At 66.5% G+C, this 56,528-nt stretch carries 51 protein-coding genes and 1 tRNA gene (1 of these 52 only partly in view); 24 read left to right on the forward strand and 28 right to left on the reverse strand.

Going from position 1 to position 56,528, the window contains the following annotated elements; translation table 11 throughout:
• From creC to ACF8ML_RS02900, 3 genes are all read left to right on the forward strand, one after another.
• Positions 1–458, forward strand: partial view of a two-component system sensor histidine kinase CreC gene (creC, locus tag ACF8ML_RS02890; RefSeq protein ID WP_279494389.1) — the 3' portion only. 1,003 nt of this gene lie to the left of the window's left edge; only the last 458 of its 1,461 coding nucleotides appear in the window; its start codon lies beyond the left edge, outside the window; the stop codon is at positions 456–458.
• 124 nt (positions 459–582) lie between these two features.
• Positions 583–2,016, forward strand: a complete 1,434-nt coding sequence (gene creD, locus ACF8ML_RS02895; RefSeq protein ID WP_016445706.1) for a cell envelope integrity protein CreD — start codon at positions 583–585, stop codon at positions 2,014–2,016.
• Positions 2,013–2,273 carry a hypothetical protein gene (locus tag ACF8ML_RS02900; RefSeq protein WP_392406241.1) on the forward strand — a complete coding sequence of 87 codons (261 nt, stop codon included), beginning with the start codon at positions 2,013–2,015 and terminating at the stop codon, positions 2,271–2,273. Before creD ends, ACF8ML_RS02900 begins: the two co-directional genes overlap by 4 nt.
• Before the next feature lie 22 nt (positions 2,274–2,295).
• On the opposite strand, the gene mutY is transcribed toward ACF8ML_RS02900, so the two are convergent.
• From mutY to mutM, 3 genes are all read right to left on the reverse strand, one after another.
• On the reverse strand, positions 2,296–3,366 hold the full coding sequence (gene mutY, locus ACF8ML_RS02905) for an A/G-specific adenine glycosylase (RefSeq protein ID WP_392406243.1): 1,071 nt from the start codon (positions 3,364–3,366) through the stop codon (positions 2,296–2,298).
• Between the two features lie 4 nt (positions 3,367–3,370).
• Positions 3,371–5,368 (reverse strand): dynamin family protein, encoded by a 1,998-nt coding sequence (locus tag ACF8ML_RS02910; RefSeq protein WP_017405122.1) that lies wholly within the window; start codon positions 5,366–5,368, stop codon positions 3,371–3,373.
• Positions 5,369–5,706: 338 nt separating this feature from the next.
• Complete coding sequence (gene mutM, locus ACF8ML_RS02915) at positions 5,707–6,534, reverse strand: bifunctional DNA-formamidopyrimidine glycosylase/DNA-(apurinic or apyrimidinic site) lyase (RefSeq protein WP_016445702.1); 828 nt, start codon at positions 6,532–6,534, stop codon at positions 5,707–5,709.
• A gap of 62 nt (positions 6,535–6,596) precedes the next feature.
• On the opposite strand from mutM, the gene ACF8ML_RS02920 reads away from it, so the two are divergent.
• The 7 genes from ACF8ML_RS02920 (at position 6,597) to pth (ending at position 12,535) form a co-directional block, all read left to right on the forward strand.
• Positions 6,597–8,384, forward strand: a complete 1,788-nt coding sequence (locus ACF8ML_RS02920; RefSeq protein ID WP_026062311.1) for a tetratricopeptide repeat protein — start codon at positions 6,597–6,599, stop codon at positions 8,382–8,384.
• A 44-nt stretch (positions 8,385–8,428) separates the two neighbouring features.
• Positions 8,429–8,941 carry an outer membrane lipoprotein LolB gene (locus tag ACF8ML_RS02925; protein WP_046240494.1) on the forward strand — a complete coding sequence of 171 codons (513 nt, stop codon included), beginning with the start codon at positions 8,429–8,431 and terminating at the stop codon, positions 8,939–8,941.
• A gap of 70 nt (positions 8,942–9,011) precedes the next feature.
• Positions 9,012–9,875 carry a 4-(cytidine 5'-diphospho)-2-C-methyl-D-erythritol kinase gene (gene ispE, locus ACF8ML_RS02930; protein WP_017405119.1) on the forward strand — a complete coding sequence of 288 codons (864 nt, stop codon included), beginning with the start codon at positions 9,012–9,014 and terminating at the stop codon, positions 9,873–9,875.
• 29 nt (positions 9,876–9,904) lie between these two features.
• Positions 9,905–9,981, forward strand: a tRNA-Gln gene (locus ACF8ML_RS02935).
• Positions 9,982–10,025: 44 nt separating this feature from the next.
• Positions 10,026–10,985, forward strand: coding sequence for a ribose-phosphate pyrophosphokinase (locus tag ACF8ML_RS02940; RefSeq protein WP_026063011.1), 960 nt, complete (start codon positions 10,026–10,028; stop codon positions 10,983–10,985).
• A gap of 172 nt (positions 10,986–11,157) precedes the next feature.
• Positions 11,158–11,787 (forward strand): 50S ribosomal protein L25/general stress protein Ctc, encoded by a 630-nt coding sequence (locus tag ACF8ML_RS02945; protein WP_016445697.1) that lies wholly within the window; start codon positions 11,158–11,160, stop codon positions 11,785–11,787.
• 124 nt (positions 11,788–11,911) lie between these two features.
• Entirely contained in the window at positions 11,912–12,535 is a 624-nt protein-coding gene (pth, locus tag ACF8ML_RS02950) for an aminoacyl-tRNA hydrolase (RefSeq protein WP_016445696.1), read from the forward strand.
• Positions 12,536–12,539: 4 nt separating this feature from the next.
• Here the strand turns inward: pth and ACF8ML_RS02955 are convergent, their stop codons facing one another.
• Positions 12,540–12,803, reverse strand: a complete 264-nt coding sequence (locus tag ACF8ML_RS02955) for a YfhL family 4Fe-4S dicluster ferredoxin (RefSeq protein WP_016445695.1) — start codon at positions 12,801–12,803, stop codon at positions 12,540–12,542.
• A gap of 290 nt (positions 12,804–13,093) precedes the next feature.
• On the opposite strand from ACF8ML_RS02955, the gene ACF8ML_RS02960 reads away from it, so the two are divergent.
• The 6 genes from ACF8ML_RS02960 to ACF8ML_RS02985 all read left to right on the forward strand — a co-directional run bounded on the left by ACF8ML_RS02960 (position 13,094) and on the right by ACF8ML_RS02985 (position 20,061).
• Positions 13,094–14,056: an ABC transporter permease gene (locus ACF8ML_RS02960; RefSeq protein ID WP_016445694.1), complete on the forward strand. Its 963-nt coding sequence runs from the start codon at positions 13,094–13,096 to the stop codon at positions 14,054–14,056.
• Positions 14,053–14,970: an ABC transporter permease gene (locus tag ACF8ML_RS02965; RefSeq protein WP_016445693.1), complete on the forward strand. Its 918-nt coding sequence runs from the start codon at positions 14,053–14,055 to the stop codon at positions 14,968–14,970. Before ACF8ML_RS02960 ends, ACF8ML_RS02965 begins: the two co-directional genes overlap by 4 nt.
• Positions 14,971–14,984: 14 nt before the next feature.
• Complete coding sequence (locus tag ACF8ML_RS02970; protein WP_047326556.1) at positions 14,985–16,040, forward strand: ABC transporter ATP-binding protein; 1,056 nt, start codon at positions 14,985–14,987, stop codon at positions 16,038–16,040.
• A complete protein-coding gene (locus tag ACF8ML_RS02975; RefSeq protein WP_034364074.1) occupies positions 16,037–16,879 on the forward strand; it encodes an ATP-binding cassette domain-containing protein in 843 nt (280 codons plus the stop codon). Before ACF8ML_RS02970 ends, ACF8ML_RS02975 begins: the two co-directional genes overlap by 4 nt.
• Before the next feature lie 136 nt (positions 16,880–17,015).
• Positions 17,016–18,509 (forward strand): ABC transporter substrate-binding protein, encoded by a 1,494-nt coding sequence (locus ACF8ML_RS02980; protein WP_016451042.1) that lies wholly within the window; start codon positions 17,016–17,018, stop codon positions 18,507–18,509.
• Between the two features lie 100 nt (positions 18,510–18,609).
• Positions 18,610–20,061: an amidase gene (locus ACF8ML_RS02985; RefSeq protein ID WP_047326555.1), complete on the forward strand. Its 1,452-nt coding sequence runs from the start codon at positions 18,610–18,612 to the stop codon at positions 20,059–20,061.
• On the opposite strand, the gene ACF8ML_RS02990 is transcribed toward ACF8ML_RS02985, so the two are convergent.
• The 21 genes from ACF8ML_RS02990 to ACF8ML_RS03090 all read right to left on the reverse strand — a co-directional run bounded on the left by ACF8ML_RS02990 (position 20,048) and on the right by ACF8ML_RS03090 (position 43,708).
• Positions 20,048–21,061, reverse strand: a complete 1,014-nt coding sequence (locus ACF8ML_RS02990; RefSeq protein WP_016445688.1) for a tripartite tricarboxylate transporter substrate binding protein — start codon at positions 21,059–21,061, stop codon at positions 20,048–20,050. The genes ACF8ML_RS02985 and ACF8ML_RS02990 overlap by 14 nt on opposite strands.
• A 142-nt stretch (positions 21,062–21,203) precedes the next feature.
• Positions 21,204–22,229, reverse strand: coding sequence for an AraC family transcriptional regulator (locus ACF8ML_RS02995; RefSeq protein ID WP_392406248.1), 1,026 nt, complete (start codon positions 22,227–22,229; stop codon positions 21,204–21,206).
• Positions 22,230–22,326: 97 nt separating this feature from the next.
• The gene (locus ACF8ML_RS03000) at positions 22,327–22,971 is read right to left on the reverse strand and encodes a LysE family translocator (RefSeq protein ID WP_016445686.1); all 645 of its coding nucleotides are present in this window, start codon (positions 22,969–22,971) and stop codon (positions 22,327–22,329) included.
• A gap of 42 nt (positions 22,972–23,013) precedes the next feature.
• A complete protein-coding gene (locus tag ACF8ML_RS03005; RefSeq protein ID WP_392406622.1) occupies positions 23,014–23,868 on the reverse strand; it encodes a DUF429 domain-containing protein in 855 nt (284 codons plus the stop codon).
• Positions 23,869–23,882: 14 nt separating this feature from the next.
• Positions 23,883–24,764, reverse strand: a complete 882-nt coding sequence (locus ACF8ML_RS03010) for an EamA family transporter (protein WP_392406251.1) — start codon at positions 24,762–24,764, stop codon at positions 23,883–23,885.
• A 105-nt stretch (positions 24,765–24,869) separates the two neighbouring features.
• Positions 24,870–25,592: a GTP cyclohydrolase I gene (gene folE, locus ACF8ML_RS03015; protein WP_016445683.1), complete on the reverse strand. Its 723-nt coding sequence runs from the start codon at positions 25,590–25,592 to the stop codon at positions 24,870–24,872.
• 129 nt (positions 25,593–25,721) lie between these two features.
• Complete coding sequence (locus tag ACF8ML_RS03020) at positions 25,722–26,492, reverse strand: endonuclease/exonuclease/phosphatase family protein (protein ID WP_016445682.1); 771 nt, start codon at positions 26,490–26,492, stop codon at positions 25,722–25,724.
• Between the two features lie 27 nt (positions 26,493–26,519).
• Positions 26,520–26,996: a dihydroneopterin triphosphate diphosphatase gene (gene nudB, locus ACF8ML_RS03025; protein ID WP_017406295.1), complete on the reverse strand. Its 477-nt coding sequence runs from the start codon at positions 26,994–26,996 to the stop codon at positions 26,520–26,522.
• A gap of 8 nt (positions 26,997–27,004) precedes the next feature.
• Positions 27,005–27,826 carry a CsgG/HfaB family protein gene (locus ACF8ML_RS03030; protein WP_212644859.1) on the reverse strand — a complete coding sequence of 274 codons (822 nt, stop codon included), beginning with the start codon at positions 27,824–27,826 and terminating at the stop codon, positions 27,005–27,007.
• Positions 27,827–27,904: 78 nt separating this feature from the next.
• The gene (gene aspS, locus ACF8ML_RS03035; RefSeq protein WP_016445679.1) at positions 27,905–29,707 is read right to left on the reverse strand and encodes an aspartate--tRNA ligase; all 1,803 of its coding nucleotides are present in this window, start codon (positions 29,705–29,707) and stop codon (positions 27,905–27,907) included.
• A 41-nt stretch (positions 29,708–29,748) separates the two neighbouring features.
• Positions 29,749–30,372 (reverse strand): DUF502 domain-containing protein, encoded by a 624-nt coding sequence (locus ACF8ML_RS03040; RefSeq protein ID WP_016445678.1) that lies wholly within the window; start codon positions 30,370–30,372, stop codon positions 29,749–29,751.
• A gap of 16 nt (positions 30,373–30,388) precedes the next feature.
• Entirely contained in the window at positions 30,389–30,706 is a 318-nt protein-coding gene (locus tag ACF8ML_RS03045) for an FmdB family zinc ribbon protein (protein ID WP_016445677.1), read from the reverse strand.
• A gap of 219 nt (positions 30,707–30,925) precedes the next feature.
• Entirely contained in the window at positions 30,926–32,944 is a 2,019-nt protein-coding gene (locus tag ACF8ML_RS03050) for a hypothetical protein (RefSeq protein WP_392406254.1), read from the reverse strand.
• A 176-nt stretch (positions 32,945–33,120) separates the two neighbouring features.
• Complete coding sequence (locus ACF8ML_RS03055) at positions 33,121–34,569, reverse strand: sodium:solute symporter family protein (RefSeq protein WP_338499847.1); 1,449 nt, start codon at positions 34,567–34,569, stop codon at positions 33,121–33,123.
• Positions 34,570–34,627: 58 nt separating this feature from the next.
• Complete coding sequence (gene ubiB / locus ACF8ML_RS03060; RefSeq protein WP_016445674.1) at positions 34,628–36,193, reverse strand: ubiquinone biosynthesis regulatory protein kinase UbiB; 1,566 nt, start codon at positions 36,191–36,193, stop codon at positions 34,628–34,630.
• A complete protein-coding gene (locus ACF8ML_RS03065) occupies positions 36,190–36,828 on the reverse strand; it encodes an SCP2 domain-containing protein (protein ID WP_026062830.1) in 639 nt (212 codons plus the stop codon). Before ACF8ML_RS03065 ends, ubiB begins: the two co-directional genes overlap by 4 nt.
• A 30-nt stretch (positions 36,829–36,858) precedes the next feature.
• On the reverse strand, positions 36,859–37,881 hold the full coding sequence (locus tag ACF8ML_RS03070; RefSeq protein WP_016445672.1) for a Tim44 domain-containing protein: 1,023 nt from the start codon (positions 37,879–37,881) through the stop codon (positions 36,859–36,861).
• Positions 37,882–37,934: 53 nt separating this feature from the next.
• Positions 37,935–38,666 carry a bifunctional demethylmenaquinone methyltransferase/2-methoxy-6-polyprenyl-1,4-benzoquinol methylase UbiE gene (ubiE, locus tag ACF8ML_RS03075; protein ID WP_012207259.1) on the reverse strand — a complete coding sequence of 244 codons (732 nt, stop codon included), beginning with the start codon at positions 38,664–38,666 and terminating at the stop codon, positions 37,935–37,937.
• A 239-nt stretch (positions 38,667–38,905) separates the two neighbouring features.
• Positions 38,906–39,328 carry a gamma-butyrobetaine hydroxylase-like domain-containing protein gene (locus ACF8ML_RS03080; RefSeq protein WP_016445670.1) on the reverse strand — a complete coding sequence of 141 codons (423 nt, stop codon included), beginning with the start codon at positions 39,326–39,328 and terminating at the stop codon, positions 38,906–38,908.
• Between the two features lie 10 nt (positions 39,329–39,338).
• Entirely contained in the window at positions 39,339–39,794 is a 456-nt protein-coding gene (locus tag ACF8ML_RS03085) for an HIT family protein (protein ID WP_047326551.1), read from the reverse strand.
• Positions 39,794–43,708: a DUF3683 domain-containing protein gene (locus ACF8ML_RS03090; RefSeq protein WP_392406255.1), complete on the reverse strand. Its 3,915-nt coding sequence runs from the start codon at positions 43,706–43,708 to the stop codon at positions 39,794–39,796. Before ACF8ML_RS03090 ends, ACF8ML_RS03085 begins: the two co-directional genes overlap by 1 nt.
• A gap of 421 nt (positions 43,709–44,129) precedes the next feature.
• Between ACF8ML_RS03090 and ugpB the strand changes: the two genes are divergently transcribed.
• The 6 genes from ugpB (at position 44,130) to ACF8ML_RS03120 (ending at position 51,810) form a co-directional block, all read left to right on the forward strand.
• The gene (gene ugpB, locus ACF8ML_RS03095; protein ID WP_012207263.1) at positions 44,130–45,434 is read left to right on the forward strand and encodes a sn-glycerol-3-phosphate ABC transporter substrate-binding protein UgpB; all 1,305 of its coding nucleotides are present in this window, start codon (positions 44,130–44,132) and stop codon (positions 45,432–45,434) included.
• Between the two features lie 123 nt (positions 45,435–45,557).
• Complete coding sequence (gene ugpA / locus ACF8ML_RS03100) at positions 45,558–46,439, forward strand: sn-glycerol-3-phosphate ABC transporter permease UgpA (RefSeq protein WP_016445667.1); 882 nt, start codon at positions 45,558–45,560, stop codon at positions 46,437–46,439.
• Between the two features lie 2 nt (positions 46,440–46,441).
• Positions 46,442–47,290 (forward strand): sn-glycerol-3-phosphate ABC transporter permease UgpE, encoded by an 849-nt coding sequence (gene ugpE, locus ACF8ML_RS03105; protein ID WP_016445666.1) that lies wholly within the window; start codon positions 46,442–46,444, stop codon positions 47,288–47,290.
• A gap of 86 nt (positions 47,291–47,376) precedes the next feature.
• Complete coding sequence (ugpC, locus tag ACF8ML_RS03110; RefSeq protein WP_016445665.1) at positions 47,377–48,387, forward strand: sn-glycerol-3-phosphate ABC transporter ATP-binding protein UgpC; 1,011 nt, start codon at positions 47,377–47,379, stop codon at positions 48,385–48,387.
• 90 nt (positions 48,388–48,477) lie between these two features.
• Positions 48,478–49,242, forward strand: coding sequence for a glycerophosphodiester phosphodiesterase (gene ugpQ, locus ACF8ML_RS03115; RefSeq protein ID WP_047326549.1), 765 nt, complete (start codon positions 48,478–48,480; stop codon positions 49,240–49,242).
• A 150-nt stretch (positions 49,243–49,392) separates the two neighbouring features.
• Positions 49,393–51,810 (forward strand): DUF3772 domain-containing protein, encoded by a 2,418-nt coding sequence (locus ACF8ML_RS03120; RefSeq protein ID WP_047326752.1) that lies wholly within the window; start codon positions 49,393–49,395, stop codon positions 51,808–51,810.
• Here the strand turns inward: ACF8ML_RS03120 and ACF8ML_RS03125 are convergent.
• Together ACF8ML_RS03125 and ACF8ML_RS03130 are read right to left on the reverse strand one after the other, a co-directional pair.
• Positions 51,807–52,712 (reverse strand): N-formylglutamate amidohydrolase, encoded by a 906-nt coding sequence (locus tag ACF8ML_RS03125; protein WP_047326548.1) that lies wholly within the window; start codon positions 52,710–52,712, stop codon positions 51,807–51,809. The two genes, ACF8ML_RS03120 and ACF8ML_RS03125, sit on opposite strands and share 4 nt — an antisense overlap.
• Positions 52,712–53,704, reverse strand: a complete 993-nt coding sequence (locus ACF8ML_RS03130; protein ID WP_016445661.1) for a tripartite tricarboxylate transporter substrate binding protein BugE — start codon at positions 53,702–53,704, stop codon at positions 52,712–52,714. The genes ACF8ML_RS03125 and ACF8ML_RS03130 overlap by 1 nt, the downstream gene beginning before the upstream one ends.
• Positions 53,705–53,844: 140 nt before the next feature.
• Between ACF8ML_RS03130 and ACF8ML_RS03135 the strand changes: the two genes are divergently transcribed.
• A complete protein-coding gene (locus ACF8ML_RS03135; protein ID WP_016445660.1) occupies positions 53,845–54,768 on the forward strand; it encodes a LysR substrate-binding domain-containing protein in 924 nt (307 codons plus the stop codon).
• 55 nt (positions 54,769–54,823) lie between these two features.
• Here the strand turns inward: ACF8ML_RS03135 and ACF8ML_RS03140 are convergent, their stop codons facing one another.
• The gene (locus ACF8ML_RS03140) at positions 54,824–55,099 is read right to left on the reverse strand and encodes a hypothetical protein (RefSeq protein WP_016445659.1); all 276 of its coding nucleotides are present in this window, start codon (positions 55,097–55,099) and stop codon (positions 54,824–54,826) included.
• Between the two features lie 72 nt (positions 55,100–55,171).
• Between ACF8ML_RS03140 and hemA the strand changes: the two genes are divergently transcribed.
• A complete protein-coding gene (hemA, locus tag ACF8ML_RS03145; RefSeq protein ID WP_017405531.1) occupies positions 55,172–56,497 on the forward strand; it encodes a glutamyl-tRNA reductase in 1,326 nt (441 codons plus the stop codon).
• Positions 56,498–56,528: the final 31 nt, after the last annotated feature.

Here is a 56,528-nt window from a genome sequence, read left to right on the forward strand (position 1 = left end):
GCCGCGCCCTGCACGCGCACACGGCCTGCAGCCTGCAGGCCTGTGCCGAACAGGCCATGGCGCAAGTGCACAGCGCAGCGCACCAGCGCCGCATCCGGCTAGTGCTGCACGGCCAGGACAGCAGCGGCCCCTGGGAGCAGGACCTGGTGGTGCTGGCCCTCAGCAACCTGCTGAGCAACGCCATCGACTTCGCCCCCGAAGGCAGCAGCATCCACGTGGACCTGGAGCCCGGCCGCGTCAGCGTGCGCGACCACGGCCCCGGTGTGCCCGAGGCGCTACTCGGCCGGCTGGGCGAACGCTTTTTCACCACCCCCCGCCCCAACGGGGAGCGCAGCGGCACGGGACTGGGCCTGTCCATCGTGCTGCGCATCATGCTGCTGCACGGCGGCAGCATGCAGGCCACCAACGCCCAGCCCGGGCTGCGTGTCACGCTGAACTGGCCACTGCGGGCACCCTGACCGCCAGGGCCTGCTCACTCGGATTTGGAGGCGCGAATCCGACTTCACCTTCACTTCACAGACTTCATTCCGGCCACACAGCCCCCGCCCAGACTGCGTCCACGATCAACGAACGGGATGTGGAATGAAGAACCGACTTCTTGCCAAAGGCGTGGCCCTGCTGGTCATGCTGGGCCTTTTGATGCTGGGCCTGGGCCTGGTACATGACGTGGTGCGCGACCGCATACGCAACCGCGACAACGCCGTGCAGGGCGTGGTCGCCAGCCTGGCCGGACGCCAGACGCTGATGGGACCGGTGTTGGTGCAAAACTGCACCGAGACTACCGGCATAGAAAAGGGCAGCAAGACGGAATGGACCACGCGCCAGTTCCAGCGCATGCTGCTGCCCGACCAACTGCGCCATGAGGCAACGGCACGCATGGAAGAGCGCTCGCGCGGCCTGCACCAGGTCAGCACCTACGCCATGCAGGACAGCATCAGCGCCAGCTTCACCCATGCCGCGCAGTACCTGGAAAAGCCGTCCATCGAAGCGACAGCCAACCAGGCCGTGCGCTGCGGCGCACTGCGCGTGGCGCTGTCGCTGACCGATCCGCGCGGTATACGCTCGGCCACCATCGAGGCCGGCGGCAAGAGCCTGGACGTGGGACCCGGTACCTCGCTGGAACGCTACTCGCAAGGCCTGCAGGCGGAGCTGGCGCCTGCCCTGCTCAAGAAGGACGAACCCCTTGAGCTGAAGATTGCCCTGGAACTGGTGGGCACCGAAAAGCTGGCCTTCGTGCCGCTGGGCAGCCACAGCCAGGTCCAGCTGTCGGCCGATTGGCCCCACCCCTCGTTCGGCGGCAGCTTCCTGCCCAACCGGCGTGAAGTCAGCGACAAGGGATTCAACGCCAGCTGGAATCTCTCGGCACTGGCCTCTTCGGCGCGCCAGGCCTTCACCGACCAGCAGCCGCTGTGCCAGCCAGGCCGCCGCGACATGGAGGAATACGCCGCCACGGCGCACGCGCCCAGCAGCGGCCCCTGCCTGGAGTCGCTGGACACCGACTTCGTGGACCCCATCAACGCCTACTCGCTGAGCGACCGGGCCACCAAGTACGGCCTGCTCTTCGTGGTGCTGACCTTTGTGGCCGTCGGCCTGTTCGAGGTGCTCAAGCAATTGCGCGTGCACCCCATCCAGTACCTGCTGGTGGGATCGGCGCTGTGCAGCTTCTTCCTGCTGCTGATCAGCCTGTCGGAGCACATGGGATTTGCCAGCGCATACGGCATTGCTGCCTCGGCCTGCGTGCTGCTGCTGGCCTACTACGCCAGCCACATCCTGGGCAGCCTGCAGCGCGGCCTGCCGTTTGCTGCGGGAATCGCCTCGCTCTACGGCCTGCTGTATGTGCTGCTGCAGCTGGAGCAAAGCGCGCTCATCGTGGGCTCCATCGCGCTGTTCGCCGTGCTGGCCCTGATCATGGTCTGCACACGGCATGTGGACTGGTATGCCTTTGGCCGGCAGGATGGCGACCGCGGCGATGCAGACGCAGGCACCCGCCCAACCGTGGGAGCGCTGCAGCCATGAACGTCCTCACCGACACCCTTGGCACGGCCGATGTGCCCGGCGTGCGCAGCCCGCTCGATCAGGCGCTGGAACGCCAGCGCTGCGAGCAGGCCTGGCACCAGGCGGTGCAAAGGGGCGACCGCCAGGCCCTGTTCAGCCTGCGTCTGCACATTGCCGAGGCCGCCGCACGCGCACGGCGCAAGCCGGGCGCACGTGAACAATGGCTGGCGTGGATGCTGCTGCGCTGCGCCCTGCTCCTGCCGCGCCGCACGTTCTAGGAAGACGCGGCGGCCTTGGGCTTCAGCCCGCAAACTGCGCATCCAGCAGCTTGCGCACCGGGGCCGGCAGGCCCATGTCGGCCCAGGCCCTGGCATCGGCCCAGCAGCCCTGGCCGTCTGCCATGGCAGCATCCGGGCCGCTGCCATGGACAGGCACGCGCACCGGATGCAGATGCAAATCACGGTGGGTGAGCACATGCAGGAAAGCCGGCAGCTCGGTCCAGTCGGCGGATCGTGCGGCGGGCCAGTGCCGTGCGGCGGCCTGCTCCAGCGCCTCGCGTTCATTGAACACGGGAGGCGCATAAAGGCCCGCCCAGATGCCCTGCTGCGGGCGGCGCTCCAGCCAGACGCGGCCTTGCCCGTCCACGGCGATCAGCAGCCACCAGGCCTCGGAACTGCGCTTGAGCTTGCGCGTGCGCACGGGGTAGTTTTCGGGATTGCCGAAGCGGGCCGCCCGGCACTGCGGCTGCAGCGGACAGACCAGGCAGCTGGGCTTGCGCGGCGTGCAGATGGTGGCACCCAGGTCCATCAGGCCCTGGGTATAGCGGGGCATGGCCTGCTGCAGGTCCTCGGTGGGGCACAGCTGCTGGGCCAGGTCCCACAGTTCGCGCTCGTTCCTGGCCAGGGCCAGATCGGCATCGAAGGCCAGCACGCGCGTGAGCACGCGCCGCACATTGGCATCGAGGATGGGCACGCGCTCGGAAAAGCAAAAGGACGCGATGGCGCCGGCCGTGGACCGGCCTATGCCGGGCAGCGTGGCCAGATCCTCGGCCCTGCATGGAAAGGCACCACCCCACTCCTGGACCACGGCCTGGGCGCAGCGGTGCAGGTTGCGCGCACGGCTGTAGTAGCCCAGGCCGCTCCACAGCGCCAGCACGGCATCCTGCGGCGCGGCCGCGAGGCTGGCGACATCGGGAAAGGCATCAAGGAAGCGCTGGTAGTAGCCCAGCACGGTGCTCACCTGGGTCTGCTGCAGCATGATTTCAGAGAGCCAGACGCGGTAGGGATCGCGCGTCTGCTGCCAGGGCAGGTGATTGCGTCCATGCGACGCCTGCCACTGCACGACGGGCGTGGCAATCGAGGGAAAGGTCAAGATATCAAGCAGTCAGTGAAGTTTCCTGTGCAGCCTTTGCCAGGCCGGGGAAGGCGGGCGTGGGCGACAGGGGTTGCAGCAGTTCCATGGTGGCCTGTCCCAGCTGCAGCTGCAAGGCCGTGAGCTGTTCGTCGGCGGCCTCGATTTCGGCAATGCGCTCGACCAGGCCCGAAGCCGCATTCTGGATGCGGTCCACCGCTTCGATGCGGCGGGCAAAGCTGCGCTTGCGCTCTTTCAATTGGGCATCCAGCTGGGCCGTGGCGGACTTGCTCCACATGTCCACGTCGTTGGCCGCAGACTCGAAGACCGTGCGCAGACGCATGGCAAGGGCCTTGATCAGCCGCTGGGCAAACGCGGGATTGCTGCGCCTGAGCGCGTGGCCCAGGCCCAGGTACTGGGTGTAGCTGGCCTCGATGCGCTGCAGGTCGCCACCGAACTCGGTCAGCTCCAGCTGCGCAGGAGCCTGCAGCGAGAAGCCGAACTCGGCATTGAGTTCCTTGAAGGTCGCGCCCAGCATGGACTGGATCTCGCCGGCCTGCGCCTGGGCCCGCGTCGCCACGGTGCGCAGGCGTTCGAAGGTTTCCGCGTAGACCTTGCGCGCGCCCAGCTTCAGGCCGCGCTGCTCCAGCGCCTCCTTGAGATCGACCAGTTCCTGCTTGAGCGCGCTGGAACCGAGCTGGCGGAAGATGTCGCGCAGCATGCGCATGTGCACCAGGCGCACGGCCTGGATCCTGGCGGCGCTGGCATCGAAATCGCGCTGCTCGCTCTCGATGCGGTTGCGCATGGAGGCAATCACGCTGGCGTTCTTGCCGCGCAGGCTGCGCAGCTCGGCCATCTGGTCGTCCAGGTCGCGGCGGCGGATATTGAGCACGCGCTCCACCTCGACCTGCAACTGCTGCACATTGGCCCTGACAGCCGTCTGCAGCACCTTCTGGCGCTGGCCCATGATGCCCTCGGCCAGCATGTTCTCGAACATGGGCAGCCCGCTGGCCTGCAGCAGCGCCTCGTTGCCGGAGACCTTGGCCACCAGGCCCTTTTGTGCCGACACGGGCAACACCCGCTCCACAGGCAGGCCCAGCATCTGGGCCGATTCCTGGCGCTGGCGCTGCAGCTGGGCCTGCACCTGCGTCGCGGAGCTGAGGCTATCCCACAGCGTATCTATCTTGTTGAGCACCACCAGACGCGAATCGGCCAGTGCCTGCTGGCCCGACGCCGCATCGGGCGGCAGCACATGGTCGCGCCAGATGGCCAGGTCGGACTTGGTCACGCCGGTATCGGCCGCCAGCACGAAGACCACGGCATGGGCCTGGGGGATGAGGTTGACGGTCAGCTCGGGCTCGGCACCCACGGCATTCAGGCCGGGCGTATCCAGAATGACCAGCCCCTGCTTGAGCAGGGGATGGGGCATGTTGATCAGCGCGTGGCGCCACATGGGCACCTCCACCAGGCCCTGCTCATCCACGAAGGGATTGCCGCCCTGGTCATCGTCATGCCAGAAGCCCCAGGTTCGCGCCAGATCCACCGACACCTTGCGCACCTCGGCCACCTTGGCCAGCGTGTCGGCAATCTGCTGGGCATTGTTCACATCCAGCGGCAGCTGCAGCCAGGCCTCGGGCCGGGCGCGCCACTGGCCCAGGCTTTCCAGCGATTCGCGCGTATCGATGGGCAGCAGGCGCAGGCTGGGCTGCAGTTCGGCTTCCCAGCCCAGCTCGGCCGGGCACATGGTGGTGCGACCTGCGCTGGCCGGCATGAGGCGGCGGCCGTAGTGGGCGAAGAAGACTGCGTTGATCAGCTCGGACTTGCCGCGGGAGAACTCGGCCACGAAGGCCACCATGACCTTGTCGCCACGCACCTGGGCTTCCAGCCGCTGCAGCCGCTCCTGCACAGCGACATCCAGCAGCTCCTGGGACTGCAACCATTCGCGCAGCGCATGCAATTGCTGCGCAAAGCCACGGCGCCATGCGCCGTGCTGGTCGAATTGCTCGTTGAATGATGGTCCCACGTGTTTCCCCCGCCATTGCATCGCCAATGCCTGCCGATGCTTAGTGATCGCCTCGACATTGCGCCGCAAGCGTGATGCCTTTTCTCATCAAAATATAGCACCGTCGCCCCGTTTTGCCCGCAGCTGCGCCCCAAGGCCGGCCCCTGGAACGGGGGGATTCAGGGCAAAACATCGTTTATTTACAAATGAAACAATATTTCACCATCAATCCAGCGCGGCTGAGGGGTAATTTTTCAGAAATGTGAGCCTCCCGCACAGACCCGATATGAATCTCGCGCAGATTGGCCTCCACAAGCGTTACGAGACGTTGAGAATTCGCTCCTCTTTTTGAGGCCATCTCACGCTTTCTGACACCGCGCGCAAAAGTAGGTGCTGCGCTGGCCCTGGCGCAGCAGCTGTATGGGCGAGCCGCAATGCGTGCAGGGCTGGCCCTCGCGGCCATACACCTTGGCCTGCAGCTGGAAGTGGCCTGCCATGCCGTCGGGCGCCGAGAAATCACGCAGCGTCGTTCCCCCTTGCTCCACCGCCAGTTCCAGCACGCGGCGAATCTCCTCGAACAGCCGGCGCACCTTGCGCGGCCCCACCTCGCAGGCCGGCTGCGTGGGCGCAATGCGTGCCATGAACAGCACTTCGGACGCATAGATATTGCCCACGCCCACCACCACGCTGCCGCTCAACAGCAATTGCTTGATGGGCGTACGGCTGGCCTTCAGACCGGCCTTGAAGGTCTCGAACAGGAAGCTGTCATCCAGCGGCTCCATTCCCAGATGGTCCAGCAGCCTGCGCGCCCAGGGATCGTTCTCGGCCGGCACATACATCACCGCACCGAACCGGCGCGGATCGTGCAGGCGCAGCTGGCCCTTGCTGGTGTGCAGATCGAAATGGTCATGTGCGCCCGCCGGACCCAGCGGCAACTCGTGCGGCGCCACGAAACGCAGGCTGCCCGACATGCCCAGATGCAGCATGAGCAGGCCTTCGCTCAGTTGCATCAGCAGGTACTTGCCGCGCCGGCGCACGCTGTGCACCTCGCGCCCGGTCAGAAGCTCGGGGGCAATGCCCAGAGGCCAGCGCAATGGCTTGCCCAGCGCCACGGATTCAATGCGCGCTCCGGCGATCTGCGAGGCGAACGCACGCCGCGTGACTTCTACTTCTGGCAATTCGGGCATGCGATCCGGGTTGTACTGAGGTTGTGCGAAATGCGGGCCGAGGCTTCGATTATTATGATTCGATGGATCATCGCCTTCGCCTTCAGGGACTCGCCGTGGCAGCAGCCCTGGCCATGGGTTCCGCCACTGCCTGGGCACTGCCTGGCAAGACCGCAGCCACCATCGAGACGGAATCCCCGGAACCTCCATCGTCCGCCGCCGCGTCTGCCGAAGAGGAGCGCGCAGCGCTCAACGCCGAACTGTTCTACGAGATCCTGGTCGGCGAAATCGCTGCCAGCGAAGGCGCGCTGGGCGATGCCCAGGCCATGATGATGGAGGCTGCGCGCACCAGCGGCAGCGAGCAGCTGTACCGCCGTGGCACGGAACTGGCGCTGCAGTCGCGCTCCGGTGAGCGCGCACTGGCCAATGCCCGCGCCTGGCTGGACGCCTTTCCCCAGTCACGCGATGCCAACCGCTTCGTGCTCCAGATCCTGGTGGCGCTGAACCGCATCGCCGATACCGGCAGCTATCTCAAGCGCGAGATCGAGGCCACGCCCGCTCCGTCCAAGCCTGCCACCTATCTGGGCATCACCCAGCTCTACAACAACGCCAGCGACAAGGCCCTTGCTGCCGATGTGGTCGAGCAGGCTATGGCCGGCGAAACCGACAATCCGGCCAGCGGCCCGCTGGCCTGGGCCACCATCGGCCACATGCGCCTGGGCGCCGGGCAAAAGGCCGCAGCCATGCAGGCCGTGCAAAAGGCCCAGGCGCTGACGCCCGACACAGGCCCCGTGGCCCTGCTGTCCATGGAGCTGCTGGAAGCCGGCATGCCGGAGGCGGAACCCATCGTCAAGCGCTACCTGGCCAAGAACCCGTCAGCCCAGATGCGCATGGCCTATGCCCGCGTGCTGCTGGGTCAGCAGCGCCTGGACGAGGCCCGGCAGCAACTGGTCTCCATCACCATGGATTCGCCCGACTACGCCGAAGCCTGGGCCACGCTGGCCGCCCTGCAGCTGCAAACGAACGATGTGGGTGCGGCTCAGGCATCCACCGAGCGCTTCGGCAAGCTCGTGCCGCAGATTCCTGCCGGCGTGGCGCGCAGCGCTGGCCAGTCCCAGTACTACCTGCTGCAATCACAGATCGCTGAAAAGCAAGGCAGGTTCGACGAGGCCGATGCCCTGCTGCGCCGCATCGACGATGCCCCCAACCTGCTGAGCGTGCAGGCGCGCCGAGCGAGCCTGCTTGCACGCCAGGGCAAGCTCAAGGAAGCGCGCGCCCTGATCGAAGCCGTGCCTGCCAGCGGCCCCAGTCAGCAACGGCTCAAGCGTCTGGCCGAAGTGCAGCTGTTGCGCGACGCCAATCAGAATGCCCAGGCCTATGCGCTGCAGGCCGAGCTGCAAAAACAGGACCCCGAAGACGCCGAACTGGCCTACGACACGGCCCTGCTCGCGGAGCGCATCGGCAAGCATGACGAAATGGAGCGGCTGCTGCGCGGCATCATCGCGCGTCGGCCCGACTTCCAGCATGCCTACAACGCGCTGGGCTACTCCTTCGCCGAGCGCGGCATCCATCTGGACGAAGCAGAAAAGCTCGTGGGCAAGGCGCTGGAGATGTCGCCAGGCGACCCCTTCATCACCGACAGCCTGGCCTGGGTGAAATTCCGCCAAGGCAACCTGGACGAAGCGCTCAAGCTGCTTGAAAGCGCCTACGCCTCCCGCCCCGACGTGGAGATCGCGGCGCACCTGGGCGAGGTGCTCTGGGTCAAGGGCGATCGCGAACGCGCGCAGAAGATCTGGCGCCAGGGCCTGGCCTCCAGCCCCGACAACACCACGCTGCGCGACACCCTGCGCCGCCTGGGCGTCTCGCTTTGAGCCGCCGCGCCGTGCCCCACCCCGTGCCCCATCGTTTGCGCCCCATGCTCATCCGCCGGCAGCTGTGCGCCACGGCTGCTGCCACGGCGCTGCTGACTCTGGCCGGCTGCGCCCTGCCACCCCGCCAGCTCCAGGCCGATGCAGCAGCACCGGCCGCCGCCGGGCACTGGTCGGGCCGACTGGCGCTGCAGGTGGAAGATGCGCAGAACCAATCCTTCAGCGCAGGCTTCGAGCTGCTGGGCACCCCCCAGCGCGGCGAGTTGCTGCTGTTCACCCCCCTGGGATCGACGCTGGCGCGCCTGCTCTGGGCGCCAGGACAGGCCAGCCTGCAGCAAGGCGAGGACCGCAAGACCTCGGACTCGCTGCCCACGCTGGTGCAAGAGCTGACGGGCAGCGACCTGCCCATCGCTGCCCTGTTCGACTGGCTGCGGGGCCGGGCCACCGCAGCCGCAGGCTGGCAGGTCGATCTCTCCCGCATGGAGCAGGGCCGGCTGTCCGCCCGGCGCCATGACCCGCAGCCGCCGGCAGCGCTGCGCATCGTGCTCGACACACCCTGATTTGCGCCGGGCGCGCCCTCTGCCCCCATCCCGCCGCACCCGCCTCCATCCCTCTCATCCTCTCCAGCCCATGCGCTCGCTCCACGACGTGCCGGCTCCGGCCAAGCTCAACCTGTTCCTCCATATCACCGGCCGCCGAGACGATGGCTACCACCTGCTGCAATCGGTCTTCATGCTGCTGGACTGGCACGACACGCTGCACTTCGACAAGCGCGGCGACGGCAACGTCAGCCGCGAGGACCTCTCGGGCATGGCCCTTCCTGCCGACGACCTCATCATGCGGGCCGCACGCGCGCTGCAACAGGCCACCGGCTGCAGCCAGGGCGTGCACATAGGCGTGGAAAAGCGCCTGCCGGCACAGGCCGGGATGGGCGGAGGATCGTCGGATGCGGCATCCACCCTCATGGCGCTGAACCGCCTGTGGCAACTGAACCTGACCCGGCGCGAACTGCAGCGCATTGGACTGGGCCTGGGCGCAGATGTGCCCTTCTTTCTGTGCGGCAGCTCCGCCTGGGTGGAGGGCATAGGCGAGCACATCACGCCGCTGGAGCACAGCCATGCCCTGCCGCCCCAGCGGTTCGTGGTGGTCAAGCCCGAGGCGGGACTGGAAACCCTGTCCATCTTCCGCGCCCCCGACCTCAAGCGCGATCATGCCCATGCTACAATCGCTGACTTTGCTGCAGATCACTATGGCTTTGGCCAGAACGACTTGCAGCCCGTCGCCGAAAGGCTGCAGCCTGAAGTGAAAAAAGCCATTGATTGGCTCAAGTCCTTCAAACTGCGTGCTAGAATGACGGGCTCGGGAAGTGCAGTATTTGCACCACTGACGCAAACAATCGACTTCGAGAATGCCCCAGGCATCTGGAATGTCAGAGTTTGCAGGAATCTGCAGGCCCATCCCCTCAAGGATTGGCTCAAAGATGAGAGTTTATAGGCTGTCTGCCTGCGGCAGAGGGCCTGTGTAGGGGAGTCGCCAAGTTGGTAAAGGCACCGGATTTTGATTCCGGCATGCGAGGGTTCGAGTCCTTCCTCCCCTGCCAAACGTCTTTCGCGTCAAGGCAAACCCATCGTACTGGGGCGCTCAATGCATTCACATCATCCTGACATCATGGTCTTCACCGGCAATGCCAATCCTGGCATGGCCGCTGAAATCGTTCAGCACCTCGGCACCACGCTGGGTGCAGCCGACGTGGGTCGCTTCTCCGATGGAGAAGTCGCCGTCGAGATCAAGCAGAACGTGCGTACGCGCGACGTCTTCGTCGTGCAATCGACCTGCGCACCGACCAACGACAACCTGATGGAACTGCTGGTCATGGTGGACGCCCTCAAGCGTGCATCGGCCGAGCGCATCTGCGCGGTGATTCCCTACTTCGGCTACGCCCGCCAGGACCGCCGCCCGCGCTCCACCCGCGTGCCGATCACGGCCAAGGTCGTGGCCAACATGCTGCAGGCCGTGGGTGTCGAGCGCGTGCTGACCATGGACTTGCACGCAGACCAGATCCAGGGTTTCTTCGACATCCCCGTGGACAACATCTATGCCACGCCGGTGCTGCTGGGCGATCTGCGCCAGAAGAACTACGAAGACCTGATCGTTGTCTCGCCCGACGTGGGTGGCGTGGTCCGTGCCCGTGCGCTGGCCAAGCAGCTGGGCTGCGACCTGGCCATCATCGACAAGCGCCGCCCCAAGGCCAACGTCTCCGAAGTCATGCACGTGATCGGCGACATCGACGGCCGCAACTGCGTGATCATGGATGACATGATCGACACCGCCGGCACCCTGGTGAAGGCAGCCGAAGTGCTCAAGCAGCGTGGTGCCAAGAGCGTCTACGCCTATTGCACGCACCCGATCTTCTCGGGTCCGGCCATCGAGCGCATCGGCAACGGCAGTGCACTGGACGAGGTCGTGGTGACCAACACCATTCCTCTGAGCGCCGAAGCCCAGGCTTGCGGCAAGATCCGCCAACTGTCCGTGGCCCCCCTGATTGCCCAGACAATCCAGCGGATTTCCACCGGCGATTCGGTGCTGAGCCTGTTCTCCGAATAAAATATCGGCCCCTGTGGTCTGAACCAGCAAACCTCCTTCGGGAGGTTTGCGCGTTCCGGGATGGTTTCAGGACCATCCCGGGACACCGCAAGAGCAGCCTGTTCCGCACGGGGCAGGCGTTCTTTTATCAACGGATGAGGCTGGTCGCGGTCCATCCATCTAGGAGTTAGTTATGCAATTCGTCGCTTTTGAGCGCGCCAAGCAAGGTACGGGTGCGAGCCGCCGTCTGCGCAATTCGGGCAAGGCCCCTGGCATCGTCTACGGCGGTGCTGCCGAAGCCCAACTGATCGAGATCGATCACAACGCCCTGTGGCACGCCCTGAAGAAGGAAGTGTTCCATTCCAGCGTTCTGGACATGGAAGTCAACGGCCAGACCTCCAAGGTCGTGCTGCGCGACGTGCAATTCCACCCCTACAAGCAGCTGATCCTGCACGTGGACTTCCAGCGCGTTGACGACAAGACCAAGGTTCACCTGAAGGTGCCGCTGCACTTCGAGGGCATGGAACAGTCCCAGGCCGTCAAGGTCGAGAACTGCACCATCACTCCCCTGATCCATGAACTGGACGTGGTGTGCATGCCCGCTCAACTGCCCGAGTTCATCAAGGTGGACCTGAGCGGCCTGACCTCCAAGTCGACCCTGGGCCTGCAGAACGTCAAGCTGCCCAACGGCGTGAAGGCTGTGGTGCGCGGCTCCAACAAGAACCCGGCCCTGATCTCCATCAAGCTGCCCGAAGTGGCTCCTGATGCATCCGCAGCTCCCGCAGCGGCCCCGGCCGCTCCGGCAAAGAAGGGCAAGAAGTAATTCTTGGCTTTCCCTTGCGGCGGCTGCGGCTGCCGCAACCTGCAAAAGGCCCACCTCGCGTGGGCCTTTTGCATGGTGAACACCATCGCCTGCCTGCTGAGGCCGCCATGGAGATAATCGCCCGATGATCAAATTGTTTGTCGGCCTGGGCAATCCCGGGCCGGAGTATGAGGACACCCGCCACAACGCGGGTTTTTGGTGGATAGATGCGCTGGCGCGCGAACTCAAGGTCCACCTGGTGCCCGAGCGCAGCTACTTCGGCCTCATGGCCCGCGCCAGCGTGCGTGGCGAGAGTGTCTGGCTGCTCGAGCCGCAGACCTTCATGAACCTGTCCGGCAAATCGGTGGGCGCGCTGGCGCGCTTTTTCAAGATCCAGCCCGAGGAGGTCCTCGTGGTCCATGACGAACTGGACTTCGCCCCAGGCCAGGTCAAGCTCAAGCGCGGCGGCAGCCACGGCGGCCACAACGGCCTGCGCGATATCCATGCCCAGCTGGGCTCGGCCGACTACTGGCGGCTGCGCATCGGCATAGGCCACCCGGGGCACAAGGCCGAAGTCGCCAACTGGGTGCTCAAGAAGCCCGCGCCCGACCAGCGCCAGCTGATCGAGGACAGCATTGCCCATTCGCTCAAGGCCTGGCCCGAGCTGCAGGCGGGCGACATGGACAAGGCGACCTTGCTGATCCACACCACCAAGCCTCCACGCCCCAAGCCCGTGCGCCCGGCCACAGCCGAGAGCGACAAGGGCTGAGCGATCAGGAAGCGGCGGGAGCCTGGGATTGCAGACGCAGGTATTTCTGCATCAGCGTCTCGCGGTCTTCCACGTGGGCGGGATTCACGGGAATGCAGGCCACGGGGCAGATCTGCACGCACTGGGGTTCATCGAAATGCCCCACGCATTCCGTGCACTTGCTGTGCTCGATCTCGTAGTACTCCTCGCCCATGGAGATTGCATCGTTGGGGCACTCGGGTTCGCAGACATCGCAGTTGATGCATTCGTCGGTGATCATCAAAGCCATGGCAGGTCCCTCGCAAGCGCACGCCACGCTCCGGGCCGGGCAGGCCCTTGCACCCCGAACGGGCCTTGCAGCAAGGTGGCATCAGTCATTGCGCCATTATCCTGCCCCCTTCATACGCATGAAGGCTGCACGGGCAAGCATACGCGCCGGATCGGCACGGAGCGATGCACCTTCAAAGGCCGCTATGCTGCGCGCATGGGCCGTGCGCATTACCATTCGGGCCCGCCAAGAACCACCCACACACATTCCGCCGACGTGACAGCCCAACACCGTGCCAAGGCCGACTGCCCATGAGCGTCTTCCTGCTCAAGCGCCTGCTGATGCTGGCAGCCACGCTGCTGGGCGCCTCGGCCGTGGTGTTCGGCGTGCTGGAAGTGCTGCCCGGCAATGCGGCCCAGACGCTGATGGGGCCCGATGCCGCCCCCGAGGCCGTGCAGGCGCTGGCCGAGCAGCTGGGACTGGACCAGCCAGCCTGGCAGCGCTACCTGCAGTGGCTGCAGGGGCTGCTGCATGGCGACATGGGACTGAGCTACGCCTACAGCACACCGGTCAGCGATCTGGTGCTGGAGCGCCTGGCAGTGACCGCCCCGCTGGCCGTGATGGCCATGCTCATCACCACCGTGCTGGCCCTGGCAGCGGGCATCTATGCCGCCTCGCGCCACAACCGATGGGGCGACCTGGGCGTCATGGGCCTGGCGCAGATCGGCATTGCCATCCCCAATTTCTGGTTCGCCATCCTGCTGATCCTGGTGTTCTCGGTGAAGCTGCAATGGTTTTCCGCAGGCGGCTTTCCAGGCTGGAGCGAGGCCGATGGCGGCGGCGTCCTGCCCGCACTGCAGGCCCTGCTGCTGCCGGCGATCTCGCTGGCCGTGGTGCAGGCGGCCATCCTGGCGCGCATCACGCGCTCGGCCGTGCTGGAAGTGCTGCGCGAGGACTTCGTTCGCACGGCCCGCGCCAAGGGCCTGCCGCGCCGCGCCGTGCTCTGGGGCCACGTGCTGCGCAATGCCATGATTCCCGTGCTCACGGTCATGGGGCTGCAGTTTGCCCAGTTGCTGGCCGGCACCATCGTGGTGGAGAACGTGTTCTACCTGCCGGGCCTGGGCCGGCTGATCTTCCAGTCCATCGCCAACCGCGACCTCATCGTCGTGCGCAACTGCGTGCTGCTGCTGGCGGCCATGGTGGTGGTCATCAACTTCATCGTGGATGTGCTGTACGCAGCCATTGATCCACGCATCGAGGCCAGCGACATATGAGCCAGCCAGGCAACCCTGTTTCGCCGACCGCTGCGCCACCGGGCCATCGGCCCACGCGGGCGGTCACCCTCAGCAGGCCGGCCAGCCTGGGCCGGCGCATGCTGGGCCACCGCAGCTTCATGCTGGGTGCCATGCTGACCGCGCTGCTGCTGCTCACCGCGCTGCTGTCCTTGTGGTGGACGCCGGGCTCGGCCTACGACATGGACCTGGATGCCAAGCTGGCCGCACCCGGCAGCCTGCACTGGCTGGGCACCGATGCCTACGGGCGCGATGTGGCCTCCCTGCTGTTCCTGGGCGCGCGCAGTTCCATCCTGGTCGGCGTGATCGCCGTGGGCATCGGGCTGTCGATGGGCGTGGTGCTGGGACTGGTCGCCGCGGCCTGCCGGGGCTGGGTGGAAGAGGCCATCATGCGGCTGGCCGATTTCAGTTTCGCCTTTCCTGCGCTGCTATCGGCCATCATGCTCACGGCCGTGTTCGGCGCGGGCATCGTCAACGCCATCATTGCCATCGGCATCTTCAACATTCCCACCTTTGCGCGCATCACGCGGGCATCGGCCAAGGCGGTCTGGGCACGTGAATACGTGCTGGCTGCACGCGCCTGCGGCCATGGCCGCGCCAGCATCACCTGGCGCCATGTGCTGCCCAACATCCTGCCCGTGCTGGTGGTGCAGGCCACCATACAGTTCGCGCTGGCCATTCTGGCGGAAGCCGCCCTGTCCTATCTGGGCCTGGGCACGCAGCCGCCGCAGGCCTCCTGGGGCCGCATGCTCAGCGAGGCCCAGACCCTCATGTTCCAGGCCCCGCTGCTGGCCGTGTGGCCGGGCCTGGCCATTGCACTGTCCGTGCTCGGGCTCAACCTGCTGGGCGACGGGCTGCGCGATCTGCTCGACCCGCGCCTGTCGCGCCAGCGCTGAGGAAGACACGCGCCATGCCCCTGCTCGAAGTCTCCGGCCTCACCATCACCTTGCAGACCCCGCGCGGCCGCGCGCGTGCCGTGCAGAACCTGGAATTCATCCTGGAGCGCGGCGCCACGCTGGGCCTGATCGGCGAGTCGGGCTGCGGCAAGTCGCTGACCGCCCTGGCGCTGATGGGCCTGCTGCCGGAGCATGCGCAGGTGGACGGCAGCATCCGGCTCAACGGCCAGGAGCTGCTGGACATGGACGAGCGCGCGCTGTGCCGCCTGCGCGGCAACCGCATGGCCATGGTGTTTCAGGAGCCCATGACGGCCCTCAACCCCGTGCACGGCATCGGCCGCCAGGTGGCCGAGCCGCTGCGCCACCACCAGCGCCTGGGCCGCCAGGCCGCGCGCGAGCGCGCAGTGGCCCTGTTGGAGCGCGTGGGCATTGCCCGCGCAGCCCAGCGCTTTGACGACTATCCGCACCAGTTCTCGGGCGGCCAGCGCCAGCGCATCACCATCGCCATGGCCCTGGCCTGCGGGCCCGACCTGCTGATCGCCGACGAACCTACCACGGCGCTGGACGTGACCGTGCAGCAGCAAATCCTGGATCTGCTGCAGGAACTGGTGGCCGAGCACTCCATGGCCTTGCTGCTGATCTCGCACGATCTGGGAGTGATCGCGCAAAACGTGGAGCAGCTTCAGGTGATGTACGGCGGCACCGTGGTCGAAAGCGGCATGACCGAGGCCATCTTCGCGCGCCGCGCCCATCCCTACACGCGCGGCCTGTTCGCCGCCAGGCCGCAACTGGAGCCTTCGGGACCAGGCCACCAGCCGCCGGCGCGGTTGCCCACCATTGCCGGCACCGTGCCCGAGCTGGTGGACCTGCCAGCCGGCTGCGCCTTCGCGGGCCGCTGCAGCTATACCGAGCCCACCTGCCACAGCGAGCGCCCGCGCGCCCTGGTGCTGGAGCGCCCGCAGCGGCCCATGCCCACTGCCCTGCAGGCCTGGGCACAGCCGCATGTGGTGCGCTGCCTGCGCTCCGAGGCCATTGCGCCGGGCATGCATACGCAGGGCCGCAGCACATGACGGAGCACGACCGCCAGGCACCGGCCGCTGCCGAGCCGCCCCTGCTGCAGGTGACGGACCTGGCCCGCAGCTACCGGCTGCCACGCCGCTCGTTGTGGCGTGCGCCGGAGCAGGTGCATGCGCTGCGCGGCGTGGATTTCACGCTGACGGCGGGGCGCAGCCTGGGCGTGGTGGGCGAGTCGGGTTCCGGCAAGTCCACGCTGGCACGCCTGGTCATGGCGCTGGACACTCCCAGCGCCGGCAGCGTGCAGCTGCTGGGCCAGGATCTGCACCGGCTCGGCAACCAGGCCCTGCGCATGGCGCGCCGCGATTTCCAGATGGTGTTCCAGGACCCTTACGGTTCGCTGGACCCGCGCATGACGGTGGAACACATCGTCTGCGAGCCCCTGACCGCCCAGCCTGCACCGCCCGAGCGCGCAGCCCGGCGCGACCTGGCCCGCGCCACGCTGGAGCAGGTCGGGCTGCGCGTGCAGGACCTGGACAAGTACCCGCATGAATTCTCGGGCGGCCAGCGCCAGCGCATCGCCATTGCACGCGCCCTGGTCACGCGACCCCGCCTCATCGTGGCCGATGAGCCCGTGAGCGCCCTCGACGTCTCGGTGCAGGCCCAGGTACTGAACCTGCTGCGCGATCTGCAGCAGCAGCTGGGCCTGTCCTACCTGTTCATCAGCCACGACCTGGCCGTGGTCCAGCACCTGTGCGACGACGCCATCGTGCTGAGCGAAGGCCGCATCGTCGAGCGCGGGGCTCCGCAGCAACTGTTCCACGCCCCGCAGCATCCCTACACCCAGGCCCTGGTACGGGCCGTGCCACGCATCGCCCTGCAGCACCGCGCCTGAAAGCCGAAAGCTGACAACCACCGGAGCGGACCGGGTCCTCATGGCCACGCGCACGCGCGCCCTGGTGTAAAAACACTGCTGCAGGCCGCAGCCAGCGGCCCATGACCCATCTGCAAGAATTTCCGGAGACCTGTTCATGTTCAATCGCCGTTCCCTGCTGGCCAGCTCCGCTGCTGCCGGCCTGCCCCTGCTGATGCCCTGGCCTGCGCTGGCCCAGGGCCGCAAGGACAGTGTCACGCTGGCGATGACGCTGGAGCCGCCGGGGCTGGACCCCACGGCCGGCGCCGCATCGTCCATTGGCGAGATCGTGCTCTACAACCTGTTCGAGACGCTGACCAAGATCAATCCGGACGGCAGCGTCTCCCCGCTGCTGGCCGAAAGCTGGGAGGTCTCGCCCGACCTCAAGACCTACACCTTCCGCCTGCGCAAGGGTGTGAGTTTCCAGAACGGCGAGCCCTGCAACGCCCACAGCGTGAAGTACTCCTTCGACCGCGCGGGCGACGACAAGAGCACCAACAAGGACAAGCGCACCTTCGCCGCCCTGTCCACGCGCGTGGTGGATGACCACACGGTGGTCGTCACCAACAAGGACATCGACCCCGACTTCCTCTTCGTGCTGGGGCAGGCGACCTCCATCATCGTGGAGCCCAAGAGCGCTGCCACCAACGCCACGCGCCCCGTGGGCACGGGCCCCTACCAGCTGGGCAACTGGAACAAGGGCGCCTCGGTCACGCTCACGGCCTGGCCCCGGTACCGCACGGCCCCCGGCCTGCGCATTCGCCGTGCCACCTTCCGCTTCATCTCCGACCCTGCAGCCCAGGTGGCCGCACTGCTGGCCGGCGATGTCGACGCCTTCCCGCGCGTCACGCCGCGCAGCGTGGCCCAGTTCAAGGCCAACGGGCGCTTCCAGGTCGTGGTCAGCGGCTCGCGGGCCAAGACCATCCTGGCCATGAACAACGCGCGCAAGCCCTTGAACGATGCGCGGGTGCGCCGCGCCATCGCCGCCGCCATCGACCGCAAGGCCGTCATCGACGGCGCGGGCGACGGCTACGGCCTGCCCATTGGCAGCTACTACGTGCCCACGGCCTTCGGCTACGTGGACACCACGGGCATCAACCCCTTCGACGTGGAAAAGGCCAAGGCGCTGCTGGCCGAGGCCGGCGTCAAGACGCCGCTGGAGCTGACCATGACCCTGCCGCCCACGCCCTACGCGCGCCAGGGCGGCGAGGTGATTGCCGCGCAGCTGGCCAAGATCGGCATCCGCGCCAAGCTGCAGAACGTCGAATGGGCGCAGTGGCTGTCGGGCACCTACACCCTCAAGAACTACGACCTGACGCTGATCTCCCATGTCGAGCCCTTCGACCTGGGCAACTTCGCCAAGCCCGACTACTACTGGGGCTACCAGTCGCCCCAGTTCAACGAGCTGTACGACAAGATCAAGAACGCCTCGCGCCCCGCCGACCGCTCGCGCCTGCTGGGCGATGCGCAGCGCCTGCTGGCCCAGGATTGCGTGCATGCCTTCCTCTACACGCCGCAATGGGTCACCGTGGCCAACAAGAACCTGCGCGGACTGTGGAAGGACATGCCCGTCTTCGTCAACGATCTCTCCGCACTGTCCTGGGCCACCTGAACCGCGCACAGGCTGAGCCACAGGCGACAGGCGCGCCGGTGGCACCGGGCCACACTGCGCCAGATCTGCCGCAAGAACCGCCATCTTCGAGGAAGCCGCGATGACTGGAACGACACAGGCCCTGCACGACCTGCCCGCCCATGCGCTGCTGCGCGCCTACCGGGCCCGCAGCCTCTCGCCCGTCGAGGTCATGCACGACCTGCTGGCCCATGTGCAGCGCTGGGAGCCGGCCCTGCACGCCACCTACCTGCTGCGCCCCGAGGCCGCCCTGGCCCGGGCCCGCGAGAGCGAGGCCCGCTGGCTGCGTGGCGAGCCGGCCGGCCTGCTCGACGGCGTTCCCGCCACGGTCAAGGACAACATCGCCACGCGCGGCGATCCCACGCCCGTGGGCACGGCCGCCATGCCGCAGGTCGCGGCCCCGCTGGATGCCCCACCCGCTGCACGCCTGCGCGAGGCAGGCGCCATCCTTTTCGCCAAGACCACCATGCCCGACTACGGCATGCTGTCGTCCGGCCTGTCCTCGCTGCACGGCAACACCTTCAACCCCTGGGATCCGGACAAGACGCCGGGCGGCTCCAGCGCCGGTGCGGGCGCCGCTGCGGCGGCCGGCTACGGGCCGCTGCACGTGGGCACGGACATCGGCGGCTCCATCCGCCTGCCGGCGGGCTGGTGCGGCATCTTCGGCCTCAAGCCCAGCCTGGGCCGCGTGCCCATCGACCCGCCCTACACCGGCCGCTGCGCAGGTCCCATGACCCGCAGCGTGGCCGACGCCGCGCTGATGATGCAGGTGCTGTCCCTGCCCGATGCACGCGACAGCATGGGCCTGCCGCACCAGGAGATTGCATGGGACAGCTTCGACATGGACCCTGCCCAGGTGCGCGGCCTGCGCATAGGCCTGCTGCTGGATGCCGGCTGCGGCCTGCCCCTGCAGCCCCGCGTGCGCGCCGTGGTGGAGCAGGCTGCGGCCTGGCTGGAATCGGCCGGCGCGCACATTGAGCGCATCGAGCCCTGGCTCACCCGCGACATGCTCGACGGCCTCGACCATTTCTGGCGCATGCGATCACATGTGGAAATGCAGTCGCTGACGGACGCGCAGCGCCGCGTGATCCTGCCCTTCATCCGCGAATGGGCCGACAGTGCCGCGCCACTGACAGCCACGCAGCTGTTCGTGGCCAGCCAGCAGTCGCACCTTCTGCGCACGGCCACGGTGCGGGCCACGGCGGCCTACGACTATGTGCTGTCGCCCGTGGCGCCGATCACGGCCTTCCCCGCCCACCTGCCCAGCCCCACCAACGACCCGCTGCGGCCGCTGGAGCACATTGCCTTTACCGTGCCCTACAACATGTCCGAACAGCCCGCCGCATCCGTGCCCTGCGGGCATGACGGGCAGCTGCCCATAGGCGTGCAGATCGCAGGCCGCCGGTTCGACGACCTGGGCGTGCTCCGGCTCAGCCGGGTGCTGGAGCAGTTGCGCCCACCCCTGCCCGCCTGGCCACAGCCCGTTCAGTCGGGCCAGGACCGGGCGCAGACTGCATCGGCTACTCCAGCCTGATTCCCGCCTCCTTCACGATGCGCGCCCAGCGCGGCATGTCGCGCGCCATGACGGAGGCCAATTCCTCGGGCGTGCCGCCCACCGGGCGCAGGCCCATGGAGGCCAGGCGGCCGCTGAGTTCGGGCGTGGCCACGATGCGCCGCACCTCCGCCGAGAGCCGGTCCACGATGGGCCGGGGCGTTCCCGCCGCCACGAAGGTGGCGAACCAGCCATTGGCCTCGAAGCCGGCCAGGCCCAGCTCGGCAAACGTGGGCACCTCGGGCAGCGCCGGGTGGCGCTGCATGCCGGTGATGGCCAGGATGCGGATCTTGTCCGACTTCAGGTGCGCATTGGCCGAGGACACATCGATGAAGCCCGACGACAGCTGCCCGCCCAGCACGTCGTTGACCAGCGGCGCCGCGCCCTTGTAGGGAATCAGCGCCAGGTCCAGCCCGGCCCTGGCGCGCAGCAGCTCGCCATGCATGTGCGAGGAGGTGCCGTTGCCGTAGTTGCCGTTGCTGTACTTGCCCGGATGGGCCTTGACCAGGGCGATGAACTCCTGCAGCGTCGTGGCCGGCACGTCGCGCGGCACCACGAACAGGTCCGAGGACAGGGCCACCTGCGATACGGGGGCAAAGTCCTTGAGCACGTCATAGGGCATCCTGGCGTACAGCGCAGGCGACTGGATCATGGCCGTGATCCCCAGCAGCAGCGTGTAGCCGTCTGGCGGCGACTTGGCCACCACGTCGCCGCCGATGATGCCGCTGGAGCCCGGCCGGTTCTCCACCACCACGGGCTGGCCCCAGGCCTGGCTCAGTTGCTGGGCAATGATGCGCCCGATGATGTCGGTGCCGCCGCCTGCCGGGTAGGGAATCACCATGCGCAGCGGCTTGGACGGGTAGGCACCGCCTGCCGGCTGTGCAAAGGCGATCGGCGATGCCGTTCCCAGGGCGGCACCCAGTGAGGCGCTGGCAGCGCATGCCAGCGCCGCCCGCAGGCAGCCGCGTCGGCTCGATTCCATGGCTTGTCTCCTTGTCCTTCGGTGCTCCGCCCTCGTTGGCGGGGCGGTGTGCCCTGCCGCAGTGGCAGGGTCCATGGACAGTGTGGCCACCAGGCCTTCAGCCACCAATCGCCGATCGTCTCAAAATGATTGGCAAAAAAGATCAGCGGCCGCGATGCTGGGCCTGCCGGTAGGCGCCCGGCGGCAGGCCGGTCCAGCCCTTGAAGGCGCGGTGGAAGGTGCTGGCCTCGGCAAACCCCACGCGCGCGGCGATATCGGCCAGCGTCAGCTCCGGCCGGTTCAGCAGCTCGATGGCCGCGTCGCGGCGCAGGTCGTCCTTGAGAGATTGGAAACCCAGGCCTTCGTCGCGCAGGCGGCGGCGCAGCGTCTGCGGCGTCATGGACAGCGCGGCGCCGACCTGCTCCAGCGAAGGCAGCTCGCCCGCCAGATCGCGGCGCAGCAGGCGGCGGATGCGCTCGCCCAGGCGCGTGCGGTCGCGGTAGCGGATGACCAGGCCCATGGCCGCCTGGTCCAGGAATTCGGCCAGGCTCTCAGGGGTCTGCACCACGGGCAGCTCCAGCCAGCGCGCATCGAACTCCAGCCCCGTGAAGTCGCGGTCGCGCTGCAGCGGCGCCAGGAACAGGCGCTGCGCCTCCGTGCCATACGGCATGCTGGCGCCGGCCGGCGCGCACACGCCCGTCAGCTCTATCCTGCGCGACACCAGCCACGACATGACGCCATAGCCCAGAAAGCAGAAGGACCGCTCGGCATAGGCCAGCGGCGCATCGCGCTCGCGCAGCGACACCATGGCAATGCGGGCCACGCCGTCCACGACCTGCAGCCGGGGCGCGAAGTCGCGCAGCACCAGGCGGTAGAAACGCAGCCCGGCCTGCAATGCCTCGCCCAGCGTGCGGCAGGGCAGCATGGTGCGGCAGGCCTGGGCACAACTGCCCACGGGCAGCGGATGGCGGCACAGGCCCCACAGCTCGTCGCGGCAGACGCGGCGCAGCACGCGGATCAGCGCCGCGTACTGCGCCTGGGTCACGCGCGACAGCGGCGCATCCAGCAGGGCAGGCGCAATGCCGGCGCGGCGCAGGATGGCTGGCACATCCATGCCATTGCGCTGCACGCCCTGCACGATCTGCAAAACCTGGACGATGGCAATGGTGTGGGCCGTGGTCTGTGGCATGGGTTTGATGAGGACGCCGCTGCTCATGGCGCCAAGGGGCGTGAGCGAAAAAGCATGGAGGGACTGTGCCACGGCCCCGCATTAGTGTGAACAGGCCCTAGCGCTGCACCAGCGCCAGCCGCACCGCCATGCCCAGGAACACCAGCCCGGCCACGCGGTTGAGCCAGTTCTGCGCACGCACGGATCGCTGCAGCAGCACGCCGAACCAGCCCGAGCAGCATGCGATGGCACCGAACACCAGCAGCGCCGCCAGCATGAACACGCAGCCCAGCACCATCACCTGCGTGGCCACGCCGCCGCGCGCGGGGTCCGCGAACTGCGGCAGAAAGGCCAGGAAGAAGATCAGCACCTTGGGGTTGGTGAGGTTCATCACCACGCCACGCCCCACCCAGCGCAGCGCCCGTGCGGGGGTCAGCGGGTCGGCTGCGCCGGCCTGCGGCATCTCGCCCGGCCGGGCCACGGCGCGCAGCGCACCCCAGGCCAGCCAGGCCAGGTAGGCGGCGCCGCACAGCTTGATGGCGGTGAACAGCAGGGGCGACGCAGCCACCAGTGCCGCCAAACCCAGCGCAACCGCCGCCGTATGCACCACCAGCCCCAGGCACAGGCCCAGTACCACGCACAGGCCCACGCGCCAGCCGCGCTGGGCCGATTGCATGAGCACGAACAGGTTGTCAGGCCCCGGGCTCAGGCCCAGCAGCACGGCCACGCCGAAAAAGGCCAGCAAGGTTTCAAAGGTGGGCATCGCTTGTCTCTTCCCGATTCGAGTATTTCAGTGCGGCGCAGATCAGGCCTGGGCCGTGACGATCCAGCCTTCCAGCGGGTCCAGGTCGTGCGGCAACCCGTAGAGCGCATCGCCCTGCGCATGGCGGGCCGCGGCCCAGGCGGCCTGCAGCATGCAGATTGCGGCGTCCAGCCGGTCTCCGCTGCCGTCCGCCAGCAACTGGTTGCGGGTTTCTTCGGCGTCGATACGCAGGCGCAACGCCAGCGGGTTGTCGCCGCGCTCCAGCGCCGCCAGCAATTGCACGCGCGCCTGATGGCGTTCGGGCGTTTGCCGTGCGGGTTCGTCGCTTTTGTAGCTGAAGCGGCCGATCACGGCGCGCGCCAGCATGCCCGGGTAGGCTTCCAGCGCCACGCGGCGCGCATCGCCTTTGCCGGGAGGCTGCAGGCCCGGCAGGTGCACGCCGGCCGCGCGCAGCAAGGGCAGCCCGGCATGCAGCATGTAGGCCACGGGCGGGTTCACCCATTTCATGGAAGGGCTGGCACCGGCAGGCCCGTCCGTGGCCCGGTGCGCGAACTTTCCGCCTGCGGGCCGCGCCGCGCAAAAGGCCTTGAACTGCTCGCGTATGGCCTGGCGCGTGAGGCCGGCGTAGTGGTCCATGCAGGCCGCCCATTCCGTGGGCCAGCACAGCTGCTCCACCAGTTCGCGCGGCAGGGCAAAAGGCAGGTCGAAACCGCCCACCCAGGCTGACTGCGCCGAATCGGCAGGCCGGGCCAGCCAGGCGGCCCAGGCGTCCAGCGAGGCGAACTCCAGCAAATCCTGCAGGACCACCGTGTCCCCAGCCAGCAGGCGGCCCAGGGCCATGGTGATGGGCTTGCGCGCCGTAGGTCGGCTGCTGAAATCGCAGCCCAGTACCCGCATTGCCGCCATGGTGCTCAGCCCAGGCCCAGCGCCGTCACACCGACGGCAATGCACACGGCGCCCGCAATGCGTGCCAGGCGATCGCCTTCACGCAGCATGTGCCCGCCGATCAGCGCCGCGAACAGCATGGAGACTTCGCGCGCAGGCGCCACGTGCGACATGGGCGCATCCTGCATGGCGTAGAGCACGAGCACGTAGGCGATGGGGCTGATCAGCGCCACCAGGGCCGCGAAGCGCCACTGCGTGCGCCACAGGCTGCGCGCAGTGGGCAGGTCGCGCAGCACCACGGGAGCGAGCAGGAACACGCGCACGAAGTTGCCCATGTAGTCGATGAGGATGGGCGACATCAGCAGCATCTTCACGCCGTAGCCGTCCACCACGGTGTAGCTGGCGATGAAGGCGCCCGTCAGCAGGCCGTACCACAGGCCCATCCTGAGCCGTTCGCGGGCTTCGGGATCATGGCGCGCGCGCAGCAGGCCGGGGCCTCCCGCGATCAGGAAGACGCCGACCACCACGCCGGCAATGCCCAGCACGCCCAACGAGGAAATCCGCTCACCCAGAAAGAGGATGGCCACCATGGACGACAGCAGCGGCCCCGAGCCGCGCGCCAGCGGATAGACCACGGTGAGATCGGCGCTGCGGTAGCCGCGCAGCAAGGTCACGTAGTAGGCCACGTGCAGCAGGCCGCTGGCCAGCACCACCAGCCATTCGTTGCGGCCCCATGTGGGCACCACATCGCGCCCCACCCACCAGCCCAGCGGCGCCCAGATCACCATCATGATGACCGAGGTGAAGAAGGCAAAGCGCGAATCACCGCCCGCCTTCTTGGCCACGATGTTCCAGCCGGCATGGATGAGGCCGGCAATGATGATCAGGGCAAAGGCTTGCAGCGACATGGGCAGGTCCGGGGAAAGCGGGGCGTGGCGCGGGAAAGAAAAAAGGCCGCGCACTGCGCAGCCTGGGGTGTTGTGTGAGGCGTCCGGGGACGCCACCCCGGGGATTTACTTGCGGCTGGACACCAGCGAGAGGAACTCGCGGCGCAGTTCCGGGTTGGTGAGGAAGGCGCCGCGCATGACGGAGTTCAGCATCTTGCTGTCCATCTCGCGCACACCGCGCCAGGACATGCAAAAGTGCGAAGCCTCCATGACCACGGCCAGGCCGTCGGGGCGGGTCTTGTCGAGGATCAGGTCGGCCAGCTGGATGATGGCCTCTTCCTGGATCTGGGGACGGCCCATGATCCAGTCCACCAGCCGCGCGTACTTCGACAGGCCGATGACATTGGTGTTCTTGTTGGGCAGCACGCCGATCCAGATCTTGCCGATCACCGGGCACAGATGGTGGCTGCAGGCGCTGCGCACCGTGATCGGGCCGACGATCATCAGCTCGTTGAGGTGCTCGGCGTTGGGGAATTCGGTGATGGCGGGCTGCGCCACGTAGCGGCCACGGAACACCTCGTTGACATACATCTTGGCCACGCGGCGCGCCGTGGCGCGCGTGTTGTGGTCGTGCGTGGTGTCGATGACCATGCTGTCGAGCACGCCCTGCATCTTTTCCTGGACTTCGTCGAGCAGTTGCTCGAGTTCACCGGGCTCGATGAATTCGGAGATGTTGTCGTTCGCATGAAAGCGCTTTTGCGCCTGCTTCAGTCGTTCGCGGATCTTGACCGAGACGGGGGTGCCCTCGGCCTGGCTGTCTTGTTTCATGTCGACGAGTTCTCTGAACATGGCTGGCATGGTAACAGCGAAACCCGCAGCATGGCACGCAAGGGATTTTCCACCCAAACGCAGGTTCTGCCCGCCCCGAAAGCTATCAATTCGATAGCAAAAGAGTGGCGTGTGTCAGAGCGGCCAGGGCTAGAGGCGGAATTCCGCAATCAGCGGCAGATGGTCCGACATGCGCCACCAGATACGCCCCTTGGGCACATGCAGGCCCAGCGGCGTGAGGCCGCGCACATAGACGTGGTCCAGCTGGGCCAGCGGCAGGCGCGAAGGATAGGTGGGCACGCTGGGCAATTCGTCGTATTCGTACAGGCCGAAACCGCCCAGCATGCGCTTGATCTGGCCACCCCAGTCGTTGAAGTCGCCAGCCACCACCACGGGCGCGCCGGGCGGCACCTCTCGCTCGATGAAGCGCTTGAGCTGGGAGACCTGGCGCACGCGGCTGCCGGGGATCAGCCCCAGGTGCACCACGATGGTGTGCACGCGCCGGTTCTGCACTTCCACCTCCACATGCAGCAGGCCACGCTGCTCGAAGCGGTGGTCGGAGATGTCCTCGTGCTGGTGGCCCACCACGGGCCAGCGGGTCAGCAGCGCGTTGCCGTGCTCGCCGTGGCGGGTGTAGGCGTTGGTGCGGTAGACGGCTTCATAGCCCAGGGGAGCCAGATACTCCGCCTGCGATACCTGGGGCCAGCGCTCGAAGTACGCGGCCTCCTTGTGGTTCATCTTGCGCACTTCCTGCAGGCAGACGATGTCGGCATCGAGCTGCTCCACGGCGTGGCCCAGGTTGTGGATCTCAAGGCGGCGCGCGGGACCCATGCCCTGCACGCCCTTGTGGATGTTGTAGGTCGCGACGCGCAGTATCGACGGGCCGGGGTCCACCTGATGGGAATTCGCGTTTTCAGTCATGGCGGTTCGGGAACGCAGGTGAGGGGTTCAGTCCGGCTTCGTTGGGGAAAAACGTGGAAGCAGCAAGATGGCCTCCGCATTGGACGGTGAATAGCAGCGCTGGGCAGCCTCACGCCAATGATGCCAAGCAGATGCGGTATGTTCCCTCGGATTCAAGAACACAGGGGTGTAGGACGGAATCCGCAGCCCGAAAACCCTCTCGCGGTTGTGCCATACACCGGGCGCATAGCGGTGCTGCCAGGCAGGGTAGATGGTGTAGATGTTCTCCAGCGCCCAGTCCTGCAGCAGGCAGCCGGGCGCCTCGGCATCGATGCCGGTTTCTTCCCGCACCTCGCGCACCGCGGTCTCGCGCCAGGACTCGCCCTCATGGTCCTTGCTGCCCGTCACCGACTGCCAGAACTCCCCGCCCTCAGGCGCCGCAGCGGTGCGGCGCATCAGCAGCACCTGGCCGTCATCACGGTAGATGACGACCAGCACCGACTCGGGGATCTTGTGGCCGGCCATGGCTGGCCTCAGCTCCTGCCCTGCCCGGCCTTGGTGGCCACCGGCGGTGGCAGCTCCTTGGCCTGCAGCGCGCGCACCTGGAAGACCAGCTGGTTGTGCGCATCCAGAAAGGCAGCGGCGATGACCTTGCCCTCGTTGGTATTGCTCCAGCCCGCGCCCGCAGCGCCCAGGCGGCCCAGCACCATGCCGCCCACGCCCAGATCGGTGGTGCGGGCTGCACCCGTGGCAGCGGCCACCTGCTCGGTGGTTTCGTTGTCCGACAGCAGCAGCGCGGTCTGCGCCTCCTTGAACTTGACCTGCTCGACCAGGCCGGCCAGCCCTGCAATGTCTCGCAGCACCGGGATCATGGCGACCACGCCGGCCAGCCCGCGGCCCGCGTCCTGCTCGCTGAAGGTCAGGCTGGGCGTCAGCGTGTACTGGGCCTCGTAGCCCCGGCCCTTGCGCACCGTGGAGTTCTCGCGCAGCACGCCGGAATTCTTCAGGTCCTGCTCCTGCACCGTGCCGCGCAGGCCCGCTCCCCGGTCCACCACGCGAAAGCACCCGCTTTGCTGGGCCAGCAGCTTGACCAGCGGAACGGGCGAGGCCGGCAGCTGATAGCCCGAGCCCATGACGTAGCCGTTGGGATTCTCGGCCAGGGCCAGCGTGGCCACGGGCGCATCGCAGCGCACGAGTTCGCGCGACCCGTTGTTCGCCCCCAGCGGCCCGGCAGAGCCCGTGATCTCCGAACCGCCCTGCCCCAGCTCGGTCTTCTTCTCGCCGCAACCGGACAGGCCCAGCCCTGCCGACACCACCAACGCCAGCGCCACCGATGCAATGCCTTGAAAACGCATGAAAGCTCTCCGCAAAAAGAAAAACGGCAGAAGCTGCGCCAGCTCCTGCCGTTCCTGTCAAGCCGTGAAGCCTGCTCCTCAGCCCTGCGTGGCCGCCAGCGGATTGCGCAGGCGGATGTGCAGCTCGCGCAGCTGCTTTTCGTCCACGGGCGAAGGTGCCTGCGTCAGCAGGTCCTGGGCGCGCTGGGTCTTGGGGAAGGCGATCACGTCGCGGATGGAGTCGGCGCCCGTCATCAGCGTGATCAGGCGGTCCAGGCCGAAGGCCAGGCCGCCGTGCGGGGGGGCGCCGTACTGCAGCGCGTCCAGCAGGTAGCCGAACTTGGCGCGTGCGTCTTCGGGCGAGATCTTGAGCGCGTCAAACACCTTGCTCTGCACGTCGGCGCGGTGGATACGCACCGAGCCGCCGCCCAGCTCCCAGCCGTTCAGGACCATGTCGTAGGCCTTGGCCAGGCAGTTGCCCGGATCGGTGACCATGAGTTCCTCGTGGCCGTCCTTGGGCGAGGTGAACGGGTGGTGCACGGCCGCCCAGCGGTCGTTTTCCTCGTCGTGCTCGAACATGGGGAAGTCCACCACCCACAGCGGCGCCCAGCGGTCCTCGAACAGGCCGTTGGCCTTGCCGAAATCGCTGTGGCCCACCTTCAGGCGCAGCGCGCCGATGGAGTCGTTGACGATCTTTTCCTTGTCGGCGCCGAAGAAGATGAGGTCGCCGTCCTGTGCACCCGTGCGCTTGAGGATTTCGGCAAGGGCTGCGTCATGCAGGTTCTTGACGATGGGCGACTGCAGGCCATCGCGGCCCTTGGCCACTTCGTTGACCTTGATCCAGGCCAGGCCCTTGGCGCCGTAGATCTTGACGAATTCGGTGTACTGGTCGATCTCGCCGCGCGAGATCTGCGAGCCGCCGGGCACGCGCAGTGCCACCACGCGGCCGCCCTTGGTCGTGGCGGGCGTGGAGAACACCTTGAAGTCCACGTCCTTCATGACCTCGGTCAGTTCGGTGAACTCGAGCTTGACGCGCAGGTCGGGCTTGTCCGAGCCGAAGCGGAAGGCCGCTTCCTGGTACGTCATCATCGGGAACTCGCCCAGATCCACGTTCAGCTGGGTCTTGAAGACCTCGGTGATCATGCGCTGGAAGATGGCGCGGATTTCCTCTTCGCCCAGGAACGAGGTCTCGCAGTCGATCTGCGTGAACTCGGGCTGGCGGTCGGCGCGCAGGTCTTCGTCGCGGAAGCACTTGGTGATCTGGTAGTAGCGGTCGTAGCCGGCCACCATCAGCATCTGCTTGTACAGCTGGGGCGACTGCGGAAGGGCGAAGAACTCGCCGTCGTGCACGCGGCTGGGCACCAGGTAGTCGCGCGCGCCTTCGGGCGTGCTCTTGCCCAGCATGGGCGTTTCGATATCGATGAAGCCTTCCTTGTCCAGGAAGTTGCGCACCTGGATGGCCGTGCGGTAGCGCAGCATCATGTTGCGCTGCATGTAGGGGCGGCGCAGGTCCAGCACGCGGTTGGTCAGGCGCACGGTCTCGGACAGGTTCTCGTCGTCCAGCTGGAACGGCGGGGTGACCGAGGCGTTGAGCACGTTCAGCTCATGGCACAGCACTTCGATCTGGCCGCTCTTGAGCTTGTCGTTGGTCGTGCCTTCGGGACGTGCGCGCACCAGGCCCTTGACCTGCACGCAGAACTCGTTGCGCAGGCCTTCGGCGGTCTTGAACATCTCGGCGCGATCGGGATCGCAGACCACCTGCACATAGCCTTCGCGGTCGCGCAGGTCGATGAAGATCACACCGCCATGGTCGCGGCGACGGTTCACCCAGCCGCACAGGGTAACGGTTTCGCCCATCAGGGCTTCGGTCACGAGACCGCAGTAGTGGGAGCGCATGGCCATGATGAAAAGCTTCCTGCGCCCGGCAAGGGCGCGACAGTTTGTTATTTGGGTTCCGCGGGCACTGCGAGATCCGGTGGAGTCACCACGCCCATGGAAACAATGTACTTGAGCGCGGCATCCACGCTCATTTCCAGTTCGATGCAATCGCTCTTGCGAACGATGACGAAATAGCCGCCCGTAGGGTTGGGCGTGGTCGGCACGAAGACGCTCAGGTATTCGTCGCGCAGGTAGGCGGCAACCTCCCCGCTGGGCGAGCCGGTGACGAAGGCCACGGTCCAGACGCCTTCACGAGGCCACTGCACCAGCACGGCGGTGCGAAACGCATTGCCGCTGTCCGAGAACACGGTATCGGATACCTGCTTGACGCTGGAATAGATGGAGCGCACCACAGGAATGCGGCTGACCACCGCATCGCCCCAGGACACGAGCTTGCGGCCGATGAAGTTGCTGGCCGCCGCACCGACCACGAGCAGGATCAGCAGCGTCAGCACGACACCGAAGCCGGGGATATGGAAGCCCAGCAACCGATCCGGATGCCAGGCCTCGGGCAGGATGGTCAGCGTCTGGTCGAGCGTGCCGATGATCCAGTTGAGCACGCCCAGCGTGATCACCAGCGGAACGATCACCAGCAGGCCGGCGAACAGCCATTTGCGCAGAGCGGACATGAAATGCAAGCCTTGATCAATGGGCCGTTGCAGGCGCGGAGGCAGATGCAGGGGCCGCAGCGGGCGCGGACGCAGTTGCCGCTGGTGCGGCAGAAGTATCCGAGGCAGGAGCATCGGCTGCGGGAGCCGGTGCGGCGGCGCTCTTGCCACCGCTGTTCTTGAAGTCGGTCGCATACCAGCCCGAGCCCTTGAGCTGGAAGCCGGCAGCTGTCAGCTGCTTGGAGAAGGTCTCGGCCCCGCAGGCCGGACAGGTCGTCAGCGGGGCATCCGAGATTTTCCGCAGCACGTCCTTGGCATGACCGCAGGAGCCACACTTGTATGCATAAATAGGCATGGCGCTAATGCTAATACGAGGGAAGATGCAAAACTTTCGATTATAGGCATCCGTCCGATACTGCGGCTGTCTCAAGCCCAATGGCCCAGGCGGGGCAGGCCACAAGGCGCGCGTACAGGGCCGGCAACTGGTGGCCTCCAATGAGAAATGCCAGTCGCGGAGACTGGCATTCCATCAGGCCCGACCGCCCCCGCTGCCGGGGGCTTGCCGCATCCGTGCTCAGCGCCGTACCCGGCCTCGCTGCGTTCCCAGGCCCGCCAGCATGACGGCCAGGCCCATCAGCACCAGGGCAGGCACCCCGGTGGCGGGGACCGGCTCCGGCGCCAACGCGGCAGCAACCACCAACTCCTGGTCACGCGAATTGTTGGCCGGCTCCGGGTCCGTGGTTCCACTGACCGCCGTCACGGTGGCTGTGAGGCTGCCCTGCGTGGTGGGCGTGAAGCTCACCGTGCAGGCAATGCTTGCGCCAGAGGCCAGCGGCGTGCCTGTCGGCACCGCAGGCGTGCATGAGGTGCTGGCATCTGCCGGCAGCCCTGCGATGGAACAATTGGCAAAGGCCGCCGCATTGGGGCCGGCATTCGTGCAGACGAAAGAGCCCTTCACGGGAACACCCACGTTGGCGGTGGCCGGCAGCGTGACGCTGGTGGCCTGCATGTCGGCCCGCTCCACGGGATTGAAGGGGTGTGCCTTGGTGTTGTTGGCCGGCACCGGATCCACGGTGCTGCTGCTCGCCGTCACCAAGGCCGCGATGGTGCCCGTTGTGGTGGGCGTGAACTGCACCGTGCAGGCAATGCTGCCGCCCGATGCCAATGGCGAGGCCGTGGGAACGCTGGGTGTGCAGGACGTGGTCGCCCCGGCGGGCAGGCCGGAGATCACGCACGAGGCCGCCGTGGCCTCACTGGGGCCGGCATTGGTGCAGCTGAAGCTGCCGGACACCGGCGCGCCCACCGTCATGGTCAGGGGAAGCGTGATGGAGGTGGCCTGCATGTCGGCCGCTGGCGCAACCGCCAGCACAGCCAGTGTGGCCGGCTGGTTCAGGCCAATAAGACTGAGGTTGGAAGGACCGTTGGTGAAGCTGCCTGTCGCGGTCGGACGCACGTCGAGGCTCACCTCGCAAAAGGCGGCACCCTGGGCCAGGTCTCCGTTGGACACGGTCACGGTACTGCCACCTGCTGCCGCCTGCACGGTCGTGCCGGGGCAGGTGGTGCTGGCATTGCCCTCGACGACCAGTCCTGCAGGCAGGTTGTCGGTAAACGACCAGCCTTGCTTGCGCAGCAGATCGGTCGTATTGGTGATGGTCATGGTCAACCGGGAGACCTGCCCGAGTTGGATGCTGGCAGGCGAGAAGGCCTTGTCCAGCTGCGGCGTCACGTCGATGATCTGCGCGTTGTCGATCGACGAATCGTTGCCCATGGAGCCGGTCTGGTCGTTGTGCAGAACAAACCCGACAGAGGTCCCGCTGAAGAGCAGTGCTCCCGGAGAAGTCACCGTCTGGGCCACAGCGGTCTGGGTGCCGGCAATACCGATAGGTGTTGTATTGAATGACTGTCCACCCACGCATGGATTGATCGCGGTCGTGGAGATGGGCAGCTCCGTACCAGCGTCATTGATCAGGGAAAAACGCAGCAGCGGGGCGACAAATCCCGACGAGCAGAAGGTCGCCACCACATCGGTACGGGCCGTGAGGAATCTGCTGCTGGCACTTTGTGCAATATTGGTGGCGGTGCGAAAGGCAATTGCGCCAGCAGGAAAGGTCCCATTCGCTGTAAGCATTGCCATGACGTGATTGTTGCGTGCAGCCGCCGCACTCTGGCCCTGATAGCGCCCGGCGACCTCGGCCATCTGCTGCAGGTTGTTCCAATTGCCATGGTCCGAGCAGGCCGCAATCATCACCGTCGAACCTGGAGCCTGGCTGAAGGACGTCACTATGCCATTGCACTGGTTGGCGCTCATCCGGTACAGGGGGTCGGCGGTGTACGTCTGTCCCGCAGGGGCCGCGCCCTTGTAGGCCAGCAGATCCCGCCCCTCCGTGTCGATGGGGGGTGTCTGCAAGTTTTCGAAATCCTCGCTCCAGACAATGACCGGCGCGACCGGGATCCTCGGTGCAGCCATTGCCACCTGGCCGCACAGGGCTGGCACAAGCAAGGCGCCTCCAAGCCCTCCCCATCGCAATCGGACGCCGGCAGCAGTCCGCAGCCTCAGCCGGCAAGTCTTCGCAATCAGTTCCAGTGTTCTCATGACAGTGCTTCCTCCCAAGCGTTTGATTTCGGAGGTCCGCCGTACTGTCAGGATCTGTGCTTCATACCGCACATGTCAGCATCTTGGGACCTCCATGATCCCAAGCGCCAACTTTATAGAAAATAACTATCGATAATTGTGATCAATTGTTTTCCAGGTCACATTCAGGCATGCGTTTACCTTTCGGGCCTGAACTCAAGAATGTCTGCGCTGCGATTGGCCAGCCACTGGGGTGCCAGTGACCCGGCCAACATCCCCGTCACAGCCGCCAGCAGTCCCGCCAATTGCTGCGGAAATGCCTCGTGCAAAGCCGGCGTGGCCATGAAGACCACCCACACGCCAATGCCCAGTGCCACGGCGCAAATGGCGCCCTGCGTGGTGGCGCGCTTCCAGTACAGCCCGAAGACCAGCGGTACGAAGGCACCGACCAGCGGCACCTGGTAGGCGCTGGAGACCAACTCATAGATGGGCGTTCCTTCCATCTTGATCGAGTAGGCCAGCACGCAGATGCTGAAGACGAGCACGCTGATGCGCATGGCCAGCAGCATTTCCCGGTCGCTGGCCTGGGTGCGGAACTGGCGCCAGATGTTCTCGGTGAAGGTCACGCTGGGTGCCAGCAACGTGGCCGAGGCACAGGACTTGATGGCCGACAGCAGCGCGCCGAAGAACAGCACCTGCATGACGAAGGGCATCTTGTCCATGACCAGGGTGGGCAGCACCTTCTGCGGGTCCTGCCCGAGCAGCTCCGCCGCCTCCTGCGGCATGATGATCAGCGCGCTGGTCACCAGGAACATGGGCACGAAGGCAAAGAAGATATAGGCCGTGCCGCCGATGACGGTACCGCGCGTGGCGGCCTTTTCGCTGTTGGCCGACATCACGCGCTGGAACACGTCCTGCTGGGGGATGGAGCCCAGCATCATGGTGATGGCCGCGCCAAAGAAGAAGAGGATGTCATGCCAGCTGGGTTCGGGCCAGAACTGGAACAGGTCGCGGCTCACGGCCAGGTCGATGACCTTGTCGGCACCACCGGCCATGTCGCCCGCAAACCAGGCCAGCACCACGAGTCCGACCACGAGGATGATCATCTGCAGGAAATCGGTCACGGCCACCGACCACATGCCGCCGAACAGCGTGTAGGCCAGGATGGACACCACGCCGATGGCCATGCCCACGGGAATGCTGACCATGCCGCCCGACAGCAGGTTGAAAACCAGGCCCAGCGCCGTGACCTGGGCCGAGACCCAGCCCAGGTAGCTGAGCATGATGATCAGCGAGCAGACGATCTCGATGGAGCGCCCATAGCGGTGGCGGTAGTAGTCGCTGATGGTCAGCAGCGTCATGCGGTAGAGCTTGCCCGCGAAGAACAGGCCCACCAGGATCAGGCACATGCCCGCGCCGAACGGGTCCTCGACCACGCCGCGCAGGCCGCCCTCGATGAACTTGGCGGGCACGCCCAGCACGATCTCCGAGCCGAACCACGTGGCAAACGTGGTGGTGATGATCATGTACATGGGCAGATGGCGCCCGGCAATTGCAAAGTCGGCCGTGTTCTTGACCCGCCTGGCCGCCCACAGGCCGATGGCTATGGTCACGAACAGGTAGGCGATCACCATTGAGAGCAGCACGCTGGCACTCCTGATTCAAAGTGGGAAAAGTCAGAGGGCTTGAAACCCGTCGGTGTTCTCAGTACCAGCGCAGGCGCACCACCAGTTGCAGCAGGATCAGCGCGATCACAAAGCCTATGCCCGCGCTGACGATAGCCTGAAGCAGGCGGTTGGTGAGCTTTTGCTGCTGCAGCAGTTCCTTGAGCAGTTCGTCGTGCTCGCCGGAGTTGCGCGTGAGCCGGCGATGGATCAGGCGCGGCAGCTCGGGAATGAGCTTGGCGTAGCGCGGCGCCTCGGCCTGCAGCTCGCGCCACAGCCGCTGCGGGCCCATCTGGTCCAGCATCCATTTTTCGAGGAAGGGCTTGGCGGTGCTCCACAGGTCCAGATTGGGGTCCAGCTGGCGGCCCAGGCCTTCGATGTTGAGCAGCGTCTTTTGCAGCAGCACCAGCTGCGGCTGGATCTCGACATGGAAGCGGCGCGAGGTCTGGAACAGGCGCATCAGCACCATGCCCAGCGAGATCTCTGCCAACGGACGGTCGAAATACGGCTCGCACACCGCGCGGATGGCGGCTTCCAGCTCGTCCACGCGCGTGCTCGGCGGCACCCAGCCGCTTTCGATGTGCAGCTCGGCAACGCGCTTGTAGTCGCGGCGGAAGAACGCCGTGAAGTTCTGCGCCAGGTATTCCTTGTCGTACTCGGTCAGCGTGCCGACGATGCCGAAGTCCAGCGAGATATAGCGCCCGAAGGTCTCGGGCTCCAGGCTGACCATGATGTTGCCCGGGTGCATGTCGGCGTGAAAGAAACCGTCGCGGAACACCTGGGTGAAGAAGATGGTCACGCCGTCGCGTGCGAGCTTGGGGATGTCGACCCCGGCCTCGCGCAGGCGCTCGACCTGGCTGATGGGCACGCCCTTCATGCGCTGCATGACCATCACGTCGTTGCGGCAGAAATCCCAGTACACCTCGGGGATCAGCACCAGGTCCAGGCCTTCCATGTTGCGGCGCAGCTGCGCGGCGTTGGAGGCTTCGCGGATCAGGTCCAGCTCGTCGTGCAGGTAGTTGTCGAATTCGGCCACGACCTGGCGGGGCTTGAGGCGCTTGCCGTCGGCCGACAGCCGCTCGACCCAGCGCGCCATCATGTGCATGAGCGCCAGGTCCTTGTCGATCACGGCCTTCATGCCCGGGCGCAGCACCTTGACGGCCACATCGCGCTGCACGCCGTTGCGGTCGCTGATCACGGCAAAGTGCACCTGCGCGATGGAGGCACTGGCCACCGGCTCGCGCTCGAAGCTCACGAAGATCTGGTCCAGCTTCTTGCGGAAAGCACGCTCTATGGTGTCCACCGCAATCTGCGAATCGAAGGGCGGCACGCGGTCCTGCAACCGGGCCAGCTCCTCGGCCACGTCGGGCGGCATCAGGTCGCTGCGCGTGGACAGCACCTGACCGAACTTCACGAAGATGGGGCCCAGCTCCTCCAGCGCCTCGCGCAGGCGCTGGCCGCGCGGCTTGTCCAGCCGGCGGCCCAGGGTGAGCACCGCGCGTGCGCGGCGCATCCAGGGATGCTCGAAGCTCGACAGCACCAGCTCGTCGAGTCCGTAGCGGAACACCACCCAGAGGATGGTCAGCCCGCGAAGAAACCGGCTCATGGCTTGTCGTTCTCGAAACCGGGCAGGGACACCACGGGGGAACCAACGGGCGCGCTGGCGGGCGCTGCCGAACGTGCGGCTTCAGGGGCGGGGGCATCGGCATCGGGCTTGCCGGCCATGCGGGCGCCCACGAACTGGCGCAGCGCCTGGGCAGCGCTGCGGGCCACCTTGGCCACGGTGTGCGCGGGCGCATCGCCGATGATGCGGGCGAGGTCTTCCTCCACATCCCATTCGACGTGGTCCACCAGCCAGTTGATGTCGGCGGCCAGTTGCACGTCGCCTTCGATGCGGATGGAGGGCTTGTCGCCGCGCAGGGCCACCTGGGCCAGGGCCAGTGCGGAGGTCTCGGTCACTTCGAGCAGCAGATCGGGCTGCGCGTCTTCAGGCGCCACGTTGAACAGGCCGGCCGGCGTGATCTGCAGGGCCATGGAGTAGCCGCGCCACTGCACGCGCGCCACGCGGCCCTTTTGCCGCACCAGGCGCTCGGTGGCCTCCTTTTCCTGCATCAGCACATGGTTGAGGAACAGCACGATGCGCTGATGCACCTCGCTGACCAGCCATTGCGGCGGTTGCGGGCCGGCCATCACGCGTTCCATGAGGCCGTTCAGGAAAGAAAAAGGGGACTGTGTTGCCATAGTCCCCGATTATTCCCGAAGTGAGAGGAATTACTGCAATGCCTGGACTCCGGCGACCAGCCATCCGCTGCTGCCGCTCTTGGGCTTGGTCATGTTCCAGACTTCGCGGAAGGGTGTGGGACCTGCCGAGGCGTCCTCGCGGATCATGCCCGAGAATTCCACGCTGGCCATGTAGTCATTGCCCAGGTCCTCGATGCCCAGCAGTTGGGCGTCGATCATGACCACGTCGGTCTGGTTGGGCTGGCCGGGACGCTGGGCCTCGCGTTCGCTGAGCTGGCCACGGATCTCGGTCAGCATCTCGTCGGTCATCATGGCGCGCAGCGACGCGATGTCGGAGCGGTCCCAGGCCGATTGCAGCGTGACGAAGTTGCGCTTGGCAGCGGTGAGGAAGCCCTCGGTATCGAAGCCTTCAGGCACACCCCAGTTCTGCGAGCCTGCCAGGGCCGAGCCGATCTGCACGCCGGAGCCCGAGCCTGCAGCCAGGGCGGCCGGCTGATGGTTCTGCTCCCAGGGACGGGCCGATGCGTCGTTGCCGACCTTCTCGGGGTTGTACTGGCGTGCCAGCGGTGCGCTGTCCACGTTGCCACCGATATTGCCGGCACCGGCAGGCGCTGCGTTCTGGAAGGCAAAGGGGCTGGACGATGCCTGCTGCGCGCCAGCCGCTGCACGGCGCGAACGCATGACCATGCCCACCACCACCATGATGACCAGGGCCAGCAGGCCGATCAGCAGGAACTGGCCGAAGGCGGCGCCCAGGCCCAGCGAGCTCGCCAGCCAGGCCAGGCCCAGGCCAGCGGCCAGGCCGCCAAGCATGGCGCCCCAGGGCTTCTTGGCGGGAGCAGCTGCCGGTGCAGTGGCCGGCTTGCCTGCAGCGTTCTGTGTGGCGGCGTTCTGCGGCGGCGTGTTCTGTGTCGGCGCGCGCGCGGCTTCACGCTGCGTCACGTTGCTCGACTGCTTGCCCACCGATCCGCCACCGCCCATGCGCTTGGCGTCGGCCGTGCCGTGGACCACCACCAGCATCGCGACCAAGACCATAGACCATAGCTTTTTCATGTCATCTCCTCGAATAATCGTGTTGCCGTCACCTCACCGAGCACCTCACGCGCTCAGCACTTGATTCCCACATGCAGCGCGGCAATGCCGCCCGTCATGTTGTGATAGTCCACATGGCCGAAGCCGCATTCCTGCATCAGGCGCTTGAGATCTTCCTGGCCGGGGTGCATGCGGATGGACTCGGCCAGATAGCGGTAGCTGGCGTCATCGCCCGCCACGAGCTTGCCCATGGCCGGAAGAATCTTGAAGGAGTACCAGTCGTAGGCTTTCTCCAGGGGCTTGGCCACCTTGGAGAATTCCAGCACCAGCAGCTTGCCGCCGGGGCGCAGGACGCGGTTCATTTCCTTGAGCGCCGCATCCTTGTGCGTCATGTTGCGCAGGCCGAAGGCCACGCTGACCAGATCGAAATGGTTGTCCGGAAACGGCAGGGCCTCGGCATCGCAGACCATGGTGGGCAGGATCACGCCCTTGTTGATCAGCCGGTCCCGGCCCACACGCAGCATGGCTTCGTTGATGTCGGTATGCACCACCTGGCCGGTGGAGCCGACCTTCTTGGCGAAGGCCAGGGCCAGGTCGCCCGTGCCGCCCGCGATGTCCAGCGCCTTGTCGCCTTCCTTGAGGTTGGCCACCATCACCGTATAGGCCTTCCAGGCACGGTGCAGACCACCCGACATCAGGTCGTTCATGACGTCGTAGCGCGAAGCGACCGAGTCGAACACGCCGCGCACGCGGCTGGCCTTCTCGCGCTCGTCCACCGACTGGAATCCGAAATGTGTGGTGCTCATAACAACGATGCTAAGCAAGCAGTAGTAATGCGTACAGCGACAACCCCGTGTGGCCACGGGCTTTGCCGGGCAAGGGTTATCAAGAACAAACAGCCTGAAACGCCTTCAAACAAAGACTTTCAAGCTATTTTTAATATAGCACCACCCCCAATAACCCTGTGCTGTGCAAAGGTCCTGAATGTGGCGCTGCGGGAACGGCGCGGCAGACGCCGCGCCCCGGCCCCTGCGTGCGTAGTGCGTCAGTGGCTGCCGCAGCCGTGCCCGCCGCCGCCGGCCTTGCCGGGCATGGGGGTGTCGCGGTCCATGCCGGATTCCTGCAGGCGGTCCAGGTACTGGGTCCAGAACTCGTCCTGGCGGCGGCCCAGTTCGTAGAGGTATTCCCAGGTGTACAGGCCGCTTTCATGCCCGTCGCTGAAGAAAGGCTTGATGGCGTAGTTGCCCACGGGCTCGATGGCCGTGATGGCCACGTCGCGCTTGCCGGTCTGCAGCACTTCCTGGCCCGGGCCATGGCCTTGCACCTCGGCCGAGGGGGAGTACACGCGCAGCAGCTCGAAGGGAATGCGAAAGCTTGCGCCGTCGGAATAGGCCACTTCCAGCACGCGCGATGCGCCATGCACGGTCAGGGCTTCGGGAGTTGGGGTGTCAGGGGTCAGGCCGGCCATGCGGTGCTCCTCATTCAGTGGCGGGGTGCTGCTGCCAGGCATCGAGTGCCTGCGACAGCGCCGTGTCTATGGCTGGCAAGCGCGCTGCCACCTCGGCCTCGCGATCGCCATTGCGCGGGCGCTGGGCAGCAGCCCAGACCGAGCCCGGAAAATGGCTGTCCCATTCGAAGCGCGCAACCACATGCCAGTGCAGGTGCGGCACCATGTTGCCCAGCGCCGCCAGGTTGATCTTGGCCGGCGCAAGGCGCTCACGCAAGACGCGCTCGACCACGACCACGGCATCCATGCAGTGCTGGCGGTCGGCGGCATCCAGGTCGGAGAACTCGGCCACATGCGCATTCCAGACCACGCGGTAGAAGGCCGGGAAGCCCTCTTCCTGGGCGCGGATCACTCGCAGGCGCCGGCCGCGCCAGACGGGCAGGCCGCCTTCTGTGGCGCACAGGGGGCAGGAAGCGGAAGCAGCCATCAGACCAGAACCCGTTCGATGCCGCCGGCGTTGGCGCGCTGAACATATTCGGCCATCCAGTTCTCGCCCAGGATCTGGCGCGCCATCTCGACCACGATGTAGTCGGCCTCCAGCAGGCCGTTGTTCATGTCGCCGCCGTAGCGCGACAGGCCCTGCAGGCAGCTGGGGCAGCTGGTGAGGATCTTCACGTTGTCCTTCTCGGCCAGGGCGCCGCTGGCGCGCAGCGCGGCCTCGCCCTTTTTGAGTTCCTCTTCCTTGCGGAAGCGGATCTGCGTGGAGATGTCGGGGCGCGTGACGCCCAGCGTGCCCGATTCGCCGCAGCAGCGCTCGCTCTTGATCACGCCGTCGCCGACCAGGGCCTTGACGGTCTTCATGGGGTCCTGCAGCTTCATGGGCGAGTGGCAGGGGTCGTGGTAGAGGTAGCCCTCCTTGCCCTGCAGCGTCACGCCCTTTTCCAGCAGGTACTCGTGGATGTCGATGATGCGGCTGCCCGGGAAAATCTTGCCGAACTCGTAGCCCTGCAATTGGTCGTAGCAGGTGCCGCAGCTGACCACCACGGTCTTGATGTCCAGGTAGTTGAGCGTGGTGGCGACGCGGTGGAAGAGCACGCGGTTGTCCGTGATCATCTTCTCGGCCTTGTCGAACTGGCCGCTGCCGCGCTGGGGATAGCCGCAGCACAGGTAGCCGGGTGGCAGCACGGTCTGCACGCCGGCATGCCAGAGCATGGCCTGCGTGGCCAAGCCCACCTGGCTGAACAGGCGCTCGGAGCCGCAGCCGGGGAAGTAGAACACCGCCTCGGTGTCCGCGTTCGTGGTCTGCGGGCTGCGGATGATGGGCACGTAGTCCTTGTCCTCGATGTCCAGCAGGGCACGCGCCGTCTTGTTGGGCAGGCCGCCCGGCAGCTTCTTGTTGACGAAGTGGATCACCTGCTCCTTGAGCGGCGCGCGCCCCACCGAGGCCGGCGGATGCTGGGTCTGCTTCCTGGCCAGGCTGTGGAGCACGTCGGAGGCCAGGCGCTGGGCCTTGAAGCCCACGCCGACCATGGCCGAGCGCATGAACTTGATGGTGTCCGGGTTGGTGGCGTTGAGCATGGCCATGGCCAGCTTGTTGCCGGGCCGGAAGCTCTTCTTGTCCATCTTGCGCAGCAGATTGCGCATGTTCATGGTCACGTCGCCGAAGTCGATCTTCACCGGGCAGGGGTTGAAGCACTTGTGGCAGACCGTGCAGTGGTCCGACACGTCCTCGAACTCCTGCCAGTGGCGCAGCGACACGCCGCGGCGCGTCTGCTCCTCGTACAGAAAGGCTTCGACCAGCAGCGAGGTCGCCAGGATCTTGTTGCGCGGGCTGTACAGCAGGTTGGCGCGCGGCACATGGGTGGCGCACACGGGCTTGCACTTGCCGCAGCGCAGGCAGTCCTTGACCGAGTCGGCAATGGCGCCGATGTCGCTTTGCTGCATGATCAGCGACTCGTGCCCCATCAGGCCGAAGCTGGGCGTGTAGGCGTTGGTCAGGTCGGCGAACATCAGCGATTCGCGCGGCGAGCGGCCGTCATGGCTCTGGCCCACCACGGCCTGCAGCTTCTCGTTGCGGATCAGCTTGCCCTTGTTGAAGCGGCCTTCGGGGTCCACGCGCTGCTTGTAGGCGGCAAAGGGCGCCAGTTCGTCGTCGCTGAGGAATTCCAGCTTGGTGATGCCGATGCCGTGCTCGCCCGAGATCACCCCGTCCAGATGGCGGGCCAGCACCATGATGCGCGCCACGGCCTCATGGGCGGTCTGCAGCATCTCGTAGTCGTCGCTGTTGACCGGAATGTTGGTGTGCACGTTGCCGTCGCCGGCGTGCATGTGCAGCGCCACCCAGACACGGCCCTTGAGCACGCGCTGGTGAATGGCATTGACTTCGGCCAGCAGCGGCTGGAAGGCCGCGCCCGCGAAGATCTGGGCCATGGGCGCCTTCAGCTGGGTCTTCCAGCTCGCGCGCAGCGTGTGATCCTGCAGTTGCTGGAAGAGGTTGTCCACGTTGTCCAGCCAGCCCTGCCACAGCGTGCGCACATCGGCCACCAGGGCCAGGGCCTGCTGCACGCGGTCCTCCAGCAGTTCGGCCGAAGGGATGTCGCCCGCATCGTCCTGCTTGCCCAGGGGCAGGTCGCCGTGCTGGAAGAAGTCCGTCAACGCGTCGCACAGCTTGAGCTTGTTGCGCAGCGACAGTTCGATGTTGATGCGCTCGATGCCGTCCGTGTACTCCCACATGCGGGGCAGCGGGATCACCACGTCTTCGTTGATCTTGAAGGCGTTGGTGTGGCGCGAGATGGCGGCCGTGCGCTTGCGGTCCAGCCAGAATTTCTTGCGCGCCTCGGCGCTGACGGCGGTGAAGCCTTCACCGTTGCGCGAGTTGGCGATGCGCACCACCTCGGCGGCCACGCGGGCCACATCGTCGGCGTTGTCGCCGGCAATGTCGCCCAGCAGCACCATCTTGGGCAGATGGCCGTTGCCCTTCTTGCTCTTGGTGGCGTAGCCCACGGCCTTCAGGTAGCGGTCGTCCAGATGCTCCAGGCCGGCCAGCAGCACGCCCGAGCGCTTTTGCTCGGCGAACATGAAGTCCTTGATCTCGACGATGCTGGGCACGGCGTCCTTGGCGTTGCCGAAGAACTCCATGCAGACCGTGCGCGTGTGCTCGGGCATGCGGTGCACCACCCAGCGCGCGCTGGTGATCAGGCCGTCGCAGCCTTCCTTCTGGATGCCGGGCAGGCCCGACAGGAACTTGTCGGTCACGTCCTTGCCCAGGCCTTCCTTGCGGAATTTCTGGCCGGGAATGTCCAGCCGCTCGCTGCGGATGGGGGTCTTGCCGTCGGCCTCGAAGTACTGCAGTTCGAAGCTGGCCATCTCGGCGTCATGGATCTTGCCGAGGTTGTGGCCCACGCGCGTGACTTCCAGCCACTGCGCATCGGGCGTGACCATGCGCCAGGACACCAGGTTGTCCAGCGCCGTGCCCCAGAGCACGGCCTTCTTGCCGCCCGCATTCATGGCGACGTTGCCGCCGATGCACGAGGCCTCGGCCGATGTGGGGTCCACGGCGAAGACGAAGCCCGCGCGCTCGGCCGCATCGGCCACGCGCTGCGTGACCACTCCGGCCTCGGTGAAGATGGTGGGCACCTCGTGGTCCACGCCGGGGATGCGGCGCATCTCCACCTCCGTCATGGCCTCGAGCTTTTCGGTGTTGATCACCACGCTGCGCCAGGTCAGCGGGATCGCGCCGCCCGTGTAGCCCGTGCCGCCGCCGCGCGGAATGATGGTCAGGCGCAGCTCGATGCAGGCACGCACCAGGGCGGCCATCTCGGCTTCGGTATCGGGGGTGAGCACGACGAAGGGATACTCGACGCGCCAGTCGGTGGCGTCCGTCACATGGGCCACGCGCGACAGGCCGTCGAACTTGATGTTGTCCTTGGCCGTGTGGCGGCCCAGGCTCTTTTGCACCCGGCGGCGCAGTTGCTCGGCCTCGACGAAGGTGGCGTTGAACTCATGCACGGCGCGGCGCGCCGCATCCACCAGCTGGCCCACCAGCGCATCGCGCACGGGGTCCTGCTGCGGAGCACGGCGCTTGTCGATCTCGCCCAGGCGGTGCTCCAGTGCTTCCACCAGCGCCTTGCGGCGATCGGGGCTGTGCAGCAGGTCGTCCTGCAGGTAGGGATTGCGCTGGACGACCCAGATGTCCCCCAGCACCTCGTAGAGCATGCGGGCTGAGCGGCCCGTGCGCCGCTCCTGGCGCAGCTGGTTGAGCACATCCCACATGGAAGTACCCAGCAGGCGGATCACGATCTCGCGATCGGAAAACGAGGTGTAGTTGTAGGGAATCTCTCGCAGACGTGCAGGTTCGGCTGCCTGTGCCTGCAGGGCCGCCAACGCAATCGGTACATTCATGGGGGTAGACCGTGTCTGGCGCTCTAGGGGCGCCGCTAAGCCAAGTGGGAGCGCAATTTTAAGCGAGCCCCTCGAAGGCCCGCTTCCTACGGGGCTCTGGGCGGCTCGCCGTCTTGCCCTGAGACGCCAGCCCTCGCCAACACCACGGGGCAGACACGCCCCGGCGAACCGGCCTTATACAGAAAGAGCACAAACGAGCCAATACGAACAACCCGTGCTTTTGAAACGAAATGGTATTGACCTAAAATAGCGCCGCTTCGCGTGTCATTTTTTGTCACACGACTGACATACGGGACCAGCGGCTCACCGGGTTTGGCCTGTAGTGCGGTAAGAAGCATCCGAAAACAATGACACAGACATGTCATGCCCCTGCCTTACCGTGGCAGCGGTCTGAAACCGTCACCGAACTAGAGGAGTCCTCATGCAACTGAAGCAACTGGCCATGGCGGCCGCGATCGCGGCCACCACCATCTCGGCACAAGCCCAAACCGAAATCCAGTGGTGGCACTCGATGAGCGCGGCCCTGGGCGACTGGGTGAACGACCTGGCCAAGGAGTACAACGCCAGCCAGACCCAGTACAAGATCGTGCCGACCTACAAGGGCCAGTATGACGAGTCCATGACAGCTGCCATCGCCGCGTTCCGCGCCGGCAATGCACCTGACATCCTGCAGGTCTTCGAAGTGGGCACGGCCACCATGATGGCCTCCAAGGGTGCCGTGGTTCCGGTCACCAAGGTCATGAACGACGGCGGCTTCAAGTTCGACCAGGGCGAGTACATCTCCGCCGTGGCCGGCTACTACACCGCCCCCAACGGCCAGATGATGAGCTACCCGCTCAACAGCTCGACCACCATCTTCTACTACAACAAGGACGCCTTCAAGAAGGCGGGCCTGGACGAGAACAAGCCGCCCAAGACCTGGCCCGAAGTGTTCGCCGCCGCTGAAAAGCTCAAGGCCTCGGGCCACCGCTGCGCACTGACCACGAGCTGGATGAGCTGGACCCAGCTGGAGAGCTTCTCGCTGTGGCACAACACCCTGTACGCGACCAAGAACAACGGCTTTGACGGCACCGATGCCAAGCTGGTGTTCAACTCGCCGCTGCACGTCAAGCACTTCGAGAACCTGGCCAAGGCCGCCAAGGACGGCAGCTTCGTCTACAAGGGCCGCGGCAACGTGCCCGACGCCGCCTTCGCTTCCGGCGAGTGCGCGATGATCACGGGCTCCTCCGGCCTGTACGCCCGCGTGGTCAAGGAAGGCAAGTTCGCCTTCGGCCAGTCGCAGCTGCCCTACTACGCCGATGTGAAGGGCGCTCCCCAGAACACGGCCATCGGCGGTGCTTCCCTGTGGGTGATGGCTGGCAAGAGCGCCGAACGCTACAAGGGCGTGGCTGACTTCTTCAACTTCCTGAACAACACCAAGATCCAGGCCGCCAGCCACCAGCGCACCGGCTACCTGCCCGTGACCACCGCTGCGTACAAGCTGACCGAGGCTTCGGGCTTCTACGAAAAGCATCCCGGCACCGACACCGCCGTGACGCAGATGATCCGCAAGACCACCGACAAGTCGCGCGGCATCCGCCTGGGCAACTTCGTTCAGATCCGGACCATCATCGATGAGGAAACCGAACAGATCTGGACCGGCAAGAAGACTCCCCAGCAGGCACTGGACACCGCTGTCACCCGTGGCAACGAGCAACTGGGCCGCTTCGCCCGGGCCAACAAGTAATCCTCCCATGTGATCTGCGGCGTGGCCGCTGCGCAGGCAGCCCGCACCGTGCATCACAGGCCCGCAACCGGCGGCCCCACGGCCATCCGGTTTGCGGGCTGTTTTGTTCTACCGAGTTCCGTCATGGAAAAACGCGTTCTTTTTCGATCCGCCTGGCTGCCGTGGCTGCTGATAGCACCACAGATGGTCATCGTGCTGGTCTTCTTTTTCTGGCCCGCAGGCCAGGCCATCGTGCAGTCTTTCCAGGCGCAGGATACGTTTGGCTTTTCCACCGAATGGGTGGGCTTCGCCAACTTCCAGCATCTGCTGGATGACCCTGCCTACCTGGCCTCGTTCAAGACCACGGCCATCTTTTCCCTGCTGGTGGCGGTGTTCGGCATCGCGCTGTCGCTGATGCTGGCCATTTTTGCGGACCGCGTGATCAAGGGTGCGCTCGCCTACAAGACCGCCTTGCTGCTGCCCTATGCGGTGGCGCCCGCCGTGGCAGGCGTGCTGTGGGTGTTCATGTTCTCGCCGTCCATCGGCGTCGTGGCCTATGCGCTGCGCATGATCGGCTATGACTGGAACCACCTGCTGAACTCCGGCAACGCCATGACGCTGATCGTCATCGCCGCGATCTGGAAGCAGATCTCCTACAACTTCCTGTTCTTCCTTGCGGGCCTGCAGTCCATCCCCAAGTCGCTGATCGAGGCCGCCGCCATCGACGGCGCGGGCCCCATGCGCCGCTTCTGGGACATCCAGTTCCCGCTGCTGTCGCCCACCACCTTCTTCCTGCTGGTGATGAACGTGGTCTATGCCTTCTTCGACACCTTCGGCATCGTGGACGCCACGACCCAGGGCGGTCCGGGCCAGGACACCTCCATCCTGGTCTACAAGGTCTATCACGATGGCTTCAAGGCCATGGACATGAGCGGCTCGGCTGCCCAATCCGTCGTGCTGATGGTGATCGTGGTTGCACTCACCGTGATCCAGTTCCGCTATGTTGAGAAGAAAGTGCAGTACTGATCATGGTTGAACGCAGTCCTCTTCTGACCTTTTTCTCGCACCTGATCATGGTGCTGGGCGTGTTGATCGTCGGCTTTCCGCTGTACCTGGCCTTCGTGGCCTCCACGCACACGCCGCAGGACATCATCCAGGTGCCCATGCCCCTGGTGCCCGGCAGCAACTTCTGGGAAACCTACAAGGCCGCGCTGTTCGGCGGCTCGGGCCCTGGCTCCAGCGCGCCCGTGGCACGCATGATGTGGATCAGCTTCGTCTCGGCCATGGTGATCACCGTGGGCAAGATCGCGATCTCGCTGCTGTCGGCCTTCGCACTGGTGTACTTCCGCTTCCCGTTCAAGAAGATCTGCTTCTGGCTGATCTTCGTGACCCTGATGCTGCCCGTGGAAGTGCGCATCGGCCCCACCTACGAAGTCGTCTCCACGCTGGGCATGCTCAACAGCTACGCCGGCCTGACGATTCCGCTGATCGCCTCGGCCACGGCCACCTTCCTGTTCCGCCAGTTCTTCCTGACGGTGCCGGACGAGCTGGTGGAGGCCGCCCGCATCGATGGCGCCGGCCCCATGCGCTTCTTCAAGGATGTGCTGGTGCCTCTGTCCAAGACCTCGATCGCGGCGCTGTTCGTGATCCAGTTCATCTACGGCTGGAACCAGTACCTGTGGCCGCTGCTCGTGACCACCTCGGAAGACATGTACCCCGTGGTCATCGGCATCAAGCGCATGGTGGCCAGCGGCGATACCGGCAACGACTGGAACGTGGTGATGGCGACGGCCCTGCTGGCCATGCTGCCGCCCGCTGCCGTGGTGATCCTGATGCAGCGCTGGTTCGTCAAGGGCCTGGTGGACACCGAAAAGTAAGCCGTCCACCGCCCCCACCCACCGTATAGAACCCCGCAGAGCAAGCGCCAGCGCCCTTCGCTCTGCGACTCAACCAGAATCTTCGTATGGCATCCATTTCCTTTCGCAACCTGATCAAGCGCTACGGCCACGGCCCGTCGGCCAACCAGGTACTGCACGGCGTTAACGCCGAAATCCAGGACGGCGAGTTCGTCGTCATCGTCGGCCCTTCGGGCTGCGGCAAGTCCACCCTGCTGCGCATGGTGGCGGGCCTGGAAGAGATCTCCGACGGCCAGCTGCTGATCGGCGACAAGGTCGTCAACGACGTGGAACCGGCCAAGCGCGACATCGCCATGGTGTTCCAGAACTATGCGCTGTACCCGCATATGTCGAACTACGAGAACATGGCCTACGGCCTGAAGATCGCCAAGGTGCCGCCCGAGGAGATCAAGCGCCGCGTGGACAAGGCCGCCAAGATCCTGGAGCTGTCGCACCTGCTGGACCGCAAGCCGCGCCAGCTGTCGGGTGGCCAGCGCCAGCGCGTGGCCATGGGCCGCGCCATCGTGCGCCAGCCCAAGGTCTTCCTGTTCGACGAACCGCTGTCCAACCTGGACGCCAAGCTGCGCGGCCAGACCCGCATCGAAATCCAGAAGCTGCACGCCGAGCTGGGCATCACCAGCCTGTTCGTGACCCACGACCAGGTCGAGGCCATGACCCTGGCCCAGCGCATGATCGTCATGAACGGCGGCGTGATGGAGCAGTTCGGCACACCCGAAGAGGTCTACCACACGCCTGCCTCCACCTTCGTGGCCAGCTTCATCGGCTCGCCCCCGATGAACCTGCTCAAGAACGCGCCCGGCGGCACGGCCGGCCGCATCCTGGGCATCCGCCCCGAGCACCTGGTCGTCGTCAACGAAGGCGGCTGGGAAATCAAGGTGGACACCGTGGAAATGCTGGGCGCCGAGCGCCTGGTCTATGGTTCGCTCAATGGCGAGACGATGACGGTACGCATCGACGAAGGCGCGCCCTTCCCCAAGTCCGGCGAGACCATGCGCGTGCGTCCTTCCGAAGAGCGTCGCCTGCACTGGTTCGACGCAGAAAGCGGCAAGCGGATCTGATCCCCTGAAGGCCGGCTCTCCGACCTTTTCCAAGAGAGCCCCAGAGGCTCTCTTTTTCCATCCAAGCTCCCTTCTTTTGACGGACTCGCCATGACCGAGAACCTGAAATCCTGGCCCTACCCCCTGTGGGTGGCCCACCGTGGCGCCGGCAAGCTGGCGCCCGAAAACACCATGGCCGCTTTCCGCCTGGGCGCCGCGCACGGCTATCGCATGTTCGAGTGCGATGCCAAGCTGTCTGCCGACGGCGTGCTGTTCCTGATGCACGACGCCACGCTGGAGCGCACCACCAACGGCCATGGCACGGGCGGTGACCTGCCCATGGGCGAGATCGCCCAGCTCGACGCCGGCAGCTGGCATTCGCGCGCCTACGCGGGCGAAGCCCTGCCCACGCTGGAAGCCCTGGCGCGCTGGTGCCTGGCCAACCACTTTTTCCTGAATGTGGAGATCAAGCCGACGCCGGGCCAGGAAGAGGCCACGGGCCGCGCCACGGGCGAGCTGATGAACCGCATCTGGCCCCAGGACCGGGTCCCGCCGCTGTTCACCTCGTTCAAGACCGATGCCCTCAAGGGCGCACGCGACACGGCGCCCCACATTCCGCGCGGCCTGCTGGTGGACAGGCTGGCAGACGCCACGGGCGACGCCGACCTGCGCACCGCGCTGGAATTGGGCTGCGCAGCCATGGTGCTCAACCACGCGCTGTGGGATGCAGCCCTGGTCGCCAAGGTGCATGGCGCGGGCCTGCGCTGCAGCAGCTACACGGTCAACGACGAATGGGCCGCACAGCGCCTGATCGACCTGGGCACGGACGGCGTCATCACCGACCGTGTCGATATGTTCAGTCCCGCATCGCGCTGAGACGGCTGCCGGCTGGCGGGGCCGGACCTTTGGAAACAACCGCTGCAGCGGCCCGCCGCACAATGTGCGTCCATGACACCGCCCTGCAGCCCTCTTCCGCAGCGCCCCACGTGGGCACAGGCCCTTCGCCCATGCATGGCCATCTGGCTGATGGCTCTGGCGATGCTGCTCCTGTCTGCACCCGGCCCGGCCCTGGCCCAGGACGGCGCCACAGCCGCGGGCGCGACCGCAGAAGACGGCCGGCCCGCCCTGCCCAGCGTAGACGATCTGCGCAAGCAGCTGGACGCCATTCCCCGCAAGCTGGCCGAGGACGATGACGGCCGCAAGCTGCTGGACGAGGCTGCAGCCATTGGCACGGCAGCCGACCAGGTGGCGGCCCGCCGCACCGAGGAACTGGCCGATATCGATTCGCGCCTGGCCGGCCTGGGACCGGCGCCCGAAAAAGGCGCCCCCGCCGATGCGCCCGATGTGGCCGAGCAGCGCGCCAGCCTGGCCAAGCAACGCAGTGCCGTGGATTCCGAACTCAAACTCGCGCGGCTGGTGTCGGTCGATGCCGACCAGCGCGGCAACGAGCTGATACGCCAGCGCCGCGAACAGTTCCAGGCCGCGCTGACGGCCCGCACCGATTCACCGCTGGGCCGCCCCTTCTGGCGCAATCTGAGCACCGCCGCGCCCCTGGACGCGGCGCGCCTGCAGGGGCTGGGGCGCGAGCTGCGCCAATCGGTGAGCTCCACCTTGGCCTCCGATCGCCGGGGCGGCTTTATCGCCAGCCTGGCCGCTGCCTTGCTGATCGCCCTGCTCGGCCCCTGGCTGGCCGAGCGCCTGCTGGTGCGCGCCGCGCCCGCACGCCTGCCCAGCGGCCGCCTGCGCCGCTCGCTGCGCGCGGCAGCCACGGTGGTGATCAACACGCTGCTGATCGGCCTGGCGGCGCAGCTGGCCTGGAGCGTGCTCAAGGCCGGCGATGGCTTCAGCGAATCGCTGGACGCGCTGGCCAAGGCCAGCGTGCAGGTCACGCTGTTCGGCGCCTTCGTGGTGTCGCTGGGCCAGACCCTGCTGTCGCGCAAGCGCAGCTCATGGCGCCTGCCCGGCGTGTCGGACGAGCTGGCCGAGCGGCTCAGCCCCTACCCCTGGTGGATTGCGGCAGGTGCCGCGATCAACGGCCTGGTGACCGAGGTCAACGCCATCATCGGCGCCAGCCTGGCCGCCGAGGTCACGGTGCACGCCCTGTCGGCCCTGCTGATTTCGGCCGTGGTCATGCTGGCCCTGCGGCATCTGCGCGCGCCGGCGCCAGTGGCGCAGGAAGACGGCGCCCAGGCGGAGCCCGCGCCGCCCCGGCCCTTGTGGGTGGGACTGCTCGTGGCCTGCGCGGCGGTGGCCAGCATTGCCACCATTGCACTGGCCGTGACCGGCTATGTGGCGCTGGCCGGCACGCTGGCACGCCAGATGGTGTGGACCGGCGTGGTCTTTGCCACCACCTACCTGCTGTTCCAGCTGGGCGACGATCTGTGCGAGGCCCTTCTGTCGTCCAAGGGCAGCTTCGGCACCCGGCTGAACCAGGGCCTGGGCATCGAGGGGCGGCTGCTGGACCAGGCCTCGGTCCTGGTCTCGGGACTGTTGCGCGTGGCCCTGCTGTTCTACATGGTGATCGCCCTGCTGGCCCCGCTGGGCACGGGGCCGGACGAGGTGTTCCGCCGCGGCAGCACGGTGAACCACAGTCTCAAGGTGGGCGACTTCACCATGGCGCCGCAGGCCCTGTTCACCGCATTCGCCGTGATCGTCACGGGCCTGATCGTGATCCGCGTGATCAAGCGCTGGTTGACGGACCGCTACTTCCCCAACACCTCGCTGGAGCCTGGCATGCGCAGCTCCATCACCACGCTGCTGGGCTATGTGGGCGGCATCTTCGTGGTGGCCGTGGCGCTGGCGGGGCTGGGCATCAGCGTGGAGCGCATCGCCTGGGTGGCCAGCGCGCTGTCGGTGGGCATTGGCTTTGGCCTGCAGGCCATCGTGCAGAACTTCATCTCGGGCCTGATCCTGCTGGCCGAGCGGCCCGTCAAGGTGGGCGACTGGGTGGTGCTGGGCGATACCGAGGGCGACGTGCGCCGCGTCAACGTGCGCGCGACCGAGATCCAGCTTGGCGACCGCTCCACCGTCATCGTGCCCAACTCGGAATTCATCACCAAGACCGTGCGCAACATGACGCTGGCCGGCGCGCCCGGGCGGGTGCTGCTGCGCCTTCCCGCACCGCTGGACACCGATGCCGAGCGCATGCGCACCCTGATCCTGGAAGCCTTTCGCGCGCATGAAGGCATCCTGGACACGCCCGAGCCTTTGGTGCAGCTCGAAGGCATCGCCAACGGCACGCTGACCTTCCTGGCCATCGGCTACGTCGGCAATCCGCGCAATGCGGGTGGCGTGCGCAGCGATGTGCTGTTCAGCATCCTGGCCTCGCTCAAGGGCGCAGGCCTGTACCTGTCGCCACCGGCCACCACCTCGGTGGCGGCACCCGTGGTGACAGGTACGCCGGGCACGCCGACCATGCCCGGTGATCCGGCCAGCCCGGCCTAGCCGCGCCTTGCCATTTCCGATCGCACATGCGCCGCGACCACGGCCATCAGCTCACGCAGATGGCCGCGCAGCGGCTCGAATCCCGCATTGGGCTCGCGCGTGTCCTCGTCCATGTAGACCGGGCGGCGGATCTCGATCTGCAGGCTGTGCCGGCCCAGGTGCGGCTGGCCTATGCGCCCGATCAGCTCCACGCCCTTGTAGGGCTCGTTGTAGGCCACGCTATAGCCAAAGCCCGCCAGCGTCTCGCCCACCAGCTGGATGAACTCGGGCGCGCAGGTCGTGCCGTCGCGGTCGCCCAGCACGAAGTCGGCCAGCGGCGGCGCGTCGGTACGGCCCAGGCGCTTGTAGACATCGTTGGGCATGGAGTGCAGGTTCAGGTGCCAGACGCCGCCAAAGCGCTGCACGCTGCCACCGATGGCCTGCGCCAGCGCCGCATGGTAGGGGCGCCAGTAGCGCGCGATGCGGTGCTCCACCTCGGCCACCGTGCGCGGACGGTCATACAGCGGCGTTGCCACGCCGTCGCGGCTGATGCGCTGCCAGATCAGGCCCAGGCCCTGGCGCGTCTTGACGCTGGGCGCCAGGGGCACGGGCCACTGGCCGTCGATCTGGGCCGGGTCCAGGTCGGCCTCGCTGCGGTTGGGGTCGATGTAGGTCCGCGGAAAGGTGGCCTCGATCAGCGTCGCGCCATGCGCGGGCCACCGGTCCCAGAGCGCGGCCACATGCGTGTCCTCGCCACGGCGCAGCAGGGACATGGGCACGGCATGGCCGAAATCCTCGGGATAGGAGGTGCCGCTGTGCGGCGAGTCGCAGACGATGGGCAGCGCCTCGCCCATTGCGGGATGCACCACGACCGGGGTGTCCGGCCGGGGGCGCAGGAAATCCGACTGTGCCATGCGGTCCATCAGTCGAGCTTGATGTTGGCGCGCTTGGCCACGGCCGTGTAGCGCTCGATGGCGGCCTTGATCTGCTTGGCGAATTCCTCGGGCGTGTTGCCCATGGACTCGCCCGAGATGGATTTTTGCTTTTCCAGGTAGTCAGGCATGGCCATGGCCTTGTGCGCGGCGGCATTGAGCTTGTCGATGATGGGGCGCGGCGTGCCGGCCGGCGCAACCAGGCCGAACCAGCCGCCATCGCCCATCTGCGCAAAGCCCAGCTCGGTGTACGTGGGCACGTCGGGCAGCACGTCGGCGCGCTTGAAGGCCAGCACGGCCAGCGGGCGCAGCTTGCCGTCCTTGATGTGGGGCAGCGTGGAGGGCAGGTTGTCCGTCATGGCGTTGACCTGGCCGCCCAGCGCGTCGGTGATGGCCTGGCCCGCGCCCTTGTAGGGGATGTGCAGCAGGTCGATGCCCGCCAGGTTCATGAAGTTCTCGATATTGGCGTGGCCCAGCGAACCCGTGCCCGGCGAGGCAAAGCTGTACTTGCCCGGATTGGCCTTGGCCAGGGCGATGAACTCCTTCATGGTCTTGGCGGGCACGCTGGCGTTGACCACGAATACGCTGGGCACCGACATCACATTGGTGATGGGCGCGAAGTCCTTGATCGGGTCATAGGGCAGCTTGCGGAAGATCGCCGGGTTGGAGCCGTGCGTGCTCACGGTGGCCATGCCGATGGTGTAGCCGTCCGGCGCGGCACGCGCGATTTCGGAAGCGCCGATGGAGCCGCCGGCCCCGCCGCGGTTGTCCACCACCACGGACTTGCCGAGGATCACGCTCATCTTCTCGGCCAGCAGGCGCGCCACCATGTCGGTGGAGCCACCGGCTCCGAACGGCACGACCAGGCGGATCGGACGGCTGGGATAGTCGGCCGCCGGGCCCTGGGCCCAGGCGGCGGGAGCCAGAAGAGCGGTGGCGGCGCAGGCGGCCAGGCTGGACAACAGGGTGCGGCGCATTGCCATGGGATGTTTCCTATCTTGGTTGGGGGTGGCGGCAAAGCACGGGCTCTGCGGAACAGGCGCTGATTCTGGACAGCCGCCGCACGCGCGAAAAGAGACAAGACGGCAAGCAACCATGACCAACCGTCATAATTGCGCCCGTCATGCGCATGCACTCCCCCTCGCTTTCCGAGCTGCACGCCTTCGCGGCGGCCGCGCGCCTGGGCAGCTACTCGCTGGCGGCCCGGGAGCTGTATGTCACCCAGGGCGGCATCAGCCGCGCCATCGCCCGGCTGGAAGAGCACTTGGGCTTTGCGCTGTTCGAGCGCCAGGGCCGGCGCAGCGTGCTGACCGAAGCCGGCCGCGAATACCTGCAGGCCGTGGAGCCCGCCGTACACGCCATCGAATCGGCATCCGCGGCCGCACGCAGGCGCCACTTCGGCCCGCAACTGCGCCTGTCGGTGGTGCCCACGCTGTTCAGCCATTGGCTGATTCCGCGCCTGCCGCACTTCAACGCCCTGCATCCGGGCATCGCCCTGTCGTTCGCGCCCTATCGGCGCGACGATCCGCTGTCGGCCGCCGAGATAGACGGCTGGCTGCGCGTGGGCAGCGAGCCCTGGCCCGCCCATGTGGTGGCCGACTATGTGGTGGGCCGCGATCTGGTGCCCATCTGCCATCCGAGAGAACTGCAGGGCCCGCGGCCCATCCGCAGCCCCCGGGACGTGCTAGCACGCCCGCTGCTGTTCCACACCAACTATCCGGGCAACTGGGCCCGCTGGATGTCCCATCTGAACCTGCCCGGACCCTGCCCCGCACCGGCAGCCGACTTCGAGCTGGTGGCCCTGCTGGTACAGGCCGTGGCCGCCGGCATGGGCGTGGCCCTGGTGCAGCGCTGCCTGGTGGAGGAAGACCTGGCCGCCGGCCGCGTGGCCCTTGCCTTGCCTGCGCCCGTCCACATCGAACGCGGCTACTTTCTGTGCCGTCCCGCCACGCGGGCACCTTCCGAAGCCTTTGCGCAGTTCCGCGAATGGCTGCTGGAGCAGGCCGCGCCGGGCGCCGTGCCTCCAGCCGCAGTCTCAGGCCCCTGATCGCCAGGAGAAACGCCCTCTTCCGTTGATCTGCATCAATCTTTGCTGTCAGCCATCAGCGCCAGCCGCGTGAAAACACCCACTGGCAAAGCGCCATCACCACGACCAGCGCAGCATAGGTGGCCATCTTTGCATCGCGCCCGAACCACCACAGCCCCGCCAGCAGCACCAGTGCACCAACAATGAAATTGATAGCAACCTGTGACCACCAGGCCATGGATTGCTGCGATTTCCCATAGATCAAAAGCGCGCACAACATCAGGGCCGGCGACAGGAAAAGTGCAGGCGCCAGGAAGTTCAGCCAATGATTCGTACTCGCAATCCATCCCATCTGCGGGCTCCGATTCCAGGGTGTTGTGATCAGGGATGCCTGAAACTGCGCGAAATTTTATAATCCCGGGTTATGGCAGTCTGGGCACTCGGCATCAACCACCACACGGCTCCGCTCGATATGCGGGGACGTTTCGCGTTCGCGCTCGACCAGATCGTGCCCACGCTGCAGGGTCTGCGCGAATCGCTGACCGGCCCGGGCCGCCAGCACAGCGCCGTCGAGACCGCCATTCTCTCCACCTGCAACCGTACCGAGATCTACTGCGCGGCCGAAATGCCGGCCATGGACCATACGCTGCACTGGCTGGCCAACAGCGGCGGCATCTCGTCCGAACTGCTGCGCTCGCACTCCTATCTGCTGGAAGACGGCCATGTGGCGCGCCATGCCTTCCGCGTGGCCAGCGGGCTCGATTCCATGGTGCTGGGCGAGGCCCAGATCCTGGGGCAGATGAAGAATGCCGTGCGCGCCGCAGAGAACGCAGGCGCCCTGGGCAGCACGCTGAACCAGTTGTTCCAGCGCAGCTTCGCGGTGGCCAAGGAAGTGCGCAGCTCCACCGAAATCGGTGCCCACAGCATCAGCATGGCCGCTGCCGCCGTGCGGCTGGCAGGCCAGCTGTTCGAAGACCTCTCCCAGATCCGCGTGCTGTTCGTGGGCGCGGGCGAGATGATCGAGCTGGTCTCCACCCACTTCGCGGCCCGCCACCCCAAGCAGATCATGATCGCCAACCGCACGCTGGAGCGCGGCGAAAAGCTGGCCGCCCAGTTTGGCGCCGGCACCATGCGGCTGGCCGACTTGCCCGAGCATCTGCATGAATACGATGCCGTGATCAGTTGCACGGCCTCCAGCCTGCCCATCATCGGCCTGGGCGCCGTGGAAAGCGCGCTCAAGAAGCGCAAGCACCGCCCCATGTTCATGGTCGATCTGGCCGTGCCGCGCGATATCGAATCCGAGGTCAAGGACCTGCGCGACGTCTACCTCTACACCGTGGACGATCTGGCCACCGTGGTGCGCACGGGCCAGGCCCAGCGCCAGGCGGCGGTCGAGCAGGCCGAAGTCATCATCGACCACGGCGTGCAAAGCTTCATGCACTGGCTGGACCAGCGCCGCCCGCAGGCCGGCGTGGTGCCGCTGATCCGGCAGCTCAACACCCAGACCGACGAATGGCGTGCGCTGGAGATTGCACGGGCCAAGAAGCTGCTGGCCAAGGGCGAGGACATAGACACCGTGCTGGAGGCCCTGTCGCGCGGCCTCACGCAGAAAATGCTGCACGGCACCCTGGCCGAGCTGCACAAGGGTGACGCCGACCAGCGCACCCAGACCATGGACACGGTCTCGCGCCTGTTCCTGCGCTCCGCGCCAGGCGGTCCGCGCGGCACGACTCCCGACAAGGCGCTCTAGCGGCGCTCGCCCCCTTCAGAGAGCCGCGCGC

Origin of the sequence: Delftia sp. WSY_10, from assembly GCF_043104705.1 — a bacterium.
Taxonomy (GTDB): Bacteria; Pseudomonadota; Gammaproteobacteria; order Burkholderiales; family Burkholderiaceae_C; genus Comamonas; species Comamonas tsuruhatensis.

Coding starts and splice junctions, on each gene's coding strand:
- ACF8ML_RS03030 (WP_212644859.1), bottom strand. CDS start 27,826: ATGCGTTTTCAAGGCATTGCATCGGTGGCGCTGGCGTTGGTGGTGTCG.
- ugpE (WP_016445666.1), top strand. CDS start 46,442: ATGGTTGAACGCAGTCCTCTTCTGACCTTTTTCTCGCACCTGATCATG.
- ispE (WP_017405119.1), top strand. CDS start 9,012: ATGCGCTCGCTCCACGACGTGCCGGCTCCGGCCAAGCTCAACCTGTTC.
- pth (WP_016445696.1), top strand. CDS start 11,912: ATGATCAAATTGTTTGTCGGCCTGGGCAATCCCGGGCCGGAGTATGAG.
- ACF8ML_RS02975 (WP_034364074.1), top strand. CDS start 16,037: ATGACGGAGCACGACCGCCAGGCACCGGCCGCTGCCGAGCCGCCCCTG.
- hemA (WP_017405531.1), top strand. CDS start 55,172: ATGGCAGTCTGGGCACTCGGCATCAACCACCACACGGCTCCGCTCGAT.
- ACF8ML_RS03005 (WP_392406622.1), bottom strand. CDS start 23,868: ATGCGGGTACTGGGCTGCGATTTCAGCAGCCGACCTACGGCGCGCAAG.
- ACF8ML_RS02920 (WP_026062311.1), top strand. CDS start 6,597: ATGGATCATCGCCTTCGCCTTCAGGGACTCGCCGTGGCAGCAGCCCTG.
- ugpQ (WP_047326549.1), top strand. CDS start 48,478: ATGACCGAGAACCTGAAATCCTGGCCCTACCCCCTGTGGGTGGCCCAC.
- ACF8ML_RS02995 (WP_392406248.1), bottom strand. CDS start 22,229: ATGCCACAGACCACGGCCCACACCATTGCCATCGTCCAGGTTTTGCAG.
- ACF8ML_RS03020 (WP_016445682.1), bottom strand. CDS start 26,492: ATGACTGAAAACGCGAATTCCCATCAGGTGGACCCCGGCCCGTCGATA.
- ACF8ML_RS03000 (WP_016445686.1), bottom strand. CDS start 22,971: ATGCCCACCTTTGAAACCTTGCTGGCCTTTTTCGGCGTGGCCGTGCTG.
- ugpC (WP_016445665.1), top strand. CDS start 47,377: ATGGCATCCATTTCCTTTCGCAACCTGATCAAGCGCTACGGCCACGGC.
- ubiB (WP_016445674.1), bottom strand. CDS start 36,193: ATGAGCCGGTTTCTTCGCGGGCTGACCATCCTCTGGGTGGTGTTCCGC.
- ACF8ML_RS03085 (WP_047326551.1), bottom strand. CDS start 39,794: ATGGCTGCTTCCGCTTCCTGCCCCCTGTGCGCCACAGAAGGCGGCCTG.
- nudB (WP_017406295.1), bottom strand. CDS start 26,996: ATGGCCGGCCACAAGATCCCCGAGTCGGTGCTGGTCGTCATCTACCGT.
- ugpA (WP_016445667.1), top strand. CDS start 45,558: ATGGAAAAACGCGTTCTTTTTCGATCCGCCTGGCTGCCGTGGCTGCTG.
- creD (WP_016445706.1), top strand. CDS start 583: ATGAAGAACCGACTTCTTGCCAAAGGCGTGGCCCTGCTGGTCATGCTG.
- ACF8ML_RS02925 (WP_046240494.1), top strand. CDS start 8,429: ATGCTCATCCGCCGGCAGCTGTGCGCCACGGCTGCTGCCACGGCGCTG.
- ACF8ML_RS02960 (WP_016445694.1), top strand. CDS start 13,094: ATGAGCGTCTTCCTGCTCAAGCGCCTGCTGATGCTGGCAGCCACGCTG.
- ubiE (WP_012207259.1), bottom strand. CDS start 38,666: ATGAGCACCACACATTTCGGATTCCAGTCGGTGGACGAGCGCGAGAAG.
- aspS (WP_016445679.1), bottom strand. CDS start 29,707: ATGGCCATGCGCTCCCACTACTGCGGTCTCGTGACCGAAGCCCTGATG.
- ACF8ML_RS02990 (WP_016445688.1), bottom strand. CDS start 21,061: ATGGAATCGAGCCGACGCGGCTGCCTGCGGGCGGCGCTGGCATGCGCT.
- ACF8ML_RS02965 (WP_016445693.1), top strand. CDS start 14,053: ATGAGCCAGCCAGGCAACCCTGTTTCGCCGACCGCTGCGCCACCGGGC.
- ACF8ML_RS03065 (WP_026062830.1), bottom strand. CDS start 36,828: ATGGCAACACAGTCCCCTTTTTCTTTCCTGAACGGCCTCATGGAACGC.
- ACF8ML_RS02955 (WP_016445695.1), bottom strand. CDS start 12,803: ATGGCTTTGATGATCACCGACGAATGCATCAACTGCGATGTCTGCGAA.
- ACF8ML_RS03080 (WP_016445670.1), bottom strand. CDS start 39,328: ATGGCCGGCCTGACCCCTGACACCCCAACTCCCGAAGCCCTGACCGTG.
- ugpB (WP_012207263.1), top strand. CDS start 44,130: ATGCAACTGAAGCAACTGGCCATGGCGGCCGCGATCGCGGCCACCACC.
- ACF8ML_RS02900 (WP_392406241.1), top strand. CDS start 2,013: ATGAACGTCCTCACCGACACCCTTGGCACGGCCGATGTGCCCGGCGTG.
- ACF8ML_RS03090 (WP_392406255.1), bottom strand. CDS start 43,708: ATGAATGTACCGATTGCGTTGGCGGCCCTGCAGGCACAGGCAGCCGAA.
- ACF8ML_RS03070 (WP_016445672.1), bottom strand. CDS start 37,881: ATGAAAAAGCTATGGTCTATGGTCTTGGTCGCGATGCTGGTGGTGGTC.
- folE (WP_016445683.1), bottom strand. CDS start 25,592: ATGTTCAGAGAACTCGTCGACATGAAACAAGACAGCCAGGCCGAGGGC.
- ACF8ML_RS03045 (WP_016445677.1), bottom strand. CDS start 30,706: ATGCCTATTTATGCATACAAGTGTGGCTCCTGCGGTCATGCCAAGGAC.
- ACF8ML_RS03050 (WP_392406254.1), bottom strand. CDS start 32,944: ATGAGAACACTGGAACTGATTGCGAAGACTTGCCGGCTGAGGCTGCGG.
- ACF8ML_RS03140 (WP_016445659.1), bottom strand. CDS start 55,099: ATGGGATGGATTGCGAGTACGAATCATTGGCTGAACTTCCTGGCGCCT.
- ACF8ML_RS03135 (WP_016445660.1), top strand. CDS start 53,845: ATGCGCATGCACTCCCCCTCGCTTTCCGAGCTGCACGCCTTCGCGGCG.
- ACF8ML_RS02970 (WP_047326556.1), top strand. CDS start 14,985: ATGCCCCTGCTCGAAGTCTCCGGCCTCACCATCACCTTGCAGACCCCG.
- ACF8ML_RS03120 (WP_047326752.1), top strand. CDS start 49,393: ATGGCTCTGGCGATGCTGCTCCTGTCTGCACCCGGCCCGGCCCTGGCC.
- ACF8ML_RS03010 (WP_392406251.1), bottom strand. CDS start 24,764: ATGTCGCTGCAAGCCTTTGCCCTGATCATCATTGCCGGCCTCATCCAT.
- ACF8ML_RS03040 (WP_016445678.1), bottom strand. CDS start 30,372: ATGTCCGCTCTGCGCAAATGGCTGTTCGCCGGCCTGCTGGTGATCGTT.
- ACF8ML_RS02940 (WP_026063011.1), top strand. CDS start 10,026: ATGCATTCACATCATCCTGACATCATGGTCTTCACCGGCAATGCCAAT.
- ACF8ML_RS02980 (WP_016451042.1), top strand. CDS start 17,016: ATGTTCAATCGCCGTTCCCTGCTGGCCAGCTCCGCTGCTGCCGGCCTG.
- ACF8ML_RS02945 (WP_016445697.1), top strand. CDS start 11,158: ATGCAATTCGTCGCTTTTGAGCGCGCCAAGCAAGGTACGGGTGCGAGC.
- ACF8ML_RS03130 (WP_016445661.1), bottom strand. CDS start 53,704: ATGGCAATGCGCCGCACCCTGTTGTCCAGCCTGGCCGCCTGCGCCGCC.
- ACF8ML_RS02985 (WP_047326555.1), top strand. CDS start 18,610: ATGACTGGAACGACACAGGCCCTGCACGACCTGCCCGCCCATGCGCTG.
- ACF8ML_RS03125 (WP_047326548.1), bottom strand. CDS start 52,712: ATGGACCGCATGGCACAGTCGGATTTCCTGCGCCCCCGGCCGGACACC.
- mutM (WP_016445702.1), bottom strand. CDS start 6,534: ATGCCCGAATTGCCAGAAGTAGAAGTCACGCGGCGTGCGTTCGCCTCG.